Source organism: Halomonas sp. AOP43-A1-21 (genome assembly GCF_052376775.1).
Lineage (GTDB): Bacteria > Pseudomonadota > Gammaproteobacteria > Pseudomonadales > Halomonadaceae > Vreelandella > Vreelandella colorata.
This window is the reverse complement of sequence record NZ_JBQSWC010000007.1, coordinates 56,312-113,982: the sequence shown is the minus strand read 5'-3', so window position 1 is coordinate 113,982 and position 57,671 is coordinate 56,312. Positions and strand designations below refer to the sequence as shown.

Here is a 57,671-nt window from a genome sequence, read left to right as displayed (position 1 = left end):
CGTCTATGCGATCATGCCTCAGGTCATGCCCGCGTTTTTCGCCATTGTGATTTTACGTTGGGATATCAACATTCGTGAATCTACGGTGCTGGGCCTGGTGGGCGCGGGTGGTATCGGGGTGATTCTGCAAGGCGCGATTGATACCTTTGCCTGGCCGACCGTGGCGACCATCCTGATTGCGATCATTGTGCTGGTGCTGATCGGTGAAGCAATCACCAGCCTGCTGCGGCGTAAAGTGCTCTAGGTACAGTACTCTAGGAGCGTACTCTATATGCTCTACGGGTTGACCGAATGCCAAACGCTTGCCATGGTTAACAGACGCTTAACGACACGGAGGACGTTTAATGATGACAACCTATATCGTGGTAGCTGATGCTGCTCGGGCGCGTATTTTCACCCGTGATGCACTTAATCTGGAGGAAAAAGAGAGCCTGGTTCATGCCGAAGGACGCCTGCATGAAGGCGACCTGATCACTGACAGCGCAGGCGCCGACGTACATGAATCAAGATCGTCGTCATCACGCTCATCCTCTGAAGGGGGCACGGCGTTAAAGCATGAAAATGAACTGTTTGCCAAAGAAGTGACCCAGTGTCTATATAACGCACGCGTCAGTAACAGCATGGAAAAGCTGATTTTGGTCGCGCCGCCCAAGTTCTTAGGCCTGCTACGTGAAAAGCTCGACGCACCGACCCAAAAGCTGGTGACGCACACGTTGGCAAAAGATCTTAGCAAGGCGCCATTGAAAGATATTCAGGAAGCCGTCAGCGACTTGCGTTGAGCGCTTAACGACAATCACCCTATAGTTAACTAAAGTAGCAGTCGCTCTCGCCGATAAGCTTGATAACTTCACTCCGTAGCAGCAGTGCATACGGAAGCTTATCGACACAGAGAGCGACCATGTTTTCCTCCCTTCGAGTACGTATTTTATTAGCCGCACTGGCAGCGATTATTCTTGGCCTAGTGATTAACGGCATCGTCAGTTACATGACGGTAAAACATCACAACAATGTACAGATAGCCAGCAACTTAAAAGCGGTTGTGAGCGGCAATACCCAGGCCTTGAACGAGTGGTTCAATACTCGGCTAAATATGCTGGAAAGCATGGAGACAGCCGCTAACAGTAACGATCCCGGCCCGGCGCTTCGCCAGTTCCTTACCTCGGGTGGGTTTATTTCTACTTATATTGGCTATCCCGATGATGGTTCCATTACCTATGACAACGGAGCATCGCCGAGCAGCGGCTATGACGCGCGCGAACGCCCCTGGTACAAAGCAGCAGTAGCAGCACAGGATACGATTGTTACCGCCCCCTATATTGATGATCAGACAGGCGGGCTGGTCATTACATTTGCCCGTCCGTTCTATCGCAATGCTGAACTCATCAGCGTGGTAGGTGCGGATATTCCTATCGGCAATATTGTCGAAACGGTCACCGGCATTGCGCCGACTCCTGCAAGCTTTGGTTTTCTCACCACTTACGATGGCACATTGATCGCCCACCCCGATACTGGCTTGATCCTCAGCCCGGTCTCCGCCATTAACAGCCAGCTCACGACGGGCTTGATCAATCAATTGACGAGTGCCACCACCCCGCTCCCTCTAACTCTCCAGGGAAGTGACAAGCTATTGCTCGGCCGCGCGATTGGCGGTGAAAACGGCTGGCGTCTTATGGTCGCGTTGGATAAGCATGAGGCAACGGCTGGCCTACGCGCAATCGCCACCTCTTCCATCGTTATTTTAGTGGTTGTGGCGCTATTGACCGCCCTTGCCTTTGGCCTGCTGCTATCACTGCTGCTGCGCCGCCTGCTGATTGTGCGTAACGCCATGGATAATATCGCCTCTGGTGAAGGGGATCTGACCCAACGCCTGCCCGAAGAGGGCGGTGATGAGGTTACTCAAATTGCTCAGGCCTTTAACCGTTTCGTGAGCAAGATGGAAGCGGTATTGATCGATGTACGTAGCAGCAGCGTATCAGTGCACCATGCGGCGACTGAAATCGCCATGGGTGGACAGGATCTTTCCCGGCGTACCGATAACGCGGCTGCCAGCCTGCAGCAAACGTCGGCCTCAATTGAAGAGATTACGAGCACGGTCCAGCACACGGCGGCTTCAGCGCAGGAAGCCAACAAGCTATCGCAAACCGCCTCAGAAGTGGCTAATGAAGGCGGAAAGGTGGTGGCAAACGTGGTGACCACCATGGAAGACATCACTCACGCCTCGGATAAGATCGGCGAAATTGTCACTCTGATGAACAGCATTTCCTTCCAAACTAACCTGCTGGCGCTCAATGCCTCAGTGGAAGCCGCCCGCGCTGGCGAACACGGCCGTGGATTTGCGGTAGTCGCCGATGAGGTGCGCAAATTGGCAGGACGCAGCAGTGATGCCGCCCACGATATCCAAAAGCTGATTGAAGACTCGCAAAGCAGAGTGAATAACGGCACAACCCTGGTACGCGATGCTGGCACCACCATGCAGGATATCGTGGCGCACATTACTCGCGTAACCGATGTGCTTGAAGAAATCACGGCGGCTACCAGCGAGCAGAGTGACGGTATTCATCAAGTCAATATTGCGGTGGCCGAACTGGACCACATGACGCAAGAAAATGCAGCCATGGTAGAAGAATCTACAACCGCCGCAGAGCAGCTGAAAGAGCAGTCCTTGCGTCTTTCCGATGTCGTTGGCAGCTTTACCCTATCAACCCATTCATCGCCCCAAGTAGATGGGCGGCTCGTGCAGCCCCCTTCCCTGCCGCGTTAAGCGGTAACTGAGCATCGAGAGCAACTATAAAAATGAACTTCAAGTCCGTCCGCACGTTGATTACCATTTTAGTAGGTGGCTGTATTCTGCTGGTGGTGACCGCGTTGGTAATCTATTCACTGATTGCCAATGCGCGTTCTCAGGTACTGGTAGAAGACCAGACCCAAGAACTGCTTGAGCGCAATATCGAAGCACGCTTAACGGCCGTTGCCTCAGCGCAGGCAGAGCTTATCCAGGGCCAGTTTGAAAAAACCCTCAAGATTGCCGAAAGCCTGGCCGCCACCAATGCCATGTTGGGCCAGCTGGATGACAACGGCCGACCGGCACTGAACCTGAGCCGCCGCGAAATTTCGCTGCTGGTACGCCAAACGGTGGCTACCAACCCCGAAATACTCGATGCCTATATTGGCTGGGAGCCAAACGCCTTTGGTCTGGATGCACGGTTTGCCGGACGTGAGGGCCTTGGCTACGGTGCCGATGGGCGCTTTCGCCCTTGGTGGTACCGCACCGAGAACGGTGATTTAGCCGCGCTTCCGCTAAGCGACGCTATGGAGAGTGAGGCTATCCAGGCAAGCGGCGTGCGCAGCGGCGAGTACTATCTATGCCCGCGTGAAACGCTAGCCCCCTGTGTCGTTGACCCGTCGCAGTTTGATTACGACGGCGAACTCACGCTGGTCACCTCGTTCAATGCCCCTATTATCGTTGATGGCGAGTTTCGTGGCATTGCGGGCGTTGATTATACGGTCGACTTTATTCAATCGATACTTAACGAGGCCAACCAAACGCTATACAGCGGCGCGGGCGAAATAGCGCTTATCGCTTCGCAGGGAGGCGTTACGGCCTACACCAGCGATGCCTCCCTGGTGGGAAAATCCTCAAGCGAAGCATTTACCTCTTCCCTACAGGGGAATCTTCGCCGTGCCCAACAAGGTGAAGTGGTCCGCAACGTTGACCAGGCGCAGGGCATGATCGAACTCTATTGGCCCTTTACCATCGGCGGCACTGAGGCACCATGGGTGTTGATGCTTCGCTTGCCCGAGCAAGCCGTGTTTGCTGGCTTAAACAACATGCAAGAGCAGATGCAGGAGCAACGCACAGCCTCCACGTTGAGCATGCTTGGCATGGGTCTAGGCATCGCGTTTCTGGGCCTGTTGGCCAGTTGGCTATTGGGAACCAGCATCTCTCGCCCGCTGAAAAACCTGGCCGATCGTATGCGTGACATTGCCTCGGGCGACGGCGACTTGACGCAGCGCCTGCCTGTGCGCGGACGCAATGAAAGCGCCGAACTTGCCATCCAGTTCAACGCCTTTGCCGTTAAAATCCACGATGTGCTGGTCGATGTACGCGCCAGCAGTGAATCCGTTCATCATGCGGCCAACGAGATCACCCAGGGTGGTCAGGATCTTTCACGGCGCACCGACCAGGCCGCGGCCAGCCTGCAGCAAACCTCGACCGCCATGGAGGAGATCAGCAGCACAGTGGGCCATACCTCCAGCGCTTCCACGGAAGCCAGCGGACTTTCTCAAACGGCGTCGCAGCTGGCCTCGCGGACCAATTCGGCGTTTGAGCAGGTGGTGGTCACGATGGATGACATCCGCACGACGTCGGCTGAAATTCAGAAAATTGTAACCGTGATCGACGGCATTGCCTTCCAGACCAACCTGCTGGCCTTGAACGCGTCGGTAGAAGCGGCGCGTGCGGGTGAACATGGCCGTGGGTTTGCGGTGGTTGCCGATGAAGTGCGTAAACTGGCGTCTCGCAGTAGCGACGCTGCCGCGGATATCCGCCAGCGCATTGATGCCTCAACCGGCAAAGTGGAAAGTGGCACCCAGCTGGTCCAGGGCGCTGAAACAGCCATGCATGAGCTGACGGAAAGTGTCACACGCGTCACCCAGATGCTGGCCGAGATAAGCACCGCGGCAAGCGAGCAGAGCGACGGCATCAGCCAGGTCAGCATCGCGGTGAGCGACCTTGACCAGATGACCCAGCAAAACGCGGCGCTGGTAGAAGAGTCCACCACCGCTGCCGAGCAGCTCAAGGATCAGGCCGAGCGTCTCGCAGCACTGGTGGGCGGCTTTACCCTGGCAAGCAATTCAGCTTCTTCAAGCCAACGGCTTATGCCGCCTGCTTCCCTGCTGCGTTAAGCAGTAACTGAGCCCAGAGAGCAATAACAAAAATGAACTTCAAGTCCGTCCGTACGCTGATAGCCACTCTGGTGGGTGGCTGTATTCTCCTGGTGATTGCGGCGCTGGTGATCTACTCGGTGATTGCCAACGCACGCTCCCAGTCGTTGGTGAGAAGTGAAACACAGACGCTACTCGAAAGTAATATCGAGGCGCGTCTCACCGCCATTGCCTCAGGTCAGGCTGAAGAGATAAAGGGTCAGTTGGAGCATGCGCTAACGCTTGCGACTAATCTGGCGCATACCAACGCCATGCTGGGCCAACAGGATGCCGACGGCCGGCCGTTGATGTCCTTGAGCCGGCGTGAGGTATCAATGCTGGTACGTCAAACGGTGGTTAACAACCCTGACCTGCTGGACGCCTTTATTGGCTGGGAGCCAGATGCGTTCGGTAGTGATGCTCGCTTTACTGATCGTGAAGACCAGGGCTATAGCCCCGATGGCCGTTTTATGCCGTGGTGGTATCGCACTAACAGTGGCAGCATTGAAGTTCTCGCGCTGGGCAGTGACATAGAAAACCAGGAACGCGATGCAGACGGCATTCGCCGCGGAGAGTACTACCTGTGCACCAAGGAAACCCAGCGCAGCTGTATTGTCGACCCACACTTGTACGACTATAACGGCGAAACCTTACTGGTGACCTCGTTTAACGCCCCCATTATCGTGGACGGCGAGTTTCGCGGCAGTGCTGGCGTAGACCTCTCGGTTGAATTCATTCAGGGCTTGCTTGAAGAGGCTAACGAAACCCTTTATGACGGAGTGGGCGAAATGGCCCTGGTTGCCGCTCATGGTGCCCTAGCCGCTTATACGGGTGCGCCGGAGCTAATGGGTAAACGCGTTGAAAACGTGCTCGACCCTGAACTTCAGACCAGCATCGCTCAAGCCCAGCAGGGCGAGAGTGTGCGTAAGCTTGATACCGAGCAGGGCATGACCGAACTGTACTGGCCGTTTGCTATCGACGAGAGCGGCCAGCCGTGGGTATTGATGATTCGTCTCCCTGAAAGTGCCGTCATGGCGGGTCTCTATGGTTTGCAGGATCAGCTTAGTGAACAGAGCAAAGCCTCCACGTGGGGAATGATCCTAATGGGGCTGCTGATTGCAGGCCTCGGCCTGTTGGCCAGTTGGCTATTGGGAACCAGCATCTCTCGCCCGCTTAAAAACCTAGCCGACCGCATGCGCGACATTGCCTCCGGCGACGGTGATCTGACCCAGCGGTTGCCGGTACGCGGGCGCAACGAAAGCGCTGAGCTGGCGATCCAGTTCAACGCCTTTGCGGTAAAAATACACGATGTGCTGGTCGATGTACGCGCCAGCAGCGAATCGGTCCACCACGCCGCAAGCGAAATTACTCAGGGCGGCCAGGACCTTTCACGGCGCACCGACCAGGCCGCCGCCAGCCTGCAGCAGACCTCGACCGCCATGGAGGAGATCAGCAGCACCGTGGGCCACACCACCAGTGCTTCGCAAGAGGCCAGCGGGCTTGCGCAAACCGCCTCGCAACTCGCTACGCGCACCAACGGCGCTTTCGAGCAGGTGGTCATCACCATGGACGATATCCGCACCAACGCCACCGAGATTCAAAGCATCGTCAGCGTGATCGACAGCATCGCCTTCCAGACCAACCTGCTGGCCCTGAACGCCTCGGTGGAAGCCGCCCGGGCAGGCGAGCATGGCCGCGGGTTTGCCGTGGTGGCGGATGAAGTACGCAAGCTGGCCGGGCGCAGTAGCGACGCAGCGGCGGATATCCGCCAGCGCATCAATGCCTCGTCAGGCAAAGTAGAAAGCGGTACTCAGCTGGTGCACGACGCGGGAACCGCGATGCACGAGCTTTCCGAAAGTGTCACCCGGGTCACCCAGATGCTGGGCGATATCAGCACCGCCGCACGCGAGCAGAACGACGGTATCAGTCAGGTCAGCATCGCGGTGAGTGACCTTGACCAGATGACTCAGCAAAACGCTGCTCTGGTCGAAGAGTCCACCACCGCCGCCGAACAGCTTAAAGAGCAGGCCGAACGGCTCGCTGAATTGGTAGGCGGGTTTACGCTTGAGGGAGATAGCCACTCCGCTAAGCAACAGTTGCCCTCACCTGCCTACCCAACCTATTAATTAGCCGAGAACGGGCCCTTACTAAAGGGCCCTATATCACAACCGGTCTGCCACGTGATGTGCAGCGCTCAGTCATTAATTTGCATCTTTACTTTTCAAGTCGTCGCCTCGCATGCCGATAACTTACGAAACTTATCAGCCGTCTCCCTGCTGCGTGATTTTCACGCATCGCTGCCCATTACTTCCCTGGCTCTTGAGGAATCAGTATGCATTTTGGCTCGTTGCGAACCTACCTGCTTGTGCTAGCAAGTCCCTGCCTGCTGGCGATTGTCGCTGCGCTGGTTGTCTATAACCTGGTAGCGACCAACCGTACGGCTGAAACCGTCGATCAGCACACCCGTGAACAGGCGAAAACCGCGCTGGATGCTCGCTTGAACGCGATTATCGAGGCGGAAGGCGAACGTATTCAGGGCGAGCTCAACAACGCGCTTCAGGTCGCCAATCAGCTAGCACGCACCAATGCTCTCATGGGCGCCACTGACGCTGAGGGACGGCAAGCGCTCTATCTAAGCCGCCGTCAGCTCTCCAATATCATTCGCCAAACCGTTGCCGACAACCCGGCGCTGCTTGACGCTTTTATCGGCTGGGAGCCCGATGCTTTTGGCGATGATGCGCGCTACCTTGGTGAAGAGCGCTACGGGCATGACGGCAGTGGCCGGTTCATGCCCTGGTGGTACCGCACTGAAGAGGGCAACCTGGAGGTTTTGCCGCTGGGAGACACCATGGATAGCCAGACCGTGCTCGCCAATGGTGTACGCGAAGGTGAATACTACCTCTGCCCCAAAGAAACACTAGCGCCCTGCGTTATTGACCCAGCCGTTTATGATTACGACGGTGAGTCGCTGCTCGTTACCTCTTTCAATGCTCCCATTCTGGTGAATGGCGAGTTTCGCGGTGTCGCCGGGGTAGACCTATCGCTGAACTTTATTCAGAACATGCTGATCGAGGCAAGCCAAGACCTCTATAACGGTGCTGGGCGAATGATTCTGGTCGCCGGCCGAGGCGGTTTGGTAGCGGATACTGCGAATAGCGAGACGCTTGGCCAACCAACGGGCAGTACACTCAATAGCGATGTTCTGGAAGGCATCAGGCAAGCAACCTCGCAGGCGGGCTTTCGAGGCAATACGCATAACGGCATGATCCAGCGCTACCATACGCTCCAGCTCGGCAATACTGAGCAGCCTTGGGTGCTCGTATTGCAACTGCCGGAAGAGGTGGTATTTGCCGACCTCAATGCGTTGCAAGACCTGCTGGGTGAACAACGCGATCAAAATACCCTGGGCATGACTACGGTGGGTTTATTGCTGGCGGTTGTCGGTATGTTTGCACTGTGGTGGATCGGGGCGCGTATCGCCCGCCCTCTTCGTCGCTTGGCCGACCGTATGCGCGATATCGCTTCCGGCGACGGCGATCTGACCCAGCGCCTGCCAGTGCGCGGCCGTGATGAAAGCGCCGAACTGGCCACGCAGTTCAACGCCTTTGCGGTGAAGATTCACGATGTACTGGTGGATGTGCGCGCCAGCAGCGAATCGGTCCACCACGCCGCAAGCGAAATAACTCAAGGCGGCCAGGACCTTTCACGGCGCACCGACCAGGCCGCCGCCAGCCTGCAGCAGACCTCGACCGCCATGGAGGAGATCAGCAGCACCGTGGGCCACACCACTAGCGCATCGCAAGAGGCCAGCGGGCTTGCGCAAACCGCCTCGCAACTCGCTACGCGCACTAACGGCGCTTTCGAGCAGGTGGTCATCACTATGGACGATATCCGCACCAACTCCACCGAGATTCAAAGCATCGTCAGCGTGATCGACAGCATCGCCTTCCAGACCAACCTGCTGGCCCTGAACGCCTCGGTGGAAGCCGCCCGGGCAGGCGAGCACGGCCGCGGGTTTGCCGTGGTGGCGGATGAAGTACGCAAGCTGGCCGGGCGCAGCAGCGACGCAGCGGCGGATATCCGCCAGCGCATCAATGCCTCGTCAGGCAAGGTAGAAAGCGGTACTCAGCTGGTGCACGACGCGGGAACCGCGATGCACGAGCTTTCCGAAAGCGTCACCCGAGTTACCCAGATGCTGGGCGATATCAGCACCGCCGCACGCGAGCAGAACGACGGTATCAGTCAGGTCAGCATCGCGGTGAGTGACCTTGACCAGATGACTCAGCAAAACGCTGCTCTGGTCGAAGAGTCCACCACCGCCGCCGAACAGCTTAAAGAGCAGGCCGAACGGCTCGCTGAATTGGTAGGCGGGTTTACGCTTGAAGAAGAGCGCTCTTCCAGTACACGCCAGCTCGCGTATGAATCTAGAGGCGAATAACGCCTCAGGGAACCGGCGGCAGCTCAATATCATCACTGCGCTTGGCGCCAGCGGTCATTTCGCGGCACAGGCGCAGGAACTCGCGTACGCCGGTCGTCAGGTACTTGTGGCGATGCCAGATAAAGGTGAACTGACGCTTTAGATCCAGCTCCGGCGTGGGTAGCGGTACCAGGCTGCCACGCCGGAAGGCATCGCGCAGCGCCAGGCGGGATACGCAGCCGATACCCAGGCCAGACTCCACTGCACGTTTAATCCCTTCGGTATGTTCAAGCTCCAGCAGCGTATTAAAGCGGCTGCGCCGGTGGCGCGCGGCGTGCTCTAGGGTCATCCGGGTGCCTGAGCCCTCTTCGCGCATGATCCAGTCTTCGCGCAACAGTTGCTCAAGCTCAAGATGGTCTTGTCCGGCTAAAGGATGGCGCGGCGAGCAGAACACGCACAGCTCATCTTCGACCCAGGGCTGGCTGATGATCATCTCGTCGTCGCACTGGCCTTCGATCAGGCCCAGGTCCAACGAGTGCTGGCGCACGCTCTCGATAATATGGCGTGTGTTGCGCACCGAAAGGCGCACCCGGCTACCGGGGTAGCGCTGCATGAAATCGCTGATCAGAAGCGTTGCCAGATAGTTGCCGATTGTCAGGGTCGCGCCTACATCCAACGTGCCTACGCCCTGCTGCCCGCGCAGCAGCTCCTCGATCTCCTCGCCACGGTCAAGCAGAGCAACCGCCTTGGGCAGAAGTTGGAAGCCCAGCGCATTGAGCTTTAAGCGCTTGCCTATGCGGTCAAGCAGCTGGCAATCGAACTGTCTTTCCAGTTCAGCCAGAGCGGTACTCGTAGCCGACTGCGACATGGCCAAGGCGCGGGCGGCGTGAGAGACGCTTTCATGCTGGGCTACCGCTACAAACACTTCCAGCTGGCGCAAGGTGTAGTGCATACAAGGCCTATATCTATTTTAGAGATAAACGTTATCAATATAATTTGCTTAACAGATATACCACTCTTTGCTTAGACTTACTGACAACGTTTTAAGAAATTTTTATTCTTTTTAAGTATATGAGTGGTGAGGCTAACGCTTTATCACCTGAGGGAGAAGTCGGCATGAGTAAGTTTGCGTTAGAAGAAGTACTCAGCGTTCACCACTGGAACGATACCCTGTTTAGCTTCCGCACCACGCGTGAGCGTAGCCTGCGCTTCAAAACTGGCCAGTTCGTCATGATTGGCCTTGAAGTTAATGGCAAACCGCTGATGCGCGCTTACTCCATTGCCAGCCCCAACTACGAAGACCACCTTGAGTTTTTCAGTATCAAAGTGCCCGATGGTCCGCTGACCTCACGCCTTCAGCACCTGAAAGTGGGCGATCAGATCATGGTCAGCCGCAAGCCAACCGGTACGCTGGTTTGCGACGACCTGCTGCCGGGTCGCAACCTGTATATGCTTTCAACCGGTACGGGGCTGGCGCCGTTTATGAGCCTGATTCAAGATCCGGAAGTCTATGAGCGCTACGATAAAGTCGTACTGGTACACGGCGTGCGTGAAGTCTCTGAGCTGGCCTACGCCGACTTTATTACCAAAGAGCTGCCTGCCCACGAGTATCTGGGCGAAGATATCGCCAACAAGCTGGTTTATTACCCCACGGTAACCCGTGAAGAGTTCCACACCATGGGGCGCTTAACCGACCATATTCGCAGCGGTAAAATCTTCGAAGATACTGGCCTTCCGCCGATCGACCCGCGCCAGGATCGCGCGATGATCTGCGGTAGCCCCGCCATGCTGGACGACACCAGTGCGCTTTTGGATGAACTCGGCCTGAATATCTCCCCGCGTATGGGCGAGCCGGGTGATTACGTGATCGAGCGTGCGTTTGTTGAGAAGTGATTTGTTGGTGAAGGGTGAAGGGTGAAGGGTGAATAGAAGATTCTAGCCACTATCGCTAACACCTCATTAACAAAAAGCCCCTGCTGGAAATAATCCACAGGGGCTTTTTCTACTACTCACCACTCACGCCTTACCATTCACTACTCACCATTCACCACTCACCAGATTAAACCGCATCTTTACCCGTTTCGCCGGTACGGATGCGAATGACCTGCTCAAGCGGCATTACGAAAATCTTGCCGTCACCGATTTTACCCGTGTTGGCAACCTGGGTAATCGCATCAATGACTTGCTCCACCAAATCATCGTCAACGGCTACTTCGAGCTTCACTTTAGGCAGGAAATCCACCACGTACTCAGCACCACGATAAAGCTCAGTGTGGCCTTTTTGACGGCCGAAACCTTTTACTTCTGTGACGGTAATGCCCTGCACGCCGATATCGGAGAGCGATTCACGTACGTCATCAAGCTTAAACGGCTTGATAATGGCTGAGATCAATTTCATTGCGACATCCTCTAGCTTGGTGGCCATTGTCTTGTCTTTTGGGTGCGGCGAAAGCCAGCCACCTCTAACGCTAAGCATACACCGCTACAGGCAGAGAATAAAAAGGCCTTCCTCGTAAGGAAGGCCATAAGGAGCACGCCAGCTCACTTGCTTAGCATTATGCTTATTTCTTAACGCTAAACTCGGGGTAGGCTTCAAGACCGCATTCTGCGATATCCACGCCTTCATACTCTTCTTCTTCGCTAACCCGGATGCCCATGATGGCTTTAAGCACCAGCCAGACCACCAGGCTTGCAAGGAACACCCAGGCAAAGATGCCGACGATACCGATCAGCTGAGCGCCGAAGGAGGCTTCCTCATTAGTGATCGGCACAGCCAGAACACCCCAGATACCTACCACGCCGTGCACTGAAATCGCACCGACCGGATCGTCCAGCTTCAGCTTATCAAGCGTGATGATCGCGATAACCACAATCAAACCGCCCAATGCACCGATAGTTGCAGCCCCTAAACCTGTTGGGGAAAGCGGGTCGGCGGTGATCGCGACAAGGCCCGCAAGCGCGCCGTTGAGCGCCATGGTGAGATCCGCCTTACGGAACCACAGCTTGGCCAGAACCAATGCAGCAATCACGCCGCCAGCCGCAGCAGCATTGGTATTCACAAACACTTGGGCGACGTTGTTGGCCGAGCCGATATCCGACATTTTCAGCTCAGAGCCACCGTTAAAGCCGAACCAGCCCATCCACAGAATAAACGTACCCAGCGTTGCCAGCGGCATGTTGGCGCCGGGGATCGCATGGATAGCGCCATCTTTACCGTACTTGCCTTTCCGTGGGCCGAGCACCAGCACACCGGCCAGGGCCGCCGCAGCGCCGGCCATATGCACAATGCCTGAACCGGCGTAATCCGAGTAACCCACTTCAGACAACCAGCCGCCGCCCCAGGTCCAGTAGCCGGAAATAGGATAGATAAATGCTGTCATCACCACAGCAAACGCCAGGAAGGCCCAGAGCTTCATGCGTTCAGCCACGGCGCCCGACACAATCGACATCGCGGTTGCAACAAACACGACCTGGAAGAAGTAGTCCGCGCGCATGGAGTAGTACGGCGCATCTTCACCGCCGGCCGTCACCGCATCCATGCTGTTTTCAGCGCCAATCAAGAAGCCCAGGCTCGGCAGGAAGCCGCCTTCGCTGCTTGAATACATGATGTAGTAGCCCACCAGTAAGTACATGGTGCAGGCAATGGCGAATAGCGCGATGTTTTTAGTTAGAATTTCCGCGGTATTCTTGGAGCGCACCAGGCCTGCTTCGAGCATGGCAAAGCCCGCGGCCATCCACATGACCAGCACACCGCAAATCAAGAAGTAAAACGTATCGAGCGCGTAGCTCAGATCAGCCAGTTCATTCATTGTTAGTTCCCCGTTGAACTATGAAAGTATCCCTGTCACTCACTGCCTACACAGCGTCTGCGCCGCGCTCACCGGTACGAATACGGATAACGTCCTCAAGCGGGGTGACAAAGACTTTGCCATCGCCAATTTTTCCGCTATTCGCGGCGTTGCAGATAGCGTCGATAACGCTTTCCAGACGCGCATCGTCAACCGCCACTTCCACTTTTACTTTGGGCAGGAAGTCGACAACGTATTCAGCGCCGCGATAAAGCTCGGTATGGCCTTTCTGGCGACCAAAGCCTTTTACTTCCGTGACGGTAATTCCCTGGACGCCGTTATCGGCGAGCGCCTCACGAACGTCGTCAAGTTTGAATGGCTTGATGATGGCGGTGATGAGTTTCATCCCGATCTCCCCTGCTGGATAAGGCCTGCTGGATGTGTAGCGACACGTCGCTAAAAATGGCAATGCCCTACTAATGCGCATACCGTGCCACAGAATTTTTTTATTATTATTTTCATTAACTTATATTTAAAAAATGAAAATCTAAGCACGAAAAAGGAGCATCGCTTGGCTGACGCGGCAAGGCATGCACCAGCACAGCGCAATCAGAATATGCCGCCGCACCAAGAAGAAGCGCAGCGCTTCATTGAAGACAAATCCCTAAAACACGCCATGCAATACATGCGTACTCTTTAAGGGTTGCGTATCCTTGAGAGAGTGCCCACTTTTGTATGACCCCCTATCAAGGAGAGAACGATGGCGCCCCAAGACCGTATTAGCCGATTGGCCCAGCAGATTGGCGATCGTTTACAGAATGCATCACAAGCCCCCGAGGATATTCAGAAAGGTGTACAGCAGGTCGTTCGCGGCGCCTTTGACCGTCTCGAACTCGTCTCTCGGGAAGACTTTGATATCCTGATGGATGTACTGCAGCGCACGCGCTCCCGCGTGGAGGCACTGGAGCGTCAGGTGGCAAACCTGGAAACCACGATTGAAAACCAGAAGTCTGCGCCACAGACGCCCGCGCCCACGGCTTCTGTCGAAGCGACGGAAGAAAAGCCTAAGGCCGACGACACGGCAGCCCCCAGCAAGCCAGCCGCTAGCCGCAATCTGAAAGACGATAAGTAAGGTTACCCTGGCTAACGATGAGAACATTTATCATTGCGTTTCCTCTCGCCAATGATAGGATCACGGTTAACAACAACCTGTTCTCTGGATAACCCATGAACCGCACTATCGTATTAAGCGTCGGTCTTTTGAGCGGCGCTTTTCCTTTGCTGGCCTTTGCACAAACCTCCAATGCACAGACAGCAGCTGCCCACACGAATGAAAGCGCCGCCCAGGAAACGCTAGTCGTCGTAGGCTCGCGTACGCCAACGCATATCAGCCAGATTTCAGGCGCCGTTCATATCGTTGAGAACGAAGAGCTTCAGCAACAGATCAGTACGGGCGGCGACCTGAAAACGGCCTTGGGCAAGCTGGTACCGGGGCTCGATTTTGGCCCGCAGGGCCGCACCAACGCGGGGCAGAACATGCGTGGGCGCAGCGTTCAAGTATTGATTGACGGCGTTTCACTGAACAATTCGCGCGGCTTATCGCGCCAGTTCGATGCCATTGATCCGTTCAATATCGAACGCGTCGAAGTGCTCTCGGGCACCAGCAGCCTGTATGGCGGTGGCGCCACGGGCGGGCTGATCAACATTATTACCAAGCAGGGCGAAAGCGGCGCCCCGCATTTTGAAACCCAGGCTAGTGTCACCGGCGGCTTCAACCACAGCCATGATCTTGATCGTCGCCTCTCCCAGTCGGCCAGCGGCGGTAACGATACGGTACAGGGGCGCATTGGCGTATCGCTGGTCGAAAATGGCCGCCAGTACGACGCCAGAGGCGATGAGATTTTTCCTGATATCGCCCAGAGCGATCTGCAGGACAACCGCAGCCTGGATATTTTAGGCAACGTGCGCGTCGAGCTAAGCGATGAACAGACGCTAACGCTCAGTGGCCAGCTTTATGAGTCAGGCAAGCAGGGCGACCGTGGAGTTTACTATCCCAACCTGGCGGCCGCTGCGCCAAACCTTGACGATGCCGATATCCGCGACGGCTTTACCGCCGACCGCGACCCGCGCACCGACCGCAAAATGTTTAGCGTCAATTATCACCATGCCAATCTGCTGAATCAGGATTTCTATCTTCAGGCATTCCATCGTGAAGAAGAATCCAGTTTCCACCCATTCCCCTACGCAGCCCAAGGCGGTGGCTATTACTTTGCGGCCTCCCAGCAGAACACCACGCTAAGCGGCTTGAAAGGACTTTTCTCGGCGGACCTGACGGACAGCCTTAACCTGACCTATGGCGCCGACCTGGACCGTGAATCCTTCGACGCCACGCAGATGCGCTTTGATCGCGCGGCAAGCGATGCCTCCGGTGGGCTCGTGCAGCGCGCCGACCGTATCACACCGCGCTACCCGGGCTTCGAGATCGATACTCTGGCGCTGTTTGCCCAGAGCGAGTGGTGGGCAACGGATCAGCTCCAGCTCAGCGGCGGCATTCGCCACCAGCGCATGGACGTGGATATCGACGACTTCAACAACGTGCCGGGCGGCTCGAGTGACTACGACGTCACGCTGTATAACGTAAGCGCCCTGTACGACTTCGACAACGGCCACCAGAGCTGGCTGGGCTACTCGGAAGGCTTCGAGTTGCCCGACCCTTCCAAGTACTACGGCCGCGCCGGGCAAACTGTGGCGGACAATCCGTTGGACGGTATCAAGACCCAGCAGGTGGAGCTTGGCTGGCGCTACCGTGGCGGCGACTGGATGACCCAGGCCGCGGTTTACTATGCCTGGTCGGATACCGCCATGGAGCTTGATAGTGACCTGAACGTTACTCAGGTCGACGACGACCGTCGCGATTACGGGCTGGAAGCCTCGGTCACCCGCTTTATCGGCGACCACTGGGAAGTGGGCGGCACGCTGCATACACTCGTCTCAGAGCGCAAGGAAGATGGCCGTTGGCAGGATCGCGGCATTACCGTGGCGCCCTACCCTTCGCAGGATAGCCTGACCGCTCATATTGCCTGGGCAGATAATGATCGAACGCTGCGCCTTCAAGGCAGCCATGCGCGCGATTACAAGGACAGTGACGATGGCCGCATCGACGGCTTCACTACCTTCGACCTGATCGGCAGTCAGGATACCGCGCTGGGTACTCTCAGCCTGGGTATCAGCAACTTGACCGATGAGCAGTATTCAACCCCTTGGGGGCAGCGCGCCGTAGGTTTCTACTCACCCACCTACGGGCCGGCATACCTCTACGATTACCAGGGTCGTGGCCGTACGTTCACACTGGGTTGGTCACTGGATTACTAAGCCATAGGTCAGTCTATCGATGCCGACTATTACGTCTCTCACGCCGTCGACCCTGAGTCAGCTGGGGCATAAGTTCGGCATCGATTACTTACATGCCTATCAAGGGCATGATCACCCCATTGCGCTGGGCAGCGTCAGCGACTTGCCGCTACCCCCTGGCCTGCATCTCACGTTATCCGACCTTGAGGTACGCCAACGCTACGCCTCGCGCTCCACGCAGACGGTGCCGTGGTTTTTATGTGTCGTGATGGAAGGCGGTATTGAGATCGCCCAGGGACAAAAGCGTTTGGTGATTAGCGCCGGTCAGGGGCTATGTGCGCATTTCACGCCGCAGGCACCGCTGATCGTCGAACAGCCCGCTCAAGCACGGCTACGTACGCTTAACATCGCCGTTCTGACCACCGCCCCTTATGCGCTACCCAGCGCTCACGAACCCCATTTGCACGCCTGGAAGCTACCTTCCGCGCTCTTTGAGCAGCTGTGTGCCACCCGTGAATTTCCACTCGACGACTGGCGACAGTCGTTAGTCTGGCACGGGCTTGCCTTGCAGCTTCTGGGACATGGACTACCCCTATCGTCATCCCGCAATATTAAGCCCGCTCCAGGCATTAAGCATCGCGAGCGCGAGCGGCTCGCCCGCTTACATGCCGAGCTACGCGATAACCCCATGATTGATTACCGCCTGAGTGACCTGGCCCGCAGTGCGGCGATGAGCCCCAGCAGCCTGCGGCAAAAATTTAGTGCGCTTTACGGCTACTCCCTCTTTGATCACTTACGCCAATGCCGGCTTCAGCGAGCATATTGCGTATTGGCAAAAGGCTATAGCGTTCAACAGGCAGCCCATACCTGCGGCTATCGCCACGCGACCAACTTTGCCACCGCCTTCAAGCGCCACTTTGGCATTCCGCCCACGGACGTTAATCGGCACGCCTATAAAACGCCCAAGCCGTGAAAGCGGATGCTTTGCATATTTGCTTAAGCGTTAGCATTACGCATATCAGGTTTGGCATCTGGCATAGCTCAGCGAGCCGTTAAAGATCAATAATTCTCATTATTATAAACGGTTGAGACTTATTGCCATGCTTATGCGCCAGCACCGCTTCCCCTATCGCCACCTTGTTTTATCCATTGCCCTGGCAGGCAGCTCGATACCCGTTACCTATGCACAAGCGCCGGATGCCTCGCGCCAGCTATCGACGGTGACGGTGACCGCCCAGCAAGCCGCGACCAAACTGGAAACACCAGCCATCGAAATCCCGCAAAGCGTTTCCACGATTACCCGCGAGCAGATGGAGAACCGTGGGGTAAATACCGTTCAACGGGCGACCGATTACACGCCCGGCGTTTATTCAAATCAGGTGGGCGCCTCCAACCGCTTTGATTACCTGGTGCTGCGCGGCTTTTCCGACGGCAGCTTGAGCAACACCTTTCTAGACGGGCTCAAGGTAATGGGCGATGCCAACTCGCACAGTTCCATGCGTATTGACCCATGGTTTCTGGAAAGCATCGAAGTGGTACGCGGGCCAGCGTCGGTGCTTTATGGCCGCGCCTCCCCAGGCGGCGTGGTGGCACTCAACAGCAAGCGTCCTGAGTTCGAGCAAGGCGGCGAGTTGCGCTTGCGAGTGGGCAACAATCATCAGCGCAGCGCCGCGTTTGATCTTACCGGGCCGATTGGCGAGCAGCAGCGGGTGGCGTTTCGCGTGACCGGTATCGCCAGCGCCGCCGATACCCAGTTCGGCCCCACCGAAGAGCAGCGCTACGCCATTGCCCCGCGTTTGACGTGGGATATGACCGACGATACCAGCCTGACCGTTGAAGCCTACCTGCAGGACGAACCCGAAGGCGGTTATCACTCAGGCGTGCCTTATGAAGGCGCCGTGGTGCCCCGCAACGGGCGTAAAATCAGCAACAACTTCTTTGACGGCGAGGAAGATTACGACGCCTATGAGCGCACGCAGCGCATGTTCGGCTATACGCTTGAGCACCGTTTTAATGACCAGATGACCGGCCGCCAGATGCTGCGTTACCTCAACTCGGACGTAGTACTCAACCAGCCTTACGGCTTTGGCTGGACGTCACCTACCTCCAATGAGCTGAACCGCTACTACTCCGGCAGCAACGAATCCCTTCAAGCCTGGACGATTGATAATCAGCTGGAAGCCCGGCTCAGCGACGGCTTTATGGATCACACGCTGCTCTTGGGAGTGGATTATCAGCAGCGCGAAAACGAGGTTGCCTGGCCTTCCGGCGCCTTTGAGCCGATCAACGCGTTTGAGCCGGTCTATGGCACGGGCCCGGTGGCCTTTTACGACCCCATTCGCGAGCGTCATGAAATCGAACAGACCGGCGTGTATCTACAGGATCAAATCGCGCTTGATAACTGGCGCTTCACTCTGGGCGGGCGCTATGACTGGGTCAGTATCGATAACACGGACCTGGATACCGACGCTTCGAGCTCGCTCAGCGATACCCAATTCAGCGGCCGTGCCGGCGTGGTTTATCTGTTCGATAACGGCGTGGCGCCTTACCTGAGTTACTCCACCGCATTCACCCCCACAAGCTTTGTGGACGAGCGCGGCGATTTGCTCTCTCCCATGGAGGGCGAGCAGTGGGAAACCGGGGTGAAATACCAACCCAGCGGTAGCGCCAGCCAGTACAGCGCGGCACTTTTCCACATCAGCCAGGAAAACGTGGCCACCAAAGAGCAGCCCTCTGACCCCTACCGCGCGGTGGGTGAAATCGAATCCCAAGGCCTTGAGCTGGAAGCCCAGACCCAGCTGACCGAAACGCTCTCGCTACAGGCAGGCTACAGCTTCACCGATATTACCTATGCTAAGAGCGACGACGGCAACCAGGGCAACAACGCCATTTACTCCCCCCGGCACCAGGTGCAGCTATGGGGCCATTATGCAGCCAATAGCGGTTGGCTAAACGGCGTGGATGTAGGCGTTGGGGTACGCCATTACGCAGACATCGCCGCGGACCGCGCCAATACCGAAACCGTGCCCGACTACACTCTGGTGGACGCCACCATCGGCTATGACTGGAGTCATGTCGGCGTTAACGGCGTCGAAACCCGCCTGAACGTCAACAACGTGCTGGATAAAGAATACGTCGCGTCATGCAACTCGCTGGACTACTGCTACTTCGGCGCCGAGCGCGGGATTACCGCAAGCGTTCACTACCGTTTCTAAACACGTTTTATGAAAGCCGCTGAGCCCCGTTGCCCTGTTGTGCCAACGCATCTTCGGGGTTCAGCAAGCGGCATGCTTTCATGCTCAAGCACCCACAGCCGATACAGCCGGTCAGGTTATCGTTCAGCGATTGAAGCCTGGCCATCTTGGCGGCCAGTTCCTTTTGCCACTTCACGGCCACCCGCTCCCAGTCGCGCTTGGTGGCCGTTCGGTTCATGGGCAGACACGCAAGCTCACCGGCGATTTCCTCCAACGTAAACCCCACCGACTGCGCCACCTGAATCAGCGCAATACGCCGCAGCATCGACGGGTGAAAACGGCGCTGGTTGCCGCTGGTGCGCACCGACGCAATCAGCCCACGAGATTCATAAAAACGCAGGGCGGACGCCGCTATGCCGCTTCTTTGCGCCAGCTCACTCACCGTAAGAAATCGTTTCAAACCATCCTCTCTGCTGTCGTCTTGTTAGTCATCGAATGCTTGGCCGAAAAGCCGTTTGACTTAATGTTAACTTGAACTTTTACACTTCGCCTGCCATTCCCACTTTATGAAAATCAGGTAGCGCGATGACTAAACCCCTGGAGTTTCAAAACCCCGACGCACTTTTTGACCCTACGCCCTACGGCTACTGCCATACGGTGAAAGCCCCGCCGGGCGGCCAGCTGGTGTATATATCCGGCCAATTCGGCGGCGAAGGAGCCGCGAATACGCTCAGCGACGACTTTCGCCACCAGACTCAGGCAACGCTCAACAATCTGGGCAGGGCGCTCAAGGCGCATGGCTTGGACTACACCAACATCATGAAAATCACCGTGCTGATCGTTGATCACAGCGCCGAGAAGCTGGCGGTCTGGGGCGAGGAGATGCGCCACTGCTGGCCGATGGAAAAACTACCCGCCAGCACGCTGATACCCGTTCCCCAACTTGCTCTGGAAACCATGCAGATCGAGGTGGACGCTGTGGCGTGGAAAGCCTGCTGAGGATTTATTTTCTTGACGGTGTAAAATGATCGTTTTACATTGAATGTATGACTATTAAAACGAAGCTTATCTCCGCCGCAGAATCCCTTTTCGACCGGCACGGATTTACCGCCACCGGGATGGACCGGCTTACGCAGGCTGCCGGCATGTCGAGCAGAACGCTCTATAAACATGCGGGCAGCAAACATTCACTGATCGCCAGCGTGCTTACGGAACGCGACCGTCGGTTCTTGCGCCGAACCGACGTGGACAGCGTTAATGCGCTTTTCAAGGCACTTGAAGACTGGGTGCGGGTAGAAGGCTGCCGAGGGTGCCTATTTCTACGCGCTTATGGGGAAACCGGTGGTGATATACCGGAGATCGCCGAGGCCATGACCGCTCACAAGGCCGGGGTCTGGAACAAGATTCAGGAGATCGTTGCACTCGAAACCAACGGACGTGGCGATGAGCAGCTCGCCGAGCAAATTCTGATTCTGTTCGAAGGCGCAACGGCGACCGCCATTTATCGCGGCGCGGATGCCGTTGCTACCGCTCGGCATTGCGCGGTTCGCCTAGTCAAACAGGCATCATCATGAGTCCGGGCATGACGCTCGGCGCCGTGGGATTTGGGCTCATTGCCATCTGCTACGGCTTTGCCCGCTTTGCTTTTGGGCTGTTTCTTCCCCAAATCGATGCGGATCTCTCTTTATCCTCAACCGTGGGCGGGTTGATATCAGGTGGCTCTTTTCTGGGCTATTGCGTGGCAATCGTAGTCTCTGCCCACCTGACCGAGCGGCTAGGCCCCCGCGTAGTGGCAACCGGCGCGGCACTCGTAGCCGCAGTGGGCATGACAGGCATCGCAGCAGCCCCCTCTTCGCTATGGCTTGCCGGTGCTGTAATGCTGGCAGGTTCCAGCACAGGCCTTGCGTCGCCGCCCATGGCTGCGGCCGTGGCCGCTGCGGTCAAGCCCGCCCGCCAAGGTGCTACCAATACACTCATCAACGCAGGAACCGGCGCAGGCGTGGTACTTTCAGGGCCCGTGGCGCTATTGATGGGCGGCCATTGGCGGATCGCTTTTTTGATCTTTGCAGCAACGGCATTGTGCATGGCGATAGCGGTCGCCATCAGCGTACCGGGTAACGCCCAATCAGCCGAAAATCGCGAAAAAGGCTTACCGCCACTCAACAAGACACTTAAACGACTAATTATCGCGGCCTTCCTGATGGGCGCTTCAAGCACTGCTTTGTGGTCTTTTGGCAGCCAACTGGTCACGTTACGCCTGGATTGGGGCCATACCGGCGCGGGCCTTCTGTGGATGGCCATTGGCACAGCAGGCATGGCGGGCGCGGGGGCAGGGTCGCTCGTTGCCCGGTTTGGCATTGACCGGACACACTGGCTGTTTCTGGGTACGCTGGCAGGCGGCATCCTGCTGGTGGGCGTTGAAGGCACCACTCCCGCGCTGACGCTAATCGGTGGTGCGTTGTTCGGTTTGGCCTACATCATGCTTACCGGCGTCTATCTGGTATGGGGCGTTTCGGCATTGCCCAGCCGCCCCGCAACGGGCCTGACCATCGGTTTTCTCACCATCGCTATCGGCCAGACGGCAGGCGCCCCCCTGTTTGGGTTGATCATGGATCAATTGACGCCCACCTACGCCGTCATTGTCTTTGCCTGCCTTGCCTTTACCGCCGGATTGGCGAGGGTAGGCAATGCAGAAGATAAAAAATCTCCAGAGCCTGCCCTTCCGAATGCTTGAAGGCGGGGCGTTGCAAGCAAGAAGGATTATCGTTTAAATACTGTTCTTCTTTCAAAATGGCTTTTCCCCATGCGCCGTACCGTGACGCGTCTTTTCGCCCGAGCCACGCTCCTGCTCACCAGCCTGCTGGCATTTACCAGCGCGCACGCTCAGTTTGCCACGGTGGACTGGACCATTGCCGAGACGCTGGTGGCCATCGGCGCGCCGATCAGCGGCGTGGCCCAGCAGCCGGATTACTACGACTGGGTGGGCGAGCCGCGTATTCCGCAAAGCGCCACGGACCTTGGGCTGCGTGCCCAGCCCAACTTCGAGCTGCTGGCCCAGCTTGCCCCGGAGCGAATCCTGATCTCGCCAATGTTCGCCTCGCTCACGCCGCGCCTGGAGCGTATTGCGCCGGTTACCTCGCTTGCGCTCTTTTCACCCGGTACGGATACCTGGCAGGAAATTCAGGCGCTGACGCGCGAGCTGGGGGAGCTGACCGAGCGTGAAGCGGCGGCGGAGGCGCTGATTGAAGACACGCAAGCGCTGATGGCATCGCTGCGCGACGCACAGCCAGATACCGCACCGCTATTGATGGTGCAGTTCATGGATGCACGGCACGTGCGAATATTCGGCGACAACAGCCTGTATAACGCAGTACTTGAACAGCTTGGCCTGGCTAACGCCTGGGAGGAACCCACCAATGCCTGGGGCTTTGCCTTGACAGGGATTGAAGCGCTCGCGGGCTATCCCGACGCCCGGCTGGTGATCATCGACCCGTTGCCGCTCGGCGTGGAGGAGCAGCTGACCACCAGCGGCCTGTGGCAGCAGCTACCGATTGTGAAAAACGCCAACCTGCTGCGCCTGCCGCCGGTATGGAGCTTTGGCGCACTGCCTTCGGCACAGCGCTTTGCTCGCGTGCTGACCTCGGCACTGAAGGAAGCACCAGCCGCTTCGCTAGATTGATAGGAAAGTAAACACGAAAAGACAGAACGTTAAGCCCCTCTAGCTATCATAAGGGCTGGCTATCATCGGGTCTCGCTATCATCCGCCGCCAACAGCGTTTTGAGATGCTCGGCGCCACTCAGTGAGGCGTTATGCAAGGCCTGCCAGCTATCCGGCGGATGGCCATCGCCAAGCATCTTCTTGAAGACGGCATACGCATCTTGCTTGCTTTCATAGGCGCGCTTTGTAGCGTCATCATTGACCCAGGCGTAAATGATGATTTTGCTCGCCGCATCAAAGCGAAAGAACAGCCGGTACTGCTGATAAAATTTTGCCCGCTGCCAGTGGGTGTGCCCAGGGCCGAGCGTATTTCCCTGCCGGTACTGAGCGCCGGATGGGTCCTGAGGAATATCGTTCAAAGCCAGTTTGATGATGGCAGCCAGACGCTTGGTGGCCGGTTTGCTGCGATAGCCTACGGGGTTCTTTGTTTGAAGACGTTTTACCTTAACGGTGAGTGCTTCGACCTGCTCCATAAACAGCGGATGGGCGTATAGGCTCCATCCATTCACTGTGAGCGGCTTCATTCCTCTTCATCGTCCACTTCTTCCAGCACTTCATCAAGATCTACCGCCATCCCTGCGGTAAGACGCTCGGCCTCGGCAAAACTGCTCGCGGTAACAGGTCGAATGGTTTCCGGATACGCGACCAGATCGCGCTCCAGAAACTCGAGAAAACTGGCTACCACAGGGTCATGCCGGACTTCATCACTGGTACGAGAGAGCACGACTTCACCGTTCGGGCGAACGGTGTAGTGGATACGGTCGCGACGCTTGAGCTTCAGCGCTCGGCGAATTGAGGCAGGAACAGTCGTTTGATAGCGATCCGTCAGAGTAGAATCATCTTCGATAAGCGTGTTCATCACCAATCTCCGCTTAGTGGTAATGCAGAAGCAATGCATCAAGGTTAATGCAACTGCATTACCTCGTCAAGCGACGTTTACCAGCGGTAGCTGACGCTGCCGATCACGCTGCGCGATTCCCCGAAGTAGCACCAGTAGTCGCAGCTGGCTACATACTCTTTGTCGGTCAGGTTGTTGACGTTGAGCTGAGCCTGCCAGTTATCAAGAAACTCATAGCCGATCATGGCATCGGCCAGGGTAAAGCTGCCCACCTGGATATCGCCATCCACGCTTTCACCTACATAGCGCACGCCGCCACCCAGGGTCACGCCATCCAGCGCGCCACCGGTAAAGGCGTAGTCCAGCCAGGTAGATGCCTGGTGACGCGGAATCAAGCTGGCGCGCTGGTCATCTTCCAGGCGCGAATCGGTATAGGTATAGGCCGCAGTGACTTTCAAGTCATCGGTGACGTAACCCACCCCTTCCAGCTCAAAGCCCTGGGAGGTGCGCTCACCTTCCTGCACCTGGAAACCAGCCGGTGAGGTTACCAGCGTGTTGCTCTCTTCCAGATCGAACACGGCGGCGGTCACGTAGCCATCCCAGCCGATGGGCGCATACTTCACACCCGCTTCCCACTGGCGGCCTTCACGCGGGTCATAAAGATTGCCTGCGCTATCGGACTGAGCAATCGGCTCGAACGATTCGGTGTAGCTAACGTAAGGGTTGATGCCGTTCTCACCCAGATACATGACCCCGCCAGACCAGGAGAGCTGATTATCGTCAGAGCGCTCGGAGGCGCCGGTAGTGACATTGGTGTTCTCGGTCTCGGCATGGTCGTAGCGCACGCCGCCCAGCACTACCCAGCGGTCATCCAGGCGCAGCTGGTTTTGCAGGTAAACGCCGGTCTGCTCTTTGTCGATATGCCGCTCGACCAAGTTTTCATCGGCAAACGGGGTGTAGTTGCCGTAGGTGGGCGTGAAGATATCGATTGGCGCGCCAAAGGCGTAGTCGTCGCCCTCCTGGCCCTTGAGGCCCAGGTTCTGGTAATCGACGCCCACCAGCAGGGTATTTTCGGTGCGTTCGGTGTACCAGTTGCCCACAAACCGGTTGTCTACCGTCCAGCTATCGGCCTTGCCGTCGCGCAGCGTCAAACCACGGGAAGCGCGCCGGTCATCCACCATGGAGAGCGCGTAGGTACTGCGCAGTTCCAGGTCGAGTTCGCTGTAGCGCAAATCCTGTTCGAACGCCCAGGTGTCGTTGACCTGATGGCGCAGCTCGTAGCCTAGCCCCCATTGGGTGCGCTTGTTGCGGTCATAATCAGGCTCGCTAACGTTGGACTGCGGGCTGACCCGGCCAAACGGCGTATCCTGAATGCTGCCGTAGGGCAGCTTGAAGCCATTGACAGGCACGCCGTCGTCCTTCTGCACGCTGGCCAGGAAGGTAACACTGGTGTCTTCACTGAAGTCCACCGCCAGGCTGGGTGCAAAGTAGTAGCGCTCGTTTTCGGTGTTATCCAGATCGCCGTCGCGCTCTTTATACATGCCCACCACGCGGTAGCGAACATCGTCTGTCTCGCCTACCGGCCCGCTGGTATCCAAGCCTATTTGGCGATGGTTGCGGTTACCCATCTGCAAGTTCACGTTGCCCTGGGGCGTATCGGTCGGGCGTTTGCTCACCGCGTTGATCAAGCCACCGGGAGGCGCCTCACCGTAAAGAATCGAAGACGGCCCTTTGAATACATCAATCCGCTCAAGGCCGTAAGGCTCAGGCAGCCACTGGTAGAAGCCTTCACGGTAAATCCGCAGGCCGTCCTGATAGGTGGATTGGTCAAACCCGCGCACCTTGAACCAGTCGGTATCGTTATCACTGCCGTAGTGCCCGGCCAGCACCCCCGCACGGTAGCGGAAGGTTTCATCCAGCTGCTGCACGTTGCGGGTTTCAAGCTCTTCACGATCAACGCTGGATACCGGACGCGGCGTTTCCACCAGCGGTGCATCAACTTTCAGCGCCGTTCCTACTACCACCACGGTATCGTTGTTGACCGTTTCCTGAGCGTTGACGCTCGTGCATATAAAAACGGCGGAAACCGGAATCAACGCGGCAATGGAACGCACCAGCGGTCGGCGTACAAACGGCAAAGAAGGCATGTTGAGCACTCAAGGTTGTTGTCAGCAAAGAGAACAGTGTTTGAAGGGTAGTGATAATGGTTGTTATTCAAATACACTATACCGCCGCCAGCCCTGCGCTATCAACGCCTGCTTAAATAAGTTAAATTAGGGTTAAGTAAACCTAGCGAGGAAGCACAATGACATTGGCCATTGTTACCACACGCGCAGGCGTGGGGTTAGACGCACCGGCGGTGCATGTAGAAGTACACCTTGCCAACGGCCTGCCCGGGCTAACCCTGGTAGGCTTGCCTGAAACCGCGGTCAAAGAAAGCCGCGAACGGGTGCGCAGCGCCCTGGTCAACGCCGGGTTTGATTTTCCCAATACCCGGCGCATTACGCTGAACCTCGCCCCTGCGGATCTTCCCAAGGAGGGCGGCCGGTTTGATTTGCCTATCGCACTCGGCATTCTTGCCGCTTCCGGGCAAATTCCGGTGGAGGCGTTGGAAGGTATGGAATGCGCAGGCGAGCTGGCGCTGGACGGCAAGCTGCGCGCCGTACACGGCATTCTGCCTTTTGCCCTGGCAACGCGCCGATCTGGAAAAGCTCTGATTATCCCTCGCGAATGCGCCGATGAAGCCGCGCTGGCGGGCGACTTACCGGTGCTGCCAGCCGATACGCTTTGGCAGGTTGTCGCCCACCTGCTCGGCCAGGAAAAAATCCCGCCCCACTGCTTGCCTGCTTCGGTTAAGACCACCACGCCGATGGCTGATCTGGCCGATGTGCGCGGCCAACAGCAGGCACGCCGCGCACTGGAAGTGGCTGCGGCCGGTGGGCATAACCTCTTGTTCGCCGGCCCGCCGGGCACCGGCAAGACCATGCTCGCAAGCCGCCTGCCAGGCATTCTGCCCCCGCTTTCTGAAGAGGATGCGTTAGCGGTCGCCGCCGTGCGCTCGGTATGTGGATTACCCCTGGATGCCGACTGGGGCAAGCGCCCGTTTCGCCAACCGCATCATAGTGCCAGTGCTGCCGCGTTAGTGGGCGGTGGCTGTCATTTTCAACAATTGTTGCGACTAAACAATAATTGCTGCGACAATCTCTATGTTGAGTTTACATAGAGCACGCCCTTGTGACCGTTTCTCTCAAACAATCCAGAACCTTTAGCTTTCAAGATGGCACCCTTAAAGACGAAACTGAGCGCTTGGTCGTTTGGTGGTACGGGCCTATCTTCAAAAATATCCGCTCACAAAGCGTCCCTAAAATTTATGTATTTTTAAGACCTATTGATCAGGAGAACAAATTAGGAGACGTGATTAAGCGAACGACGGTCTTAACGCATGTCGGACTATTGAGAATCGGCTCCGTCTGGGAAAAGGGCGTGAGCAACTCCCGCATCGCATTTGAGGAGAAAACATTCCCTGTTTCGTTCTCTCCGGGCGGCTGGCGGATTGTCTCCTTAGACGACTTGCACAAAGCAGGGCGCAGCCTCTATACCTCCTTTCATGAGGCAAGCTATTTACCGCTGGACAGAAAACACAAATCGTACCTGATTGAATTTGACCTCCCAGATGGCAAACATCTGCTCATCCCTTGCACCGAATTTTTTGCACGCGTTTACGGTCGATCATCTGAAATCAAGCGTGTGCTCGCCACTTACTGTTGGGAGGAGGTCAAAGAACGGCTTTATCGACCGCTTAATGCGCCCCCATCGCCAGGTACCTGGCCTGTCAGATTTACATATCGTGTTCATAGGCACGATGCGATTTTGCTCGCGCACATGCTGTACGACCCCTATGCCGAACAAGCTGCCAGAGATATTTATGCGCAGACTGAAGCCAGCTTCCCCCAAGATAAGATGCTTTTAAAAGTCACTCCATGGTTTCAAGGCAGCGGGGAAATCTCTGTTTCTGGCGTTCCAATTGATGGTGGCAACACATTCCTAGGCTTGCAGATATTAGGCTGTACGCAGCCCGATGGTGCCACGATCCACCGTGAAAGAGAGAAATCAACGACAGTACCAGCCACCGATGGCGACGATGCCCCCTCTCAGTTCCCCTATCATCAGCTTCAAGACATCCCCGATGTCATTGACCTGACGGATGATGACGAGCCCGACCATGGTTCTTCCTGGCTAGACCTTACTGAGGACGAATTCGTTATTTTAGGTAAGCCTCGCGCCGTCTTGGATAAACGATATACCCGAAAAAACGTGCCCGATACACGAGGCGTCCCCGTTCCGGGTGACGAAACCATTTTCTCCACTGGGGAGCCACATGGGTCAGGGAAGGGAGTGGGACAAGCGTCTATTCATGCTCCTATTACACTGGAATCACAGGGCTTTCTACGTGATATGTGGAATGCGCTTCTCTATTTACAATCGGCCTATCCCGCAACGATTCGTGGCGTTAGCTGGTTTACCTTTGAAGACGGATTCAGCACTTCTCCTGACCCTCGGTTAATCAGCCTCGAACCTTTCGAAATAGACGAGGAGGTGGAAACGTCAGTCGCTAATTGGGTTTACATTGATACTCAGACCAAGGTACCTCGCGGGGTGCTCGTCGTTCGGGTGCATGTGTTAGATCAAACGCTCTATCTCATGGAGATCCAACGACGCCCTCCAAAACCCAGAGCTGGCGGTAGCGAGGAGGCATCCAAGCCTCCTTCCTATAAAGGTTTAGTCTTCACGCTGAGCCACCAAGGCAGCTTCGAGCAGTGGTTACGCCAAGTGCTGTCTAACGTGCGGCACGTAGAAGGTGTTGTCCAAAAACTAGTTGGTCACTGCCCAGGATTCGCCGATACGTTCAAGCACCCTAAATCCAAAAAGGAACAGATACCCTGCGAAGCCTCTGTGTTAAATGCTTTTAGCAAGGTCAGTATTGGTCGCAGTGACTTAGCATAGGTACTATTTGCCACCTTTATGAGTAGCGGTGTCTGTTTTGTCGGTAAGAGCAACCTGTACACCCCGTGTGCAGGTTGCTCTTCTGACGAAGAGCCGATACGGCCATCCCTTCAGTGGCGGGCGAGGATCTTCGCTGCGATGGGCGAAGTGATCATTTGAATCACGGCAAAAAAAGCGGCTGGAATTGCGATCTCTGATGGCAAGCCAGAAGCAGCGACAAACGCTGCAGCGATGCTGAATTCCTTTTTACTGACCGTGAAAAGATAGGTAATCACCTCTTTGCGATCAGAGGTGAGTAACCGTGAGGACATACCTACCAGGTACCCAATCAAATTGAGGCACAGGGCCGCGCCCGCAATCACAAACGCATACCAGCCATAGCCAATGATCGTGGTGGCATTCGGCCCGACCACGGCGAGTAGGATCAGCAGATACAGAATCGACCCTATCCCTGCATACGCTGAATCATGCCGTGCAAAGAAAGCCGAGAACCTTGTACGCAAGCTGACCCCAATCACGGTAGGAAGAAGCACGATTAGTGTTAATTCAAGAATAATTGATCCAAGCGGCACGTCTAACTGAAGGCCGGTGAGCCATAAAAACAGGAAGGGAACAATAAACGGACATAACGCGGTGTTGACTGCGTTGAAAACAGCGGCAAGCGCCACATTGCCTTTCGCCATCAGTACCAAAAGAGGAGAAGACACATCTGTCGGCAGCGTGCCGAGCAAGGTTTGGCCAGCAGCCAGCGGGCCGCTTCCAAAAAATAGACGGCCCGTTAGCCACCCGGCAATCGACATAGGCCCATAGACCAGCCCCAATGCCAACAACTGCCGTGACGGCTTTCGGAACACGATGCGCACTGCATGCGCATCGAATGTGAGGCTGATAATCAACATCAGTAATGCCAGTAATGGCCCAATCGCGAACTTAAGCATTATTCCGGTGGCCGGAAAGAGTAAGCCTCCCCCCGCGACGACGATTACAAACCAGACAAGGTGCGCCTCGACAAAATAAATGAATCTACCCATGGTGGATTGGACGTTACCGGTTGAAGTGGATTGAGCCCCGCACCTAAAACATGATCACCTTCGGCCCAGCACACAAAGGCTCCTTGGTAGCTAGGGACGTGCTTCCCAATCCAGCGATGCAAATAGATAATGCTCAAGGGTTGAAGCTTTAGTTGCTAGAGGTTTTATAGTACCAAGAACAGATAATTCGAGAGAAGGTAACAGATGGGACATCATCATGATCATCCCCACATTGATCCTGCCTCTGGCGACCGGCGCGTCAGCATCTCCATTTGGGCCAATGGGCTCTTAACCATCGCTCAAATCGTCGGTGGCATTATGGCGGGGAGCCTATCGCTGATCGCTGATGCGTTACATAACTTTTCTGACATGGCAGCATTAGTCATTGCCTTTGCTGCTCGTAAAATCGCCAGACGGCCTGCCGATGCGCATATGACCTTTGGCTATGGCCGCATCGAGATAGTGGCAGCACTCATCAATTACACCACCCTCATTATTGTCGGTGTCTACCTGATTTACGAAGGCGCTATGCGGATGGTCGATCCCCCTGAGATAGAGGGATGGACGATCGTGATTATTGGTGGCGTCGCGCTCGTCGTCGATGCCCTTACCGCCATGCTCACGTGGTCAATGCAAAAAGAGAGTGTCAATATCCGCGCCCTTTTTCTGCATAACTTATCGGATGCGTTTGCCTCCATCGCCGTGATTATCGGTGGTTCGCTTATTTTACTGTACGACATGCGCTGGGTGGACCCCGCGATCACGATAGGGATTGCGCTATATATTCTTTACCTAGCCTTCTCTGAAATTGGCGGCCCTATCCGTACGCTAATGCTGGGATCTCCCCCGGACATTGACGGGCAGGCAGTCGTTGAGACCGTACGAGATATCGAGGGAGTCCAGGATATTCACCATGTGCATCTATGGCAGATGCAGGAAAACATGGCAGCCCTTGACTGCCACGTGGTTCTGACAGAAACCGGCTGGCAGCAGCTTGAATCCGTCAAAGCAGAGATCAAGGAGCAGCTTAAAATGCGCTTCAGTATTGCTCATTCCAGCCTAGAGTTTGAGCATAGTGACCACGCGCATCAAAATGCCAATCTATATGGGCACGAGTGATAGACCGAGGCCGACTCCCGGCTCAGGTAGGTAGCGAGCGGCTTACTCCCATAGCGATTGGCTTATTTTTCAACCCTACTTTTCCACCCCATCGTTGAGAAAGAGAGAGAAACATGTTCAAAAAAGCGTCTTTTATATTGGCCGGTACGTTAATGCTGACCGCTGCGATCGTCGCCGTATCGAAACCTGCCCTCTTAGATATGCAAGCTCAGGCAGCAAAGGAGAGCAGTGTCCAGGCAGAGGACTCCTTGGTGCGCTCACACTCCCCCATCTTGGGACGAGAAGACGCGCCGGTGACGATTGTGGAATTCTTCGATCCGGCTTGCGAAGCCTGCCGTGCTTTCTATCCCCTGACAAAAAGTATTCTGGAAACCTACCCAGAAAAAGTGCGGCTCATCGTGCGCTACACTCCTTTCCACGGCGACGTATCTGATAAGGCCATTCGGGTATTAGAAGTTGCTCGTCGTCAGGGCGTCTTTGAACCGGTACTGGAGAGGCTGCTGGCTCGCCAGGATCAATGGGCTTCACATGGCAGTTTTGATGAATCCGCTATCCTCGATATCGCGAGCCAAGGAGGCCTTGATTTAGCGGCTGCCGAAGAGCAACTGACTTCTGCTGAGGTGCAGGCGGTGATTGACCAAGACATGGCGGATGTCAGAGCCAATCAGATTCGCCAAACACCTACCTTTTTTGTCAATGGCGAGCCTTTAGACCCCTTTGGTATGCAAGAGCTGATTGATGCCGTTGAGAGTGAAGTAGCGGAGATCTCTGGGGAAGAGGATGGCCAGTGATGCAGCGCTGGTGGTTACTAGGCTTTGTGGGCTTTTACCCCTTGCTAGCCGAAGCCAATTGGCAAACGCATCTGTCATTGCCTCCGTCTGAACTTAGCCCTGTCAAGTTACAGGCGGCTAGCGAGCAAGAAGGCACATTACCGCTCGATAGCGTTGATACCCTAACCTTTGGGCGTGATGTCGTCATTGATACCACCCTCTACGAGGCCTTGGCAGCAGAAGGTGTCCCAACGCGTTTCGCCACTAAACTGGAAACACTGCTCAGCGAGTTTATCGCAGCGCCGCTGGAGTTTTCTGGCAGTGAACGTATTCAATTAGTGTGGGAGGAAGATCGACGCCAGGACGGCGCCCGTGTTGGGCCACCACGCCTCAGTTATGCCGCTCTGCCTGATCAGGCAGAGCCCTTGGAGGTCATATGGCCGGTCACCCAAAAGGGGGACGTAGCTCTTTTCAAAAGCGACACCCTGCTAGGCACGTTGCGGTTGCCCGTGCTTAGTGCCCGCTTAACGTCTCGCTTTGGGAATCGGCGACATCCTGTGTATGGAGGGATGCGTCCTCATAATGGAATTGACTTGGCTGCGCCGACAGGAACGCCGGTCATTGCCACCGCACCTGGGCGCGTATTCTTTATGGGTCGCCAAGGGGGATATGGGCAGGTGATCGAGGTGGAGCACGACACAGGGGCCATTAGTCGCTACACACACCTTAGCCGATTCTCCCCACAGCTAGTGGTTGGGGATTTAGTCAATGCGGGAGAGTCGCTCGGAGAGGTAGGTTCCTCCGGGGTCGCCACGGGCCCCAACCTGCATTACGAAGTGAGAGTCAATAACCAGCCTGTTGATCCCCTTGGTCAAGGTCAACGCATCATGTTGGGTGAGCAGCCGACTCAAGGTGAATATCAAGCGTCACTTTACGAGGCAAGAGATCGCTTGGAACAAGCTATCGGCACGGCGTCCATTTATGACTTGATCTCGTTTAACGAGCCGTAACCACCCGTGCTTAGCAACGTTGCATGGATTGTTAGTAACGTGAACGTGTGCTTGCCTCGTTATGGAACCCTAGCGCTGTGATCACTCATCTACCACAAGACAGGTAATCGGTATGGAAGAGGTTTCTCTCGTCACAATGGGGGTATTGGGAAGCCTTGCCGCGGGCTTGATGACGGCTGTCGGGGCGCTTCCTATCTTGTTTACCAAAAGACCGAATCGTGGTGTTCGCGATTTAGCGTTGGGGTTCGCCGCTGGCGTCATGCTAGCGGCCTCTTTCTTCTCACTGATCATACCCTCCTTAGAAGCCTCGGAGCTGCGTTACGGAGGTAGCGTGGTACCTGCTGCCATTGCCTGTGCGGCCATCTTGCTAGGGATTGGAATGGTCGCACTACTGAACGAACTCTTACCTCATGAGCACTTCGAACAGGGGCGAGAAGGGCCAGAGGCTGCCTCACTACGTCGTATCTGGTTGTTTATTATTGCCATTACGATACACAACCTGCCAGAAGGGCTAGCCGTTGGCGTGGCCTTCGGCGCAGGGGGAAGCGAAGGAGGCATTCCACTAGCGATTGGCATTGGACTTCAGAATGCCCCAGAAGGACTGGCCGTAGCAGTATCACTGCTAGGCGTGGGCTATTCACGTTGGCGGTCATGGACGATTGCCGCCCTTACGGGGCTTGTTGAGCCGTTGGGTGGCTTATTAGGCGCTGGAGTCATCAGCATGTCACAAGCGCTACTGCCCTGGGGGTTGGCCTTTGCAGCGGGGGCGATGTTGTATGTGATCAGTCATGAGATTATTCCCGAAACTCATCGAAGCGGGCACCAAAAAAAGGCCACGCTGGGCCTCTCCATCGGATTGGTACTCATGCTGTTTTTGGATGTTTCGCTGGGCTGACCATTGGGCGTGGGGCGTAGCGTTAGTGCTAACCCAAGTCGAGAGCCCCTCCGTGCGATTTTTCAGTGATACAGAGTTGATGATCACTGATGACCTCAATGATTCGGCAGCTTTCCACTTTACCACCGGCACACTGCGTGACCATCCGTTGAAGCTCCTCACGCAGTATGGACAGTCGTTGAAGGCGGGACTCCACTTTCTTTAGGTGATGCGTGGCGATGGCATCGACTTCTTGGCAAGGCATATCAGGTTGATCTGACATGGCCAAAAGCTCTCGCACTGACTCCACCGAAAAGCCAAAGTCACGGGCATGACGAATAAAGGTCAAGCGCCGCACAGCGTCGTCTCCATAGCGGCGCTGCCCCCCACCGGTTCGTGTCGCATCGCGCAACAGCCCAATACGCTCGTAATAGCGAACCGTTTCAGGTTTGCAATCGGCTCGTCGTGCTAACTCACCAATGCTGATACTTTGGCCGATCATCGACATGGTAAAACTCCTTAGGCAGGGCTTGAAGCTGTAGTTGCTACAAGGTTTACACTTAAAAACCATAGCCCATTGGCAGGAGAGGCACCATGAAAACATCAACGCCGACAACAGCGCCTACCACCTTGACGCTGCGTGTTGAAGGCATGGACTGCGGCGGTTGTGAGCGCAAGGTTGTATCGGCGCTAGAGCGACTGGAAGGCATTGAGGAAGTCACGGCAAGCTCGGTCACGGGATCAGTGAAGATTCACCACCACGATCACGGGGCCCCCTCGCGAAAGACCATTGAGGGCATCCTGAACGAACTAGGCTATCAAGTGGCTTCCCATGATGGCCAAACACGCGCACCTGGTGCTTCATCCTCTTGGTGGCAAACCGCTAAAGGGCGCTTGGTCATTATCACAGGCAATTTGCTGATCGTAGCCTTCGCGCTTCGTTTAGCATGGCCTGCGCTGGGTAATATGCCTTTCATTTTGGCCACGCTAGTCGGCTTAATACCCATTGCGCAGAGTGCCTGGGGCGCCCTCAAAATGCGCAATCCCTTTACCATAGAGATGCTGATGTGCATCGCTGCGCTTGGCGCATTGGCCATCAATGCTGCCGCTGAAGCTGCGATGGTCGTGTTCTTGTTCGCCGTAGGTGAGCTACTCGAAGGGGTAGCTGCTTCACGAGCGCGCCGCAGTATCTCAGCCTTGGCAAATTTAACACCCTCAACGGCGAGGCTGATGGACAATGGCCATCTGCGTGACGTCTCGGCGGAGTCACTTAAACCCGGGCAGCGTGTGCTGGTGCGGCCCGGTGATCGCGTACCCTGCGATGGACGCATCCTGGTGGGCACCTCCGACATTGACGAGTCGCCGGTAAACGGCGAGTCCATACCCCGTTCGCGAGCGCCTGGTGATGACATTTTTGCTGGCACAGTGAATCTTGATGCCGCCCTGGAGGTGGAGGTAACACGAGGCGCTGATGACAATACGATCGCACGCGTTATTCGTCTGGTTGAAGAAGCACAGGCCGCCAAGGCACCGATAGCACGCTTTATTGATCGTTTTGCGTATTACTATATGCCCGCCGTCGTCTTACTCGCCCTACTGATGGCGATAGTGCCACCGCTGGTATCGACCATGGCATGGTCGGAGTCGATTTACCGTGCGTTAGCATTGCTGTTAATCGCATGCCCCTGCGCGTTAGTCATTTCCACCCCAGCCGCCATCGCCGCCGGTCTCTCGGCGGGAGCTCGGCGCGGACTACTGATCAAAGGGGGAGCCGTTCTTGAACAGTTAGGTAAGCTTCGCTTGGTGGCATTAGATAAAACGGGCACCCTCACTGCGGGTACCCCAAGAGTCACAGATGTGGAGTCTTGGATTGCTGAGGAAGACGATAACAGCGTATTGCGGCTCGCCGCCGCAATAGAGCGGGATTCCAGTCACCCTATCGCCACGGCTATCGTTGAGCATGCCCGACAGTCGGGCATCAACCTCCCCACCGTCACCGGCGGCCGCGCTCTGGCGGGGCGCGGTGTTTCCGGCCAGGTGGAGGGTCGCGAGCTGAGCTTAATGACGCCTCGTCACCTTCACGAGAAAGTCATCCTTGAGGAAAGTCTCAGTGCTCGGATTGTCGCGTTAGAAGAAGCCGGTAAGAGCCTCGCTCTCCTCGTCGAAGGCGAGCGTTTACTGGGCTTGATCGCGGTTCGCGATGAGCCACGCGAAGATGCCATTGAAGGCCTAGCGGCGCTATCCCGTTTGGGCGTACAGGCGGTCATGCTCAGCGGTGATAATGCCCGCACCGTCGCTGCCACGGGGGGTCGCTTAGGCATTGAAGCGTACGGCGAACTAATGCCTGAAGACAAGGCAGCGTATGTTCGAGACTGGCAAGCGGCTGGCCGTGGCCCCATCGGTAAAGTAGGCGATGGCATCAACGATGCACCGGCACTCGCGGCAGCCGATGTGGGTATCGCGATGGGGGGCGGCACGGATGTGGCGTTGGAAACCGCCGATGCAGCCTTGCTCAAGAACCGCGTTACCGGCATCGCTGAGCTGATAGACCTCTCTCGTGCCACACTGCGCAATGTGAAAACCAACGTTGTTCTCGCCCTTGGCTTAAAAGCCATTTTCCTAGTTACAACGGCGCTGGGTATTACCGGCATGTGGATTGCGGTGATGGCCGATACCGGTGCTACCGTCCTGGTGACGTTGAACGCCATGCGACTGCTGGGTTACCGCTTTTCGCCCAGTACCGCAATGACAGGCCTGTCACAAGGAAAAACAACGTCATGAGAACAGCGCCAAACGATAGCCCTTCACGACGTTGGCCATGGTTCACATTTGCTTGCGTATTGGCTCTAGCCGATCAACTGGTCAAAGAAATCGTGCACGCCCAGATGTCGTTTGGCCAAGTCATTCCGCTAACGCCGTTTTTTAACTGGGTTTATACCGGGAACACAGGAGCCGCTTTCAGCTTTCTCGCAGAAGCAGGGGGTTGGCAGCGCTACCTCTTTCTTGGTTTAGCGTTGGTGGTGGTCGTCGTATTGGTTGTGCAGCTATGCAAACCCCTGTCGCGCTTGGAGGCCTGTGCGTACAGCCTGATTCTTGGCGGCGCGCTCGGTAATACTGTTGATCGCTTAGCGCGAGGGTACGTCGTCGACTATCTGGACATTTACTGGGGCGAATGGCATTGGCCCGCCTTTAACATGGCCGATATCGCTCTGTTTGCAGGTGTATTGATGTTCGCAGTGGCGTTATGGCGTGAAAGTCCTGCTTTTAAGCGCTCTGAGTAACGCTATGGATGTGGTCGATAAAGATAAAGAATATACGCTTTTTGCTGGGCGCTCCTCACCAATAGTCGATTGCGTTGTAGCGCTCGCCGCTGGGGTAATGACCACCTTGAGTGCCGCCCCCTTTTCCCTATGGTGGCTTGGCCCAGTGGCCGTGGCACTGGTCTATTGGAAGATACAGTCGCTAACGCCCGCCATGGCCACCCTGCGTGGGTGGTGCTATGGGGTAGGCCTGTTCGGTTCTGGCACATCATGGGTCTTCGTTGCTATTCACGATTTCAGTGGCACCGGGGCCTTGGTGGCGATGCTCCTCACCACTCTTTTTGTCAGCGCCCTGGCGCTCTTCTTTGCAATCCCCTTTGGGCTCTATCGGCGCATCACGGGGCCACGGTTAGCCTGTCTTAGCTTTGCCGGTATGTGGGTGGTGAGCGAATGGCTACGCACCTGGTTGCTCACCGGCTTTCCCTGGTTATTGCTGGGCACCTCTCAGGTAGATTCTCCACTAGCCCCATGGGCGCCCGTTGGTGGTGTGTACTTGCTGTCACTCATGACCGCGCTGACAGGTACGTTAGGGGTAGAGGTACTGCGTCGCCGCTGGGGTTTCCTTGTCCCAATGGCCGCCTTGTGGATCGTTCCATTCCTATTGCCCGCCCAATGGACAACCCCGGCTGGCAAGCCCATCCGGGTGGCATTGCTGCAAGGGAATCTTGACCAGCGCATTAAGTGGACTGCCCAAGGGCAGCGCGAGGCGATCAGTATCTACACGGCGATGACACGGGAGCAAGCAAGGGATATCGATCTCATCGTTTGGCCCGAGGCAGCCCTTCCCATGCTTGAGCAGGAAGCACAGCAAATACTTGAGCAAGTAGCGTCCGACCTGGGGCCTGACACCGCCTTGTTGACCGGCATTTTGCAACGCGACAGTGAAGGGCGCTCTTATAACAGCGTCATAGGGCTAAATGATGTGCAGGGCGAATACCAGAAGGCGCACTTGGTGCCCTTTGGCGAGTATTTGCCATTCCAAAGTCTCCTCGCTGGCACCCTTGCTTTTTTCGACTTGCCAGTACCTCGCCTGACCCCAGGGACAGGCGAACAGGCTCCGTTACACGTGGCTGGAGCCACCATTGGCAATGCCATTTGTTACGAAATCATTTTTGCCGACCATGTCGCCCAACAGGCGCGTAATGCCGAGCTGCTATTAACGGTTTCCAACGATACGTGGTTTGGGCGCTCCATTGGCCCACACCAACATCTTCAAATGGCGCGTCTACGTGCCTTAGAAAATGGTCGTCACCTACTTCGAGCTACCAGTAATGGCGTGACGGCCATCATCGATTCACAAGGCCACGTCACAGCCCGTGCCCCACAGTTTGAACCGGCCAGTTTAACTGGCGAGGTGACCCCGATGCAGGGCCTAACTCCTTTCACACGCACCGGTAGTGGCCCCGCTTGGATACTCGCTGCGGTGCTGACACTGCTCGGGTTACAACTGAACTTATCTCGATCAAAAAACGACGCATTAGATGAAAAAGGAACCTAGCGATGCTCTTGGCAAAGAACGCAGCAATACTTAAGAGATTCCTCCCATGGCCAATGCAGATCGGCTTCATCGTGAGTGTGATGGTTTCGTTTCTGGCATGGCTCCCTGTCGCCATGGCGGCACAACCTTCCACTGCCCAGGAGACGGAATGGCCCAAAGGGCATTACCCGCTACCAGAGGAAGGTAATATTATCGGAGAGGCTGACACCTTTATCGTAAAGGATTACGACGATACCTTGATAGATATTGCCAGGCGTCACAACCTTGGCTATTTGGAGATGATCCGTGCAAACCCAGAGGTTAGCATCTGGGTTCCAGGGGTGGGCACGGAAGTGACTATTCCGGGACGTTTTATTCTGCCGAATGTGGAGCGTACTGGGATCGTCATCAATATCGCCGAGCTGCGGCTTTACTACTACCCAGATGTCAAAAACGGTGAGACACCGCGTGTTGAGACCTATCCTATTGGCATTGGTCGCGAAGGGTTTGATACTCCTCTAGGCGTGACCGAGACCACCATGAACATTAAAAACCCCGCGTGGTACCCGCCTGAGTCGGTAAAACGCGAAGCGGAAGCACGCGGTGAAACCGCGCCCAGCGTTGTGCCACCCGGCCCCGATAACCCGCTAGGAGACCATGCCATCATCCTAGGCTTCGATGGCTATTTGATTCACGGCACCAACCAGCCCGATGGCATTGGCATGCGCGCAAGCCGAGGTTGTATCCGCATGTTACCCAAAGACATCGAATCTATATTTGACCGCATTCCACCCGGCACCCAAGTCAACATCATCAATCAGCCGATCAAGATAGGTTGGGAAGGCGGTCAGCCGCTGATTCAAGCCTTTCCGCCGCTTGGAGAAGAAGAGCACAGTATGACCGCACTCACAGAGACCATGACACGCCTTAACCAATACAATGTCGATAACGTAAACCTCGATTACGAGCAGCTCAGCGATGTCCTGTCACTCTCTAACGGGCTTATAACCCCACTACATCCAAAGCAGGAACAGGAGCCACAGCGCCACAGCCCAGAAGAGAAGGCTATCAAGGGCATTTATGAAGACCTGGTTTTGACGTCATCTCAACGGTCATGACACGCCTTTTGGCACCCCGTTGAGCCCTGGCATATAGGTAGAGAGCCATAGCCCCGTCCAAACGGCGGGGCGACATTCGCCTACAGAGTCGCGGGGCCCTCCAAGTGACTGCGCGCTATCAGTGTCTTAGCACTCAATATCCAGAGGCAGCCAGTAGGTAACGCCACCCACTACCACCTGTATCCCGTCTGTCGTCCGCTCTACGGTCTGTTGTCGAAGCATTTTCTGCGTTAATTTTGTGTCATGGAAATACTCCATGGCAGCAACGATCCATGCCTCCCTCCAGGCCTCTCCTTGATCAGCACACCGGGCCATCGTCATCAGGGTGCGGGCTAGTGTTTCTTTTCGCCGCTTTCTTGCCCGTTTTACATCCACCCGAGGAGCCAACGTGGTGGCATGTTGGCGATTTAAGAAATTAGTAAACCCCGTGACCGAGGCTGCTTGTCCGGGCACCGCCTGCAAATAGTTGTCCACATCGCCCTGTTGAGGCAGTCGCTGCCCCTCCCGGTCAGTAGCGAGTAGCAATGCGGCTGCCGCTCTTAGTGCAAGTCGTGCGGAGGTGTGGGACGTTTTGCCCGCCTCTATACGGGTTTCCAATTGCTGCCAATAAGCATGCAGCGCTTTTTCTGATAAAGAAGCGGACGGCATAGACCTGAGACACGCTTTGATACGTCGTTTCTCTGAGTCGATCTTCTTTGCTTGGTGATCCGGCTCTACCCCTTGCTCTTCATGCAGCCATCGCATAGGAAGTCTTACACGCCGCAACCCCTCCGCACCGAAGTGATGAAGCAGCTCCGAATAGCTCGGTATCCGTGACCATGCCTGGTCGATCTCAAGGAAGAACGAGAAGAAATGATTGATCTTGAGGGCAGCCTTATGCGGCCCTGTGGTACGAATCAGCCATTCACCAAATTCCCCAAAGGCCTCACGTAACGCTTTGGTGGTGATACCGGCTTGGCCAATGATGATCCGCTTACGACATGTGCGCGTCCAATAGCAGGGCTCACAGGCATCGCCTCGACCCGCTGGCATGGGATTACCACACAATGGACAGGCAATTTCCCCTTGCTCATTACAGGCTTTGCACAATGCGTCACCGCTGGATGTCATGACCAATAAGCGATGTCGACGACATGCAGAACAGGTACCGTGGTCTGCTGTCGAACAGCGTGGACATAAGCGATGATCATGCCCCATACGCGCCACTCGGGTAAGACGTTGAGATGCTTTCCCACACGCCTCGCAGGGCTCTGGTTCTTTGAAATAGGGAGCGCAGGCGATACAGACAGGGCCGTAGGGAGTGACCTTGCCGATGTTGTAGTCTGAACGGGCTTTTCCACATCGTGCACACGGTTTGTCGACGTTGCACTGACGACAGACGGCGTCTGGGTCATTCTTAGGCAGACGGGCTAACTCACCACATCGTGGGCACATTCGCCGCTTAAACACACGAGCATAGCAAGTTGAACAGTAACCATGCCCTTTATGGCGTCGCCACAATTTGGAGACTTCTCGACCACACTCATCGCAGTCGACCGTTTTGTGTTGCTTCAAGAGGTTGGCTCCGCTTTCATTCTCCGTTTTAAGCGCGCCCATGAGGCTCTCACTGCGCGTTCCGACATGGGGCGATGAGCCGGTAGAGCACGGCGGCGATGCGGCCCATGGGGGTGATGAGATAACCGCGATAACAACGGCAACAACATAACGGGGGGTGACTTTCGGGGATCATGAAGCGCGCTCGTTTTGACATTACAAGCGACCAGAGCGCTAAACGTTTCTTCAACGCCTATACTGAGCAAACGCTCCACCGCCGCTAATAAAGCACAACGCTCGTTGACAGGCAGCAGCTCAAACGCCAACCCAGACACAGGCATTTGGCTATCCGTCATCGAAATGCCCAATGTTAGAAGCGCATCTGCGAGGGGTGACGCAGGCCGCCGACTTGCACGCCGAACAACGCCAACAAAGAAGGTCACCATAGAAAACCAATCGGCGGGTGCGATAGGGGCCTCCCTAAACGTCACGTTGCTTCTTGTTAAAGCACGATCAGCCATCACTTGGAAACTGAACGCTTCTGGTAAAGGCGACGTGCATACCGCCTTTCTAAAATCGTTATAACACCGGCTGCACTGAGCTAAATGTTGATCTTCTGCTGACAGGCGATGAGGCTCTATAGGGGCCTTGCATACCGGGCACTCATCTATCAGTTGCACCCCATGAAAGCGGCACCCAGTGTGCCAAGCGAATCGCCAGTGTCGGCGCAAGTAGGGGGCTGAGTCCTCTGCCAAACACAATGCACAAATCTGTTGTCCTCCATGGCGAGTTCGATTTCGGCTGCCGAGTGCCAACAACCAGGGCCAAGTCCGCGTTTCCAGTAATGAGTAACCGGCCACTTTCTCACAATCGTCCCGCATCCCAGCTTTCTGAAACTCAGCGGACGATATCCCCGATGCATTGACTAATGGGCGCATTCTTACGAGGGGAATTTCCCTATCAATATCCCTTGTCCATATACGCCATGTTGGCCAGATAGCCCCAGTGAGCGACAAGGGATCACACCCCTGTCTCAACGCCGCCCGTACCAGCCATGAAGAAAGCGACTCTTCAGGCAACAGAGGCACACTCAGCGCCCAGGGCATTACAGCATCACTTCCCTAATGCCACGGGTAGGTCGCACCCATGATTTACTCTGAATAATTTTCTCATCGATGCGCTCAGCCCCGGACAAAATAGCGGCATTGGCACACTCAATCAGCAGCCGGTGCAGGTCGCCAAAATTGCCGCCAGAGATCGCGTGGAGCTGGGTCGCCAATTGGGGCTCATGCAGTTGGGAAGGATGTTTGAGCGGTAATATCTTCTCAAAGCCAGCGAGCAGCTTCTGAAACTCCTGATTGAGCTCCCACTTTGGTAACGCGACCACATCAAAGCGACTCGCATGCTGTGGGTCTGAATGCAGCACACGCACAGCGTCTTGCGTCCCCACACCAACGATGGGAATCATTAGCTCATTGCATAAAAGCTTAATGGCATTCATCGTTTCGCGCTGCTTAACAGCACCACCGGTTAACAGAGAGTGAAACTCATCGATGATCAACAAGCGGGTATGGCAAGCACGCAGTTGATGAATCACCTGGTAGCGCAGCTTGGGAACAGGATCTGTAGGCCGGTAGGGAGCCCAGAAACTCTCTAGCACTGCGATATACAGACTTTTCTCATCGGCACTCGGGGGAGCCTGAGTGACAACAACAGGCTTCACGGGCTCTACGTCTTCATTCACGTAGCCTTCACCGTACTGCTTACGAAACCGTTGAACGATGGTTGTCTTTCCGTTGTTGGAGTCACCCACGAGCAAGAGGTTAGGCATACGAGGACGACTGGGCTTCTCCATCAACCCACGCATGACCTCAATGACACGATTGGCCAATGGATAGCCCAACCAGCGCGGTTGATCCATAAACTCCATTCGCTCTTTAGCGGACAGCCCCAAGACGTGACGAAGATCAGGATGAAGGTGTGTGCTCATGCTATGTCCCAGTTCACATCGATATCACCCGTTAAAAGACCGTCCCCTTGAGCGGGTGTCTCTTTAGGGGCAGCAGTTGAGGGCGCATGTAAAAGGGGATCTGCAGGCGTCACCTTCTTCTCATGCTCTTTACGTCGTTGTGCCTGACGGCGACTTCGCTTAGTACGTGCTTGCGACTCCTCCACATGGGTTCGCAGCTCACTAATAGCGCGTAGAATTTCAGTCTCATTGACCGAGTTTCTTCCTTCCTGCCGAAGGCGCGCTTTAGCTTGGGCATACTCCCAAACACTCATCGAGGGGAGGGCAAGATTGGCAAAGGGCACGCGAAAATAGTGCCCGAGCTCCGGGTCTTTGAACCAAATGACACTAATGTCGCGAGGGTCGCGCCGGAAAACAAAGGTGCGTTTCTTGTCTGGCATGTCTGGATCTTTGGCATTGATCCAAGGTCTTAGCGCTTCATCGTAATAGTTTATGCCATCGATGGTCACACCAAAGGTCTGGATCGTACGCTGAAAGCTGGGCAAAAAATCGAGCAATACAGAGAGCCTGTCAGCAGGCCTCGGCGCTAATCCCACTCCCTGCACATCCGCATTGCCAAACACACCAATTTCCCACTTCTTCATCGGCGACATACCAATCCCAGAATGAAGGCGCTGGTGGTAAACCTTGCAAATCAACGTCACCAGCCACTCTTCAAACTCGCTTTTCGTCATGGCCGCGTGCTTCTCTGGATCGTATCCCTCTTTCTCTTTAATGGAGGAGAAGGTCGTCCCAGGCAGGTTATGGATTTCCTTTAGAAGAGAGCCCAGTACCCGCTCAATGTGGCCACCATAACGAGGCTGCTTAACAGGCCGAAACTCAAGGTTGATCCCATAGGCTAGGCATGAGCGCCGAAACGTCTCAGAGCGAAAATCTGGGCCGTTATCGACATGAATCGTGGCGGGTGTGCCCCATACCGGCCACTCAGCCTCCACATTATGCAGTAGCAACCACTCATCTTTAGGAAGCATGGAGTGCGCCACACACATGCCGACAGATGTTTCAGAGGGCGGGTCAAACGACAAGTAATACCCCGTGACCATGCGAGTAAACACGTCCATGGCCAACGTAATCCATGGGCGACCAATCGGCTTGCGATACACGTCATCGACCAAAATAATATCGGCAGGTGTGTGGTCAATCTGCATAACGGCTAACGGATAGTCCGCATTGGGAAATTTTCCGGCAGCCGGCTGGAACTTGTTAATGGCTTTGTCTCTAAAACCATGGCCACGCAACCGGTCACGCTCTGGGATATCACGCAGACGAGCACGAACGGTACCAGGGCTCGGCGGGTCGATGCGCCGTTCATGGCAGCGCCGCATGACTTCCTGTACCGCTTTTTGTGCGGACGGACGCTGCAGCGTCAAATACACCTCTTTGATGACTTCCTGAATCACCGCCTCGGCATGCGCGGGGATACGCAACTTTCCTTTCTTCCACCCTGGCTTTTGAGGAATCAATGCAAGCACCGAGCCCGTCGCTTTATACCGCTTCAACCAACGGTAGATCGTAGCCGTATCAACCCCCGTTTGTTTCGCACGCTCCTCCGCTGCATCCCGCCCCACCGTATGGCGATCCACCAAGGGCTTAATGATGGAAAAGCGATGCTCGGCCTCCCGCCAATCGGCATCCCCAATCTCGGACATATCCTGCTCAGGGGATACGGACCCGCTATTGAGAGGCGCTAGTTCTTTGATGCGAAGCGGGCAACTACGCCCGGACTCAACGGCAATGCCAATGACTGTCTCAAAATCGAGCACCTGGGAAATTCGGTAAACGGTGCCATCTTTCTGAACCTGCTCACCCACCATAATCTGCAAGTGTTGGCGTGTTTGGGCGACGCCGTTATTGGGTTCAGTTGCGCTGCCACGATGGTTATTCATAATCGGGTACCCATACCTCTGATAGAGGACTGAAGGATTGGGCCATATCGCAATCTAACTGCCGAGTCGCCAGTAGATGCCATAAATGCGCAATCCCCTCTGCCCGGTAAATATCGCCCATAAAGTACCGAGAAAGCAGGTAATCCAAGGTCGCCACACCCATTTCCCTCACCGTGTTGAGGACTGCCTGGCTTTCGACAGAGGGAAACACCATCCGCTTATAGCGCGCTAGGAAGGTAATGTTGTCCAAGGTCTTATCACGAATGCGGCTTTCATCATGAATGCGAAACGCCCAGCCCTCGTTGTTGGCATGCCGCATCGCCGCCTTCCATTTAGGCGACCATTCACGCCAATGTGCTTGCCACTTTTCCCGTGGTTTGACCTCCACCAGGAGAGGTTTTGGGTAATCCCTGTAATGACGGTTACCGAGACGGTAATAAACCAAATAGTCAGGTGTGTAGGTGTAGCGCCTACCGGTCACGGGATGATGAAACGGGATCTCGCACGGCTGGGAAATCACACCAAGGACGCTCACATCAAAGTCAGCCTTGATGAGGAAATCACGTTCGAGCGTCGACTCGAACGCAATAGACTCCTCCCCGCGAAAGGCATAGTAGCCAGACACACTTCGTCGGGTAGGGCCGATTTTACGAACGGATGTAGGCAGTGGCATGGGTAGTCGCACCAAATGTTGAATAAAACAAGGCCTGTCGCATCAATTGCTATTAATTCTGTCGCACTCAATCCTGTACAGACTACCATAATAGCCCGATATTACGCCCTGAGGGTCGCATCAATTGCTGAAAATGACAGTGGCTCGAAACCCAAGCCGGGCGAGATATCGCTTGCCCACCACGGCGTGCTGTTTTTAGACGAGCTGCCGGAATTTTCCCGCAACGTGTTAGAAGTTTTAAGACAGCCACTGGAAACTGGCGAAATACATCTCGCCCGGGCAAGCCACGAGCGCCGTTACCCGGCTCAATTTCAATTGGTAGCTGCAATGAACCCGTGCCCCTGCGGGCACCTGGGCGACCCACGCCAGCGCTGCCAGTGCACCGCCAGCCAGATTCAGCGCTATCAGGCGCGGCTTTCCGGCCCCCTACTGGATCGCATCGACTTACAGGTCGAAGTGCCCGCGCTACCGCCGGAACAGCTCACCGCCCAGACTCAGGGCGAATCGTCGGATGCGGTGCGCGAGCGCGTGATGGCGGCCAGGGAGCGCCAGATGGCGCGCGGCGCACTCAATAGCCAGCTCGGCGGCAAGGCGCTGGAAGCCGCTTGCGACTTGAACGATGAGGAACGCACTTGGCTTGCCAGCGTGCTGGAAAAGCTCAAGCTCTCCGCCCGCGCCTACCACCGCGTGCTGCGCGTGGCGCTGACGCTGGCTGATTTACAGGGGGAGCCCAAACCCACTCAGGCGCACTTGATTGAGGCCATTGGCTATCGACAGCTGGATAGGCTGTTGAAGGGGGCCTGAGAGGGGCGTTTGAACTCTGGTTTGTCTGTAGCAGCACCTCGTTTGATTTTTTAGATCGCTGTTTAGCTTGCGCAGGAAGTGGTGAAACATGGCCCAGCTCCCCAACATCCATTCAAGCGAAATCAAGATCAAAGATTGCCTACTACCCATGGGACCTGGTCAGAACACTCTACCCAAGCTATGAGTATCCTTGCCTATCGTACAAATATTAAGCAAAGTATTCATTCATCCGCCATAATGCGCTTGGATAATCAGGAAGGATGCGGAATCCGCCCATACCGTTTAAATTTAAGGCTCTAGAACACGGCCTTGAGTGAAATAGTCATGAGAAATAGCACTAAGTGCGATAAAAGCCGCTTCTCTATTTCGGTTTGAAACAAGCTCTTTAAGCCGGGTTAAATACTCAATCATTTGCTTTTTAGCACTATCGGAAACCTCTGGCGAGACGGCCTGATCCTCATAATAAAAGTGATGTTTTTTAGAAAAATCATGAATCACAAGATAAACAGCTGCATAATCCGGATCATTTATAATCAGCTCGTTCATATCTTTCTTTAGCTTTACGAAGGCATCTGTGCAAGCCGGAAAATTTTCAAACTTTTCGATAGCGTCAATAAATTTCATATCAACCTCCATTTAAACTCTACTTATTAAGTTACCATAAAGAACAACTCGATTTATAAAAATACGCCTTAATCAATGAAATTAATCAATTAAAATATTTTTCCTTATATAATCAATAGCTTTTGTTCCTTTCAGCGAACGCCCCCAAATATCGCTAGTAATATCAGTATGAAGTTTGACAGCCTCTGGTGCCGACGTGATCATCGCAACCCCTAATCTAACATTAGGAAGATCCCCTAGTGTAAATGGACTTGTTGCAATAGTGTCCCTTTTTGGTTGTTTGAATATTTGAAAAGAGGAGTTTGGCATTGTGTCTTTCAGCAATCCCACTTGAACACCGATTGGCTGATCTTCGATTAAACCGATAATATGCTCCACCTCATTTTTAGCAATAACGATTCTTTTTTTAACCAACTGATTATCAAGATTATATGTTCCAACAAACCCATTCCCAACGAAGCGCTGAAGTTCAGAAGCAGACATTAGGCTTAAAAACCCAGGCTTCTTGAGCATATAGTTTCTCTTTCTCTCCCTTAGGACATTCATGATATTATCTACGACTTTTAAAGTCTCTGAGCATTTTTTTAGATCATCAGGTAGACTTTCTTTCAGAACATCGTTTAAAACTTCATCATACTGTGGCGTTGTCAATAAATAGGCAATGGGACCAAACATTGCTGAAATATGGCGTGTTTCGACTTCTATTTGCCGCATGCGTTCCATAAAGCTGACACAAGACGATAGATATTCCACACCGACGCCTAGAAGGGTCGTCATTGAAACGGATAAAACCTCGGATATTTTTTCCAAGGTCTCAAGCTTAGGAAGTGCGCCCTTTTCATAACGATATAGCGCCGCCCTTGAAACACCGATTTTATCTGCTATAATTTCAGGCGGTATATTACTACCCAGCCGAAAAGCACGCAGCCTATCTCCAATATCATTAAATTTTTCAGACATACCCAAAAGCCTTCTTATTATAAGATATAGGGGGCATGGCCTTGAACCCGATGTATCGAGCAACATACATTAAAATCTCAATGTACTTTCGCATAACGAAGGCGTGATAAGGCTTACCAAATAAATATTTAGAATCACACATTTCGGGCTCCCAACGGCCGCCTTTTATATCAGAATGAGACACTTATCATAATATATGATTTTTGCGCACTTTGTCTCAAGGAAAGATAACACGTGTGGCAATATAGTGTGCACTGGAAGCCTTGTACCATGATAAAGAGTCGGCTTTTGGCATACACGATCAATAAGATATATCCAGGCAGCTGATCAACCAATGGTTTTTTCATCACCATCGCCGGATTTACGACCAGGAAATCGACAATATCGATGCTGTGCCGATGCGATAAGCGTAGCCTGATGCTACCTGCTTGCACGTGAAGCTCATAAAGAAGCTAAACATCAAAACAGTTACCATAAAAAATAATATCAATATCTCGTAATAACCTATATTAAGCTGATGTCGTAATATCGTACCTAGCCAACCAAGCAATGCTGATCAAGGGCCATAAAACTCGATAGTATTTTCTGCCAGAGAAGAGATCTCATCTTCTAATAAAGCTGGCCGAGACGGCTACGACGGTAAACGCTATCATATTTCGCTCAAAGGATATGGCACCTCAATACAGGTCATACTCAAGGTTACACTGTAATACTAACTTCTACGCTTCGCTTACGAAATGGGGGCTACTTTACAAGCCCCCATTTTTAACGACCGCTAAAGGTATTAGCTACCGTTATCTTGAATAAGACGATTGATAATATTGCGACCGTTGCCACAGGTAAACCACGCCGGACATGATGATACCCAACACCGTTGTCCAAACGTTTGGCCAATAGCACAACACCATTGCGATTAACAATAGGATTCGCTGACTGATATTCGTTTTGGTGCGAAAGTAACCCGCACTTACGGCACCTTGTAGAAACACTCCTATCAAGGCGGACAGCCATACAACCGCAATATCGAATGGCTCTCCATTCATCAACATGGGTGAAAAGGCAAACAGCAAGGGCATAATGTAGAGCATTTTTGATAATTTCATTGCCCTTACGCCGGTCGTAAATGGATCTGCTTTTGCAATTGCAGCTCCAGCATATGCGGCAATACATACTGGAGGCGTAATATTTGAGTCCTGACTTAGCCAGTAAACAATCATGTGAGCGGCAATCAATGCAACGCCCAGCTCGTTCAAGGCTGGTACCGCCAACACTGCTATTACGATGTAAGAGGCCGTTACCGGCAATCCCATACCGATCACTAGGCTCGCGAGAGCGATCAGAATGATCGCTAGAAGCAGATTACCGCTTGAAACCGAGAGGAATATCGAGGTGAACTCTTGGGCCATTCCGGTCAAGCTAATCATTCCCAAAATAATGGAAATGACGCCCACGATAGAACCGATAACCAGCGTACTAAGCCCGCCTTGATAAAGTGCAGCATAGATATCGCCGATTCCCATCCTCGTTTCTTTTGTCCCCCATGAGCAAGGGATTGTTGCCAGCACACCCCAAAAAGCGGCAAATGCTGGTGTAAACCCATAGACAAGCAATGCAATTACCAAGAGCAGAGGCAAACTCAGAATGCCCCGTTTGCGTAGAACTGACCTGACCTTTGGCACCTCGTCATCTGACAGGCCACGAAGACCTAATCGCTTGGCCTCAAAATGAACGGCCCACCAGATACTGGCAAAATAAAGGATCGCGGGCACGATGGAGACTGCAATGAGCGTCTGATAAGGAATGCCAGTTAGCTCTACCATGATAAAGACGCCCGCGCCCATAACGGGCGGCAAAAACATACCCCCGATAGATGCCGATGCTTCAATAGCCCCCGCCGTTTCTTTGGGATATCCCGTTTTTTTCATCAAGGGAATTGTCAAAGAACCAGTAGTGACGGTATTGGCAATCGCACTACCAGAAATGGAACCCAATAGCATTGAAGCAACAATCGAGACCTTGGCAGGGCCCCCAGTGCGCTTACCCGCTAACGCCGTCGCTATATCAATGAAAAAAGCGCCGGTACCGGATGCCGAGAGAAAGGCACCAAAAAAAATAAAAACGATTACGTAGTTAACGAACACTCGAGCGATCATTCCGAAAAGCCCATCTTCCGAAATGAAATTGAATAACGCGATGCGCTCTAGCGAAAAGCCGCGATGCGAGATCACATCAGGCATACTGCGCCCAAATATCGTGAAAAGGATAAACGCTATCGCGATACCGGGCAGCATCCAACCATGCACTCGCCGCGCCATCTCGATGGAGAGAACTAAAAGAATAAGTCCGCATAACAAATCGGCCTGTGTCTCTGCTCCCAGCCGGCGTGTTATATCTGGGTAATAGAGCATGAAATATCCACACACGACCAGAGCCAGTCCCGCCAGCCCTATATCAAGAAGGCTTGGCGCGCTTTTAGATGTACCTCTTCGTGTGGGATACGTTATGAAGACCAGTGCGAAGGTGAGAGCCACAAAAACGCCTAGATGGTATTGCATGTCGGCTGCACCAAAAGCGGCGCTATAAAGGTAGAAAGCACTCATAGACGCAGCAAGCAGCTTGATAATAATGCGCCATGGCGACTGCAGCCCGTCAATATTTACTGTGCCATCATCACGTTCGCTGCGTATCTTTTCGTTTTTCCGCAACATGTATTCGACCTACTCTGAGTTAGTAGCCTACGCACTCTTTACCAAGGCATCCTGAGCGAGAAAAGGTAGTAACAAAAGCGTCGCTTTTAGCTACCACCTTTCTTTCAGTGACTTAATGATAAGAACGTACTTAAAATGTTATTGAGGAAGTTCAATGCCTTGATCACGCCAAAACTGCTCTGCGCCTGGATGCAACGGAATGAAGTTGCCGCCACTCACTCCGTTTTCGAGACTCATTTCCCGTGTGGTATTGCTCACCGCACGCATGTGTTCGAGTCCTTCTTCGCTATACAGACTCTCCAATATACGATAAGCAAGATCGTCGCTTACGTCTTCACTGGCCACGAGAATACCAATGTCGCGGATCGATTTGACGTCATAGTCAATACCGGAATAACTACCAGCCGGAATAATCGCTTCGCTGTAAAATGGGTAGGCATCGAAAAAATCGGCGTCTTTTAGTTCGTCGTACGTGCTAATTAACTTGGCATCAAGGCTCGAAGTGGTATCGACGATTGCGCCCGCAGGAACCCCCCACTGCCCATGATAGGCATCAAGTTGGCCATTGCGCAGCTGGTCGGAAGATTGCGATCCATTGATATAACTTGTACTGACACGATCCTCAAGATCGAAGTACTCCAGGATACGATCCATGGTTTGAGCCGTACCAGACCCGGCGCTACCAACAGAAATGCGGTGACCTTCCAGGTCGGCGATAGATTCGATTCCTGAATCAGCAGTGGTTACAAGTTGCGATACGGCGCTGAAAACAAATCCTAAAAACCGCACATTGTCGACTGTCCCCGTTTCAGCGAAATCCTCAAGTCCGTTCGCGGCAAGATAGGAATCGCCTGTGAACGTAATACCCATCTGCAGATCACCCGAACCAATACGCCGAATGTTTTCGGTAGAGCCCGCCGAGCCTTCAACCGTGAACCGCACATCATCAAAGGTGTCATTCATACGGGATGCAACGCCACTTGCAAGAGTGTTAAAAGTGCCCCCAGTTCCTCCTCCCCCGATAGAGATGAACTCTTTTGCCGATGCGGTAAGGCTGGTCACGCCAAGTATGACTCCTGACACAACAGCAACGCTGTAAGTCCAATGGATCTTTTTCATTTTTAATTAACCTCAAATTTTAAAATGTTTCTCAAATACAAAAGCAAAGAAAATTCCAAAAAAAAAGAAAATGTTTATTAATATAGACTTATGTAGAAAAGGAACCATAAAGACCACTCGACAACATCATTATTGATCCAATTTGGTGCAAAAAAAGTTAAATTTATAATAAATGCACTAAAAAAGTGCTCATTAGTTAATCCTCTTTTGAGGACATGGAAAGTATCGAAGTCCCCCCTATGGATAAGGCATCTCTCTGTTAACAAAGGGCTCGCTTTTAATTGCATTGATATTAAAGAGCATCAATACGAATTGACAAATTTAACAGACAATCTCATTATCTAAAAAATGATATAAGTATCTTTTAAGATAAATTCGCAGATATGGTTGGTCACGTAGTCAGTTATGGATGGTATGAGCGTGCTCAACAACAAGGAGACTATATTATGAGTTCCTCTTCCACCCGCTATTCCAGCTACGTCGACTGGACGGGGTTTTCCTCTGAAAACGCATTGGCCGAAGCAATTTTCCATGAGCTGGCTAACGAAACTTCCGACGAAGAAGGAATCACTCGAGAGTGCTACTCTAGCGGTGAAGATGCCGCATTAAAGATTTTTTCTGCCGTGGCTACTGCTCATCAGTTGGAAGTTTTATCCGATAGTGCAAGCAACATTGTCGTCCGAATGCCCGAGGATGATGGACATCGTGCGGGGCACTATATAGGCTCCCATGCCGACTCAGTACCCAAAGGCGGAAACTATGATGGAGCGGCGGGAATCGTCGCGGGGCTGCTTTGTCTCATTCGCCTTCAGCAGGTGCAACCGCCATTGGCCACCCCTGTGCGCTTATTAATGTTGCGAGGAGAAGAAAGTGCTTTTTATGGGCGCGCCAATATAGGCTCACGCGCGCTTTTCGGCATGCTCGACGAGCATGACCTGTCTGCGAAGTCGAGCGGCTCCGGTAGCACTTTGGCCACCGCAATGGAAGGCGTCGGTATCAATCTTGCGCCTATTCAATTAGGAAAATCCTTATTCGACCCGCAAATTGCCAAAAGCTATCTCGAGTTACACATCGAGCAGGGACCAGTGATGATAGAGCAGCAATGGCCAGCGGCCATCGTCTCCGGTATACGCGGCAATGTGCGCCACACTCGTATCGTGTGCCAAGGCGAAGCAGGACATTCAGGCGCTATCCCACGCACTTTGCGAAAAGATGCGGTGTTTGCCTTCGGCGATCTAGTGAACCGCTTGGATGAACACTGGCGCGCCTTTCTCGAAGAGAAAAAGGATCTTGTCGTCACCATTGGAATGGTGGGTACCGATCCGAAAGAGCATGCTATCAGCCGTATTCCGGGGATGTTGACGTTCGCTTTTGAGGCACGCAGTCAGGCAACTGATACGCTGGAAACTTTCTACCAACGTTTCCGTACGGAATGTGAGGAAGTTGCGCACCAACATGGGGTTACTTTTACCTTCGATGATAGAACCGATACCGCACCAGCCCGCATGCATGACAACGTCATCGAACGTCTCTCTCTCGCCGCCGAAGATTGTGGCATCAAACCACATAAGCTGCCTTCTGGTGCTGGACACGACGCCGCCATATTTGCCAATGCCGGTATTCCGTCAGGCATGGTCTTCGTACGTAATGCCCATGGTTCTCACAACCCACGAGAAGCCATGGATGTGGACGACCTTATCAAAGGCACTGATATTCTCTTTAAAGCGATCACTGATTGGTAAGCACTGCCTGGCTCTCCACTGGGCTGCTTCTCGGCTATATTAATACTGAACCGCCCCGGCTTTACCGGAGACTCCATATCTTGAGAGGATGGAGTTATGAACTCAACAAAACGATATTCCTCAGAAGTCCGGGAGCGAGCTGTTCGATTAGTCCTTGAACAGCAAGGCGAATACCCGTCCAGGTGGGCGGCGATCTGCTCCATTGCCAGCAAGTTTGGCTGTTCACCAGAGACCTTAAGAGCCTGGTGCAAACGCTCAGAACTCATGCAGGAAGATAGCTCGGCTAATCTGCCTAAAAATGAACGACTCAAGCAGCTAGAGCGTGAAAACGTCGAATTGAAGCGCGCCAATGAAATTCTCCGTAAGGCGGCTGCTTTTTTCGCCCAGGCGGAGCTCGACCGCAAACCCAATTGATGGTGTCATTTATCGACGAGCATCGTGCTCAGTTCGGGGTCGAGTCGATTTGTAGCCAGCTGCCAATCGCCCCATCGACGTATTACCACCACAAGGCACTTGAGACCGATCCTGAGCGGCGGGCAGATCGATATCGGCAGGATGCGTTTCTTACTGCTGAGATTCAGCGCGTGTGGGAAGAAAACTTCTGCGTCTACGGTGCTCGTAAGGTCTGGCGGCAACTCCGCCGTGAGGGCGTTAATGTTGCTCGTTGCACCGTAGAACGACTCATGCGACGCCTGGGAATTCGCGGCGTGGTGCGAGGCCAACGCCCCTTCACGACGATCAGTGATCCCGACCAGAAACGAGCACCTGATTTAGTGAAACGTGACTTTACGGCCATGCGTCCAAATCAGCTTTGGGTGGCCGATTTTACCTATGTTGCTACCTGGTCTGGCTTCGTTTACGTTGCGTTCGTTATCGATGTTTATGCACGCTGTATCGTGGGTTGGCGCGTAGCAACGTCGATGAAAACGGGACTGGTACTGGACGCTCTGGAGCAAGCACTGTGGGCACGAAAGCACAGGCAAGGGTTAATCCATCATAGTGATAGAGGAAGCCAATATCTCTCGATCCGCTACACAGAGCGTATGGCTGATGAGGGTATCGATGCCTCCGTCGGCACCACCGGTGACTCCTACGACAATGCGCTGGCCGAGACCATCATCGGCTTATTCAAAACGGAGGTGATTCACCATCGTGGACCATGGAAAGGGCGAGATGCCGTTGAGTATGCCACGCTGGAATGGGTTGACTGGTTTAACAATCGCCGACTGCTGGAACCCATAGGAAACGTTCCACCAGCAGAACGAGAAAGGACGTATTATCGTCAATTGGAGGAGTCGGGTGAAGCTGCCTGACTCAAACAAACCGGTCTCCGGAATAACCGGGGCGGTTCAGGCAGCTTCCTGCTTAAATTCAGGCGAAAAAGTACGTCGTTTCTTGGTCATCAGACACCTCGCTTATGGTGGCAATATTACCACCTACGTTGGTGTCCGGTTTTATTGAACCACTACACACAAGCTTTTTCTAACGTCAGCTAACACAGCCCTTCGACCCTCCCAGGCCGGAAAGGAAGATTCATACTATCCACTTCAGAATATGGAAAATGCATATTTACTATTGGGTATATACTTGATAAGAACATTATCGGCATACAACTGCAATCCGGCAGCCTCGTGCCGTGATTCAATCATATTAAAAAGCTCAGCTTTAGGTTTTCTTAAATGGATCCCCAGTACCCAAAAAGATCTAAGATCCAAAGAGGACGCTCTAATTTTGGCAATCTTTGTAATATCTTTCATCATGTTAGAGAAGCATACGCTAGCCTCTGGATGCTGCTTTACTTCCAAGGCCGCATAAGCATCTGTTCGCCATCCTTTCTTACGAATTATAAAATCAGGACGGCAAAAAACTCCCATCTTTTCCCTCCGCCGGTCAAACTCTACAGCGTACTCGCGCCACCACTCAGGCATGGAGTGATGCTGGCTGAGAAAGTTGGCGAATTCAACCTGAAACCAGATTTCCCACCCCGTAATATTTTGTTCTTCAATGATACTTAAAGATCTACCTACTCTTCGCTGACGAAAAAATTCTTCAATCAATTCTGTCAAATATTGAAAATCTCTATTCATTTATAGACCATCTTCTTAACCTTCGTTTCCAAGCTCTTTGCTTGTTCATTCTCCATTCAGCTATTTTAGCATTGGCTTAATAATAATTAACATATAAACAATTCAACCACAATCTATCCAACTACTTTTGGTAATTGGATAGGCGATTGAAATGGACTTGGCTGACAGATTCTTGAGTAGAACCTAATCCTTCGCACGCACCAGAATATCCACCAGCCGCTGGCAGAGCGCATCCAGCTTTTTGCTATTGGCTTCTTCGATAAACGAGCCCGTTTCATCAAAAGCCGTGTGCGCTTTAGAGAGCGACATGGGCTGGGGCAGTACGATCAAGCCCAGATTGGCGAGCAGCTGTTGGGCCAACGGCATGGCGCGAATGCCGCCTAACCCGCCGGGGGAAGCCGATACCAGCGCGGCCCATTTACCTGAGTAAAGTGCCAGACCCGGCGTGTCTTCATAAGGGCGAGACAGCCAGTCCAGCGTGTTCTTCAAAAGCGGAGTGATAAAGCCGTTGTATTCCGGCGAGGCGATAAACAGCGCCCGGTGATCGGCCAATAGCTTACGCAGTTTAAGCACGTTCTCGGGCATGCCCTGGGTTTCGATATCTTCATCAAACAAGGGGCACGGGTAGTCTTTTAAATCCACGAACGTTGCCACACCGCCCAGCGCTTCAATACGCTTAGCCACTAGCCGGGCCAGCTGCTTATTGAGTGAGTTCTGACGGCTACTGCCTGCAAATACTAATACCTTGGGCGCTGCTGTCATCTGTTAACACTCCTTTAAGTAAATGCTTATTGATCGGTAGCCTCAGGCTTACCGGCGGGCATCTGGTCAATAAACGTATTAACGGCTTCAAACAGCACCTGACGAATCGGCTCTGCTTCGTTCACCAGATGGTGGCGCGCATCTGGATGGTAGTGAACCTCAGCGGCGGTAAATTTTTCCGCCAGAATGTTCAGGTTCCATTCCCAGTCCACCGTTAAATCCTGCTGGCCCTGCAAAATCAACACCGGTATATCCACAGGCGCTAGCGCCAGCAGGCGCGGCATCCAACGGCGCATGGCGCTCACCCAGGCAACGCTCAACCGCTCGGGCTGCAGCGGGTCGCGGTCACGCAGAAATTCGGTAAACGTTTCATCGGTTGAGTTGGGCCGGTATTTGCGCGGCAGCTCTTTTAAAAACGGGCTAGCGATTAAATGCACCCAGCTGGCCTGGCTCCACCGCCAGGGACGTACCAACGGCGCCAGTAGCACTAAGCCATCCCACTCGGATGCCTCACGGCGGGTTAACGCGTCGGTGGCCAAAATAGCGGCCCCGGTGCTTTGCCCAACCCCCAGCCAGGGTTTAGGAGCCATCTTCAGTGTTTGCAGAGTATTCTGCATATGTGTCAGGCAGTGCTGGTAGTCGTCGAAATCTTCAATTTCCGCCCGCGGGCCGCTTGAAAGACCGTGGCCCGGTAAGTCCCATAGCACTACCCGCCAGCCTTTCGCCAATAGGTGCGCCAGCAGATGGCGATAAAGCCCTAAATGATCGAAGTAGCCGTGCACCACAAACGCC

Annotated in this window: 48 protein-coding genes, 3 pseudogenes and 1 other annotated feature (2 of these 52 running past the window's edge); of the genes and pseudogenes, 29 read left to right on the top strand and 22 right to left on the bottom strand. The window is 54.3% G+C overall.

All coding sequences use genetic code 11. The annotated features are described in order from the left end of the window. From phnE to ACT3R7_RS06025, 6 genes are all read left to right on the top strand, one after another. Positions 1-244, top strand: the final stretch of a protein-coding gene (phnE, locus tag ACT3R7_RS06050; protein ID WP_192538807.1) for a phosphonate ABC transporter, permease protein PhnE. It extends 566 nt beyond the left edge of the window; the window shows 244 of its 810 coding nt (coding positions 567-810); the start codon falls outside the window, past its left edge; the stop codon is at positions 242-244. 103 nt (positions 245-347) lie between these two features. Further along, on the top strand, positions 348-779 hold the full coding sequence (locus ACT3R7_RS06045) for a host attachment protein (protein WP_192538831.1): 432 nt from the start codon (positions 348-350) through the stop codon (positions 777-779). 119 nt (positions 780-898) lie between these two features. Then, positions 899-2,761 carry a methyl-accepting chemotaxis protein gene (locus tag ACT3R7_RS06040; RefSeq protein WP_193092186.1) on the top strand — a complete coding sequence of 621 codons (1,863 nt, stop codon included), beginning with the start codon at positions 899-901 and terminating at the stop codon, positions 2,759-2,761. A gap of 32 nt (positions 2,762-2,793) precedes the next feature. Beyond that, positions 2,794-4,905, top strand: a complete 2,112-nt coding sequence (locus ACT3R7_RS06035) for a methyl-accepting chemotaxis protein (RefSeq protein ID WP_192538805.1) — start codon at positions 2,794-2,796, stop codon at positions 4,903-4,905. 32 nt (positions 4,906-4,937) lie between these two features. Continuing rightward, complete coding sequence (locus tag ACT3R7_RS06030) at positions 4,938-7,049, top strand: methyl-accepting chemotaxis protein (protein ID WP_192538804.1); 2,112 nt, start codon at positions 4,938-4,940, stop codon at positions 7,047-7,049. 206 nt (positions 7,050-7,255) lie between these two features. After that, complete coding sequence (locus tag ACT3R7_RS06025; protein ID WP_192538803.1) at positions 7,256-9,361, top strand: methyl-accepting chemotaxis protein; 2,106 nt, start codon at positions 7,256-7,258, stop codon at positions 9,359-9,361. Positions 9,362-9,365: 4 nt separating this feature from the next. On the opposite strand, the gene ACT3R7_RS06020 is transcribed toward ACT3R7_RS06025, so the two are convergent. Further along, positions 9,366-10,292: a LysR family transcriptional regulator gene (locus ACT3R7_RS06020; RefSeq protein ID WP_192538802.1), complete on the bottom strand. Its 927-nt coding sequence runs from the start codon at positions 10,290-10,292 to the stop codon at positions 9,366-9,368. 164 nt (positions 10,293-10,456) lie between these two features. On the opposite strand from ACT3R7_RS06020, the gene ACT3R7_RS06015 reads away from it, so the two are divergent. Further along, the gene (locus ACT3R7_RS06015) at positions 10,457-11,233 is read left to right on the top strand and encodes a ferredoxin--NADP reductase (protein WP_018916848.1); all 777 of its coding nucleotides are present in this window, start codon (positions 10,457-10,459) and stop codon (positions 11,231-11,233) included. A gap of 166 nt (positions 11,234-11,399) precedes the next feature. Here the strand turns inward: ACT3R7_RS06015 and glnK are convergent, their stop codons facing one another. The 3 genes from glnK to ACT3R7_RS06000 form a co-directional block, all read right to left on the bottom strand. Then, complete coding sequence (glnK, locus tag ACT3R7_RS06010) at positions 11,400-11,738, bottom strand: P-II family nitrogen regulator (protein ID WP_026285650.1); 339 nt, start codon at positions 11,736-11,738, stop codon at positions 11,400-11,402. A 163-nt stretch (positions 11,739-11,901) separates the two neighbouring features. Then, positions 11,902-13,149 (bottom strand): ammonium transporter, encoded by a 1,248-nt coding sequence (locus ACT3R7_RS06005; protein WP_192538801.1) that lies wholly within the window; start codon positions 13,147-13,149, stop codon positions 11,902-11,904. A gap of 46 nt (positions 13,150-13,195) precedes the next feature. Further along, positions 13,196-13,534 (bottom strand): P-II family nitrogen regulator, encoded by a 339-nt coding sequence (locus ACT3R7_RS06000; protein ID WP_018916845.1) that lies wholly within the window; start codon positions 13,532-13,534, stop codon positions 13,196-13,198. Between the two features lie 84 nt (positions 13,535-13,618). Here ACT3R7_RS06000 and ACT3R7_RS05995 point away from each other — a divergent pair, with 84 nt between their 5' ends. The 5 genes from ACT3R7_RS05995 (at position 13,619) to ACT3R7_RS05975 (ending at position 19,694) form a co-directional block, all read left to right on the top strand. Then, positions 13,619-13,828: a hypothetical protein gene (locus tag ACT3R7_RS05995; protein ID WP_192538800.1), complete on the top strand. Its 210-nt coding sequence runs from the start codon at positions 13,619-13,621 to the stop codon at positions 13,826-13,828. Positions 13,829-13,888: 60 nt separating this feature from the next. Further along, complete coding sequence (locus ACT3R7_RS05990; RefSeq protein WP_192538799.1) at positions 13,889-14,260, top strand: accessory factor UbiK family protein; 372 nt, start codon at positions 13,889-13,891, stop codon at positions 14,258-14,260. Positions 14,261-14,355: 95 nt separating this feature from the next. Beyond that, complete coding sequence (locus ACT3R7_RS05985; protein WP_192538798.1) at positions 14,356-16,500, top strand: TonB-dependent receptor; 2,145 nt, start codon at positions 14,356-14,358, stop codon at positions 16,498-16,500. Positions 16,501-16,519: 19 nt separating this feature from the next. Further along, positions 16,520-17,452, top strand: coding sequence for a helix-turn-helix transcriptional regulator (locus ACT3R7_RS05980; protein WP_192538797.1), 933 nt, complete (start codon positions 16,520-16,522; stop codon positions 17,450-17,452). Between the two features lie 127 nt (positions 17,453-17,579). After that, positions 17,580-19,694, top strand: a complete 2,115-nt coding sequence (locus ACT3R7_RS05975) for a TonB-dependent siderophore receptor (RefSeq protein ID WP_192538796.1) — start codon at positions 17,580-17,582, stop codon at positions 19,692-19,694. Positions 19,695-19,701: 7 nt separating this feature from the next. Here the strand turns inward: ACT3R7_RS05975 and soxR are convergent, their stop codons facing one another. Next, positions 19,702-20,133 carry a redox-sensitive transcriptional activator SoxR gene (gene soxR, locus ACT3R7_RS05970; protein WP_192538795.1) on the bottom strand — a complete coding sequence of 144 codons (432 nt, stop codon included), beginning with the start codon at positions 20,131-20,133 and terminating at the stop codon, positions 19,702-19,704. 125 nt (positions 20,134-20,258) lie between these two features. On the opposite strand from soxR, the gene ACT3R7_RS05965 reads away from it, so the two are divergent. The 4 genes from ACT3R7_RS05965 (at position 20,259) to ACT3R7_RS05950 (ending at position 23,352) form a co-directional block, all read left to right on the top strand. Then, positions 20,259-20,672, top strand: coding sequence for a RidA family protein (locus ACT3R7_RS05965; protein ID WP_192538794.1), 414 nt, complete (start codon positions 20,259-20,261; stop codon positions 20,670-20,672). Between the two features lie 47 nt (positions 20,673-20,719). Then, positions 20,720-21,247 (top strand): TetR/AcrR family transcriptional regulator, encoded by a 528-nt coding sequence (locus ACT3R7_RS05960; RefSeq protein ID WP_192538793.1) that lies wholly within the window; start codon positions 20,720-20,722, stop codon positions 21,245-21,247. Further along, the gene (locus ACT3R7_RS05955) at positions 21,244-22,407 is read left to right on the top strand and encodes an MFS transporter (RefSeq protein ID WP_192538792.1); all 1,164 of its coding nucleotides are present in this window, start codon (positions 21,244-21,246) and stop codon (positions 22,405-22,407) included. Before ACT3R7_RS05960 ends, ACT3R7_RS05955 begins: the two co-directional genes overlap by 4 nt. A 69-nt stretch (positions 22,408-22,476) precedes the next feature. Next, a complete protein-coding gene (locus tag ACT3R7_RS05950) occupies positions 22,477-23,352 on the top strand; it encodes an ABC transporter substrate-binding protein (protein WP_192538791.1) in 876 nt (291 codons plus the stop codon). Between the two features lie 62 nt (positions 23,353-23,414). Here ACT3R7_RS05950 and ACT3R7_RS05945 read toward each other — a convergent pair whose 3' ends face one another. The 3 genes from ACT3R7_RS05945 to ACT3R7_RS05935 all read right to left on the bottom strand — a co-directional run bounded on the left by ACT3R7_RS05945 (position 23,415) and on the right by ACT3R7_RS05935 (position 26,376). Then, the gene (locus ACT3R7_RS05945) at positions 23,415-23,915 is read right to left on the bottom strand and encodes a type II toxin-antitoxin system YhaV family toxin (protein ID WP_192538790.1); all 501 of its coding nucleotides are present in this window, start codon (positions 23,913-23,915) and stop codon (positions 23,415-23,417) included. Then, positions 23,912-24,250 (bottom strand): type II toxin-antitoxin system PrlF family antitoxin, encoded by a 339-nt coding sequence (locus tag ACT3R7_RS05940; RefSeq protein WP_192538789.1) that lies wholly within the window; start codon positions 24,248-24,250, stop codon positions 23,912-23,914. Before ACT3R7_RS05940 ends, ACT3R7_RS05945 begins: the two co-directional genes overlap by 4 nt. A gap of 77 nt (positions 24,251-24,327) precedes the next feature. Beyond that, positions 24,328-26,376, bottom strand: a complete 2,049-nt coding sequence (locus tag ACT3R7_RS05935; RefSeq protein ID WP_441674867.1) for a TonB-dependent siderophore receptor — start codon at positions 26,374-26,376, stop codon at positions 24,328-24,330. 158 nt (positions 26,377-26,534) lie between these two features. On the opposite strand from ACT3R7_RS05935, the pseudogene ACT3R7_RS05930 reads away from it, so the two are divergent. Together ACT3R7_RS05930 and ACT3R7_RS05925 are read left to right on the top strand one after the other, a co-directional pair. After that, positions 26,535-27,383, top strand: a pseudogene (locus tag ACT3R7_RS05930) (YifB family Mg chelatase-like AAA ATPase); the annotation flags it as partial. An 80-nt stretch (positions 27,384-27,463) separates the two neighbouring features. Then, complete coding sequence (locus ACT3R7_RS05925) at positions 27,464-29,233, top strand: hypothetical protein (RefSeq protein WP_027957951.1); 1,770 nt, start codon at positions 27,464-27,466, stop codon at positions 29,231-29,233. A gap of 110 nt (positions 29,234-29,343) precedes the next feature. Here the strand turns inward: ACT3R7_RS05925 and ACT3R7_RS05920 are convergent, their stop codons facing one another. Further along, a complete protein-coding gene (locus ACT3R7_RS05920) occupies positions 29,344-30,264 on the bottom strand; it encodes a bile acid:sodium symporter family protein (RefSeq protein WP_027957952.1) in 921 nt (306 codons plus the stop codon). Positions 30,265-30,468: 204 nt separating this feature from the next. Between ACT3R7_RS05920 and ACT3R7_RS05915 the strand changes: the two genes are divergently transcribed. The 4 genes from ACT3R7_RS05915 to ACT3R7_RS05900 all read left to right on the top strand — a co-directional run bounded on the left by ACT3R7_RS05915 (position 30,469) and on the right by ACT3R7_RS05900 (position 34,058). Further along, complete coding sequence (locus ACT3R7_RS05915) at positions 30,469-31,383, top strand: cation diffusion facilitator family transporter (protein WP_016916432.1); 915 nt, start codon at positions 30,469-30,471, stop codon at positions 31,381-31,383. A gap of 113 nt (positions 31,384-31,496) precedes the next feature. After that, a complete protein-coding gene (locus ACT3R7_RS05910; RefSeq protein WP_016916431.1) occupies positions 31,497-32,174 on the top strand; it encodes a DsbA family protein in 678 nt (225 codons plus the stop codon). Continuing rightward, positions 32,174-33,163, top strand: a complete 990-nt coding sequence (locus ACT3R7_RS05905; protein ID WP_016916430.1) for a M23 family metallopeptidase — start codon at positions 32,174-32,176, stop codon at positions 33,161-33,163. The genes ACT3R7_RS05910 and ACT3R7_RS05905 overlap by 1 nt, the downstream gene beginning before the upstream one ends. 112 nt (positions 33,164-33,275) lie before the next feature. Then, positions 33,276-34,058 carry a ZIP family metal transporter gene (locus ACT3R7_RS05900; protein ID WP_016916429.1) on the top strand — a complete coding sequence of 261 codons (783 nt, stop codon included), beginning with the start codon at positions 33,276-33,278 and terminating at the stop codon, positions 34,056-34,058. A gap of 28 nt (positions 34,059-34,086) precedes the next feature. On the opposite strand, the gene ACT3R7_RS05895 is transcribed toward ACT3R7_RS05900, so the two are convergent. Continuing rightward, on the bottom strand, positions 34,087-34,545 hold the full coding sequence (locus ACT3R7_RS05895; protein WP_027957954.1) for a MerR family transcriptional regulator: 459 nt from the start codon (positions 34,543-34,545) through the stop codon (positions 34,087-34,089). A gap of 86 nt (positions 34,546-34,631) precedes the next feature. Between ACT3R7_RS05895 and ACT3R7_RS05890 the strand changes: the two genes are divergently transcribed. Genes ACT3R7_RS05890 through ACT3R7_RS05875 form a run of 4 tightly spaced genes read left to right on the top strand, consistent with a single transcriptional unit; the run spans position 34,632 to position 39,952 of the window. Beyond that, positions 34,632-36,818 carry a heavy metal translocating P-type ATPase gene (locus ACT3R7_RS05890; protein WP_027957955.1) on the top strand — a complete coding sequence of 729 codons (2,187 nt, stop codon included), beginning with the start codon at positions 34,632-34,634 and terminating at the stop codon, positions 36,816-36,818. Next, the gene (lspA, locus tag ACT3R7_RS05885; RefSeq protein ID WP_027957956.1) at positions 36,815-37,318 is read left to right on the top strand and encodes a signal peptidase II; all 504 of its coding nucleotides are present in this window, start codon (positions 36,815-36,817) and stop codon (positions 37,316-37,318) included. Before ACT3R7_RS05890 ends, lspA begins: the two co-directional genes overlap by 4 nt. Before the next feature lie 4 nt (positions 37,319-37,322). Then, entirely contained in the window at positions 37,323-38,855 is a 1,533-nt protein-coding gene (gene lnt, locus ACT3R7_RS05880; protein ID WP_027957957.1) for an apolipoprotein N-acyltransferase, read from the top strand. A 53-nt stretch (positions 38,856-38,908) separates the two neighbouring features. Then, a complete protein-coding gene (locus tag ACT3R7_RS05875; protein ID WP_035539261.1) occupies positions 38,909-39,952 on the top strand; it encodes a L,D-transpeptidase family protein in 1,044 nt (347 codons plus the stop codon). Positions 39,953-40,078: 126 nt separating this feature from the next. Here the strand turns inward: ACT3R7_RS05875 and ACT3R7_RS05870 are convergent, their stop codons facing one another. From ACT3R7_RS05870 to ACT3R7_RS05850, 5 genes and pseudogenes are all read right to left on the bottom strand, one after another. Then, positions 40,079-40,984, bottom strand: a complete 906-nt coding sequence (locus tag ACT3R7_RS05870; protein ID WP_027957958.1) for a hypothetical protein — start codon at positions 40,982-40,984, stop codon at positions 40,079-40,081. A gap of 1,184 nt (positions 40,985-42,168) precedes the next feature. Then, positions 42,169-42,591, bottom strand: a pseudogene (locus tag ACT3R7_RS05865) (TniQ family protein); the annotation flags it as partial. Next, positions 42,591-43,475 carry a TniB family NTP-binding protein gene (locus ACT3R7_RS05860; protein WP_027957960.1) on the bottom strand — a complete coding sequence of 295 codons (885 nt, stop codon included), beginning with the start codon at positions 43,473-43,475 and terminating at the stop codon, positions 42,591-42,593. The gene ACT3R7_RS05860 and the pseudogene ACT3R7_RS05865, both read right to left, overlap by 1 nt. Further along, a complete protein-coding gene (locus ACT3R7_RS05855; RefSeq protein WP_206477978.1) occupies positions 43,472-45,400 on the bottom strand; it encodes a TnsB C-terminal domain-containing protein in 1,929 nt (642 codons plus the stop codon). The genes ACT3R7_RS05860 and ACT3R7_RS05855 overlap by 4 nt, the downstream gene beginning before the upstream one ends. After that, complete coding sequence (locus ACT3R7_RS05850) at positions 45,393-46,073, bottom strand: TnsA endonuclease N-terminal domain-containing protein (protein ID WP_120386061.1); 681 nt, start codon at positions 46,071-46,073, stop codon at positions 45,393-45,395. The genes ACT3R7_RS05855 and ACT3R7_RS05850 overlap by 8 nt, the downstream gene beginning before the upstream one ends. Before the next feature lie 141 nt (positions 46,074-46,214). Here ACT3R7_RS05850 and ACT3R7_RS05845 point away from each other — a divergent pair. After that, positions 46,215-46,877: pseudogene (locus ACT3R7_RS05845) on the top strand (ATP-binding protein); the annotation flags it as partial. Positions 46,878-47,165: 288 nt separating this feature from the next. Here the strand turns inward: ACT3R7_RS05845 and ACT3R7_RS05840 are convergent. The 4 genes from ACT3R7_RS05840 to ACT3R7_RS05825 form a co-directional block, all read right to left on the bottom strand. Further along, entirely contained in the window at positions 47,166-47,501 is a 336-nt protein-coding gene (locus ACT3R7_RS05840; protein ID WP_192526909.1) for a hypothetical protein, read from the bottom strand. A gap of 81 nt (positions 47,502-47,582) precedes the next feature. Further along, positions 47,583-48,461 (bottom strand): helix-turn-helix domain-containing protein, encoded by an 879-nt coding sequence (locus tag ACT3R7_RS05835; protein WP_192526908.1) that lies wholly within the window; start codon positions 48,459-48,461, stop codon positions 47,583-47,585. Positions 48,462-49,255: 794 nt separating this feature from the next. Beyond that, entirely contained in the window at positions 49,256-51,169 is a 1,914-nt protein-coding gene (locus tag ACT3R7_RS05830) for a TRAP transporter permease (protein WP_192539750.1), read from the bottom strand. Between the two features lie 138 nt (positions 51,170-51,307). Further along, a complete protein-coding gene (locus tag ACT3R7_RS05825; protein ID WP_192526906.1) occupies positions 51,308-52,288 on the bottom strand; it encodes a TAXI family TRAP transporter solute-binding subunit in 981 nt (326 codons plus the stop codon). Positions 52,289-52,734: 446 nt separating this feature from the next. Here ACT3R7_RS05825 and ACT3R7_RS05820 point away from each other — a divergent pair, with 446 nt between their 5' ends. Together ACT3R7_RS05820 and ACT3R7_RS05815 are read left to right on the top strand one after the other, a co-directional pair. Then, positions 52,735-54,030 carry a hydantoinase/carbamoylase family amidase gene (locus tag ACT3R7_RS05820; protein WP_192539751.1) on the top strand — a complete coding sequence of 432 codons (1,296 nt, stop codon included), beginning with the start codon at positions 52,735-52,737 and terminating at the stop codon, positions 54,028-54,030. Positions 54,031-54,126: 96 nt separating this feature from the next. After that, positions 54,127-55,343, top strand: a protein-coding gene (locus tag ACT3R7_RS05815; RefSeq protein ID WP_192539956.1) for an IS3 family transposase whose coding sequence is annotated in 2 segments (ribosomal slippage) — positions 54,127-54,412 and positions 54,412-55,343 — 1,218 coding nt in all. Because the reading frame shifts where the segments join, the coding sequence is not laid out codon by codon here. Further along, positions 54,402-54,518 (top strand) — a sequence feature (AL1L pseudoknot). (Overlaps the previous gene by 117 nt.) Before the next feature lie 234 nt (positions 55,344-55,577). On the opposite strand, the gene ACT3R7_RS05810 is transcribed toward ACT3R7_RS05815, so the two are convergent. The 3 genes from ACT3R7_RS05810 to ACT3R7_RS05800 form a co-directional block, all read right to left on the bottom strand. Further along, the gene (locus ACT3R7_RS05810) at positions 55,578-56,117 is read right to left on the bottom strand and encodes a hypothetical protein (RefSeq protein ID WP_192537523.1); all 540 of its coding nucleotides are present in this window, start codon (positions 56,115-56,117) and stop codon (positions 55,578-55,580) included. Between the two features lie 183 nt (positions 56,118-56,300). Then, complete coding sequence (locus tag ACT3R7_RS05805) at positions 56,301-56,879, bottom strand: NADPH-dependent FMN reductase (RefSeq protein WP_192537522.1); 579 nt, start codon at positions 56,877-56,879, stop codon at positions 56,301-56,303. Positions 56,880-56,905: 26 nt separating this feature from the next. After that, positions 56,906-57,671 carry the 3' portion of an alpha/beta hydrolase gene (locus ACT3R7_RS05800; RefSeq protein ID WP_192537521.1) on the bottom strand. Its footprint extends 230 nt past the window's final position, so only the last 766 of its 996 coding nucleotides appear in the window; its start codon lies off the right edge, out of view — the gene reads right to left on this strand; its stop codon occupies positions 56,906-56,908.

What these genes read in the sequence shown, in the direction of transcription:
- ACT3R7_RS06045 (WP_192538831.1), top strand. Translation starts at nt 348, where the DNA reads ATGACAACCTATATCGTGGTAGCTGATGCTGCTCGGGCGCGTATTTTC.
- ACT3R7_RS06040 (WP_193092186.1), top strand. Translation starts at nt 899, where the DNA reads ATGTTTTCCTCCCTTCGAGTACGTATTTTATTAGCCGCACTGGCAGCG.
- ACT3R7_RS06035 (WP_192538805.1), top strand. Translation starts at nt 2,794, where the DNA reads ATGAACTTCAAGTCCGTCCGCACGTTGATTACCATTTTAGTAGGTGGC.
- ACT3R7_RS06030 (WP_192538804.1), top strand. Translation starts at nt 4,938, where the DNA reads ATGAACTTCAAGTCCGTCCGTACGCTGATAGCCACTCTGGTGGGTGGC.
- ACT3R7_RS06025 (WP_192538803.1), top strand. Translation starts at nt 7,256, where the DNA reads ATGCATTTTGGCTCGTTGCGAACCTACCTGCTTGTGCTAGCAAGTCCC.
- ACT3R7_RS06020 (WP_192538802.1), bottom strand. Translation starts at nt 10,292, where the DNA reads ATGCACTACACCTTGCGCCAGCTGGAAGTGTTTGTAGCGGTAGCCCAG.
- ACT3R7_RS06015 (WP_018916848.1), top strand. Translation starts at nt 10,457, where the DNA reads ATGAGTAAGTTTGCGTTAGAAGAAGTACTCAGCGTTCACCACTGGAAC.
- glnK (WP_026285650.1), bottom strand. Translation starts at nt 11,738, where the DNA reads ATGAAATTGATCTCAGCCATTATCAAGCCGTTTAAGCTTGATGACGTA.
- ACT3R7_RS06005 (WP_192538801.1), bottom strand. Translation starts at nt 13,149, where the DNA reads ATGAATGAACTGGCTGATCTGAGCTACGCGCTCGATACGTTTTACTTC.
- ACT3R7_RS06000 (WP_018916845.1), bottom strand. Translation starts at nt 13,534, where the DNA reads ATGAAACTCATCACCGCCATCATCAAGCCATTCAAACTTGACGACGTT.
- ACT3R7_RS05990 (WP_192538799.1), top strand. Translation starts at nt 13,889, where the DNA reads ATGGCGCCCCAAGACCGTATTAGCCGATTGGCCCAGCAGATTGGCGAT.
- ACT3R7_RS05985 (WP_192538798.1), top strand. Translation starts at nt 14,356, where the DNA reads ATGAACCGCACTATCGTATTAAGCGTCGGTCTTTTGAGCGGCGCTTTT.
- ACT3R7_RS05980 (WP_192538797.1), top strand. Translation starts at nt 16,520, where the DNA reads ATGCCGACTATTACGTCTCTCACGCCGTCGACCCTGAGTCAGCTGGGG.
- ACT3R7_RS05975 (WP_192538796.1), top strand. Translation starts at nt 17,580, where the DNA reads ATGCTTATGCGCCAGCACCGCTTCCCCTATCGCCACCTTGTTTTATCC.
- ACT3R7_RS05965 (WP_192538794.1), top strand. Translation starts at nt 20,259, where the DNA reads ATGACTAAACCCCTGGAGTTTCAAAACCCCGACGCACTTTTTGACCCT.
- ACT3R7_RS05960 (WP_192538793.1), top strand. Translation starts at nt 20,720, where the DNA reads ATGACTATTAAAACGAAGCTTATCTCCGCCGCAGAATCCCTTTTCGAC.
- ACT3R7_RS05955 (WP_192538792.1), top strand. Translation starts at nt 21,244, where the DNA reads ATGAGTCCGGGCATGACGCTCGGCGCCGTGGGATTTGGGCTCATTGCC.
- ACT3R7_RS05950 (WP_192538791.1), top strand. Translation starts at nt 22,477, where the DNA reads ATGCGCCGTACCGTGACGCGTCTTTTCGCCCGAGCCACGCTCCTGCTC.
- ACT3R7_RS05945 (WP_192538790.1), bottom strand. Translation starts at nt 23,915, where the DNA reads ATGAAGCCGCTCACAGTGAATGGATGGAGCCTATACGCCCATCCGCTG.
- ACT3R7_RS05940 (WP_192538789.1), bottom strand. Translation starts at nt 24,250, where the DNA reads ATGAACACGCTTATCGAAGATGATTCTACTCTGACGGATCGCTATCAA.
- ACT3R7_RS05935 (WP_441674867.1), bottom strand. Translation starts at nt 26,376, where the DNA reads ATGCCTTCTTTGCCGTTTGTACGCCGACCGCTGGTGCGTTCCATTGCC.
- ACT3R7_RS05920 (WP_027957952.1), bottom strand. Translation starts at nt 30,264, where the DNA reads ATGGGTAGATTCATTTATTTTGTCGAGGCGCACCTTGTCTGGTTTGTA.
- ACT3R7_RS05915 (WP_016916432.1), top strand. Translation starts at nt 30,469, where the DNA reads ATGGGACATCATCATGATCATCCCCACATTGATCCTGCCTCTGGCGAC.
- ACT3R7_RS05910 (WP_016916431.1), top strand. Translation starts at nt 31,497, where the DNA reads ATGTTCAAAAAAGCGTCTTTTATATTGGCCGGTACGTTAATGCTGACC.
- ACT3R7_RS05905 (WP_016916430.1), top strand. Translation starts at nt 32,174, where the DNA reads ATGCAGCGCTGGTGGTTACTAGGCTTTGTGGGCTTTTACCCCTTGCTA.
- ACT3R7_RS05900 (WP_016916429.1), top strand. Translation starts at nt 33,276, where the DNA reads ATGGAAGAGGTTTCTCTCGTCACAATGGGGGTATTGGGAAGCCTTGCC.
- ACT3R7_RS05895 (WP_027957954.1), bottom strand. Translation starts at nt 34,545, where the DNA reads ATGTCGATGATCGGCCAAAGTATCAGCATTGGTGAGTTAGCACGACGA.
- ACT3R7_RS05890 (WP_027957955.1), top strand. Translation starts at nt 34,632, where the DNA reads ATGAAAACATCAACGCCGACAACAGCGCCTACCACCTTGACGCTGCGT.
- lspA (WP_027957956.1), top strand. Translation starts at nt 36,815, where the DNA reads ATGAGAACAGCGCCAAACGATAGCCCTTCACGACGTTGGCCATGGTTC.
- lnt (WP_027957957.1), top strand. Translation starts at nt 37,323, where the DNA reads ATGGATGTGGTCGATAAAGATAAAGAATATACGCTTTTTGCTGGGCGC.
- ACT3R7_RS05875 (WP_035539261.1), top strand. Translation starts at nt 38,909, where the DNA reads ATGCAGATCGGCTTCATCGTGAGTGTGATGGTTTCGTTTCTGGCATGG.
- ACT3R7_RS05870 (WP_027957958.1), bottom strand. Translation starts at nt 40,984, where the DNA reads ATGCCAGCGGGTCGAGGCGATGCCTGTGAGCCCTGCTATTGGACGCGC.
- ACT3R7_RS05860 (WP_027957960.1), bottom strand. Translation starts at nt 43,475, where the DNA reads ATGAGCACACACCTTCATCCTGATCTTCGTCACGTCTTGGGGCTGTCC.
- ACT3R7_RS05855 (WP_206477978.1), bottom strand. Translation starts at nt 45,400, where the DNA reads ATGAATAACCATCGTGGCAGCGCAACTGAACCCAATAACGGCGTCGCC.
- ACT3R7_RS05850 (WP_120386061.1), bottom strand. Translation starts at nt 46,073, where the DNA reads ATGCCACTGCCTACATCCGTTCGTAAAATCGGCCCTACCCGACGAAGT.
- ACT3R7_RS05840 (WP_192526909.1), bottom strand. Translation starts at nt 47,501, where the DNA reads ATGAAATTTATTGACGCTATCGAAAAGTTTGAAAATTTTCCGGCTTGC.
- ACT3R7_RS05835 (WP_192526908.1), bottom strand. Translation starts at nt 48,461, where the DNA reads ATGTCTGAAAAATTTAATGATATTGGAGATAGGCTGCGTGCTTTTCGG.
- ACT3R7_RS05830 (WP_192539750.1), bottom strand. Translation starts at nt 51,169, where the DNA reads ATGTTGCGGAAAAACGAAAAGATACGCAGCGAACGTGATGATGGCACA.
- ACT3R7_RS05825 (WP_192526906.1), bottom strand. Translation starts at nt 52,288, where the DNA reads ATGAAAAAGATCCATTGGACTTACAGCGTTGCTGTTGTGTCAGGAGTC.
- ACT3R7_RS05820 (WP_192539751.1), top strand. Translation starts at nt 52,735, where the DNA reads ATGAGTTCCTCTTCCACCCGCTATTCCAGCTACGTCGACTGGACGGGG.
- ACT3R7_RS05810 (WP_192537523.1), bottom strand. Translation starts at nt 56,117, where the DNA reads ATGAATAGAGATTTTCAATATTTGACAGAATTGATTGAAGAATTTTTT.
- ACT3R7_RS05805 (WP_192537522.1), bottom strand. Translation starts at nt 56,879, where the DNA reads ATGACAGCAGCGCCCAAGGTATTAGTATTTGCAGGCAGTAGCCGTCAG.